60 protein-coding genes, 1 tRNA gene, 1 pseudogene and 1 riboswitch (2 of these 63 cut by a window edge) are annotated in these 53761 nt (G+C 63.4%); of the genes and pseudogenes, 28 read left to right on the forward strand and 34 right to left on the reverse strand.

Translation table 11 applies throughout. The features are described from left to right. The 3 genes from ACFSM5_RS13710 to rocF all read right to left on the reverse strand — a co-directional run. On the reverse strand, positions 1–15 hold the 5' end (the start) of the coding sequence (locus ACFSM5_RS13710) for a hypothetical protein (protein ID WP_379876996.1). 225 nt of this gene lie to the left of the window's left edge; only the first 15 of its 240 coding nucleotides appear in the window; it begins with the start codon at positions 13–15; its stop codon lies beyond the left edge, outside the window. Between the two features lie 138 nt (positions 16–153). Continuing rightward, on the reverse strand, positions 154–1215 hold the full coding sequence (locus ACFSM5_RS13715; RefSeq protein ID WP_379876997.1) for an ornithine cyclodeaminase: 1062 nt from the start codon (positions 1213–1215) through the stop codon (positions 154–156). Then, positions 1212–2138: an arginase gene (gene rocF, locus ACFSM5_RS13720; RefSeq protein ID WP_379876998.1), complete on the reverse strand. Its 927-nt coding sequence runs from the start codon at positions 2136–2138 to the stop codon at positions 1212–1214. The genes ACFSM5_RS13715 and rocF overlap by 4 nt, the downstream gene beginning before the upstream one ends. Positions 2139–2259: 121 nt before the next feature. Here rocF and ACFSM5_RS13725 point away from each other — a divergent pair, with 121 nt between their 5' ends. Then, positions 2260–2697 carry an Lrp/AsnC family transcriptional regulator gene (locus tag ACFSM5_RS13725; protein ID WP_379876999.1) on the forward strand — a complete coding sequence of 146 codons (438 nt, stop codon included), beginning with the start codon at positions 2260–2262 and terminating at the stop codon, positions 2695–2697. A gap of 237 nt (positions 2698–2934) precedes the next feature. Here the strand turns inward: ACFSM5_RS13725 and ACFSM5_RS13730 are convergent, their stop codons facing one another. Then, positions 2935–3618, reverse strand: a complete 684-nt coding sequence (locus ACFSM5_RS13730; RefSeq protein ID WP_379877000.1) for a hypothetical protein — start codon at positions 3616–3618, stop codon at positions 2935–2937. 117 nt (positions 3619–3735) lie between these two features. Here ACFSM5_RS13730 and ACFSM5_RS13735 point away from each other — a divergent pair, with 117 nt between their 5' ends. Together ACFSM5_RS13735 and ACFSM5_RS13740 are read left to right on the forward strand one after the other, a co-directional pair. Next, positions 3736–4734 (forward strand): helix-turn-helix domain-containing protein, encoded by a 999-nt coding sequence (locus ACFSM5_RS13735; protein WP_379877001.1) that lies wholly within the window; start codon positions 3736–3738, stop codon positions 4732–4734. Positions 4735–4821: 87 nt separating this feature from the next. Then, entirely contained in the window at positions 4822–4980 is a 159-nt protein-coding gene (locus ACFSM5_RS13740) for a DUF3309 family protein (RefSeq protein ID WP_379877002.1), read from the forward strand. A gap of 36 nt (positions 4981–5016) precedes the next feature. On the opposite strand, the gene ACFSM5_RS13745 is transcribed toward ACFSM5_RS13740, so the two are convergent. Both ACFSM5_RS13745 and ACFSM5_RS13750 read right to left on the reverse strand, forming a co-directional pair. Beyond that, entirely contained in the window at positions 5017–5721 is a 705-nt protein-coding gene (locus ACFSM5_RS13745; RefSeq protein WP_379877003.1) for a glutathione S-transferase N-terminal domain-containing protein, read from the reverse strand. Beyond that, positions 5718–6230, reverse strand: a complete 513-nt coding sequence (locus ACFSM5_RS13750) for a MarR family winged helix-turn-helix transcriptional regulator (protein WP_379877004.1) — start codon at positions 6228–6230, stop codon at positions 5718–5720. The genes ACFSM5_RS13745 and ACFSM5_RS13750 overlap by 4 nt, the downstream gene beginning before the upstream one ends. An 85-nt stretch (positions 6231–6315) precedes the next feature. On the opposite strand from ACFSM5_RS13750, the gene ACFSM5_RS13755 reads away from it, so the two are divergent. The 3 genes from ACFSM5_RS13755 to ACFSM5_RS13765 all read left to right on the forward strand — a co-directional run bounded on the left by ACFSM5_RS13755 (position 6316) and on the right by ACFSM5_RS13765 (position 8799). Further along, positions 6316–7218 carry a DMT family transporter gene (locus ACFSM5_RS13755; RefSeq protein ID WP_379877005.1) on the forward strand — a complete coding sequence of 301 codons (903 nt, stop codon included), beginning with the start codon at positions 6316–6318 and terminating at the stop codon, positions 7216–7218. 5 nt (positions 7219–7223) lie between these two features. After that, positions 7224–8024, forward strand: coding sequence for an AraC family ligand binding domain-containing protein (locus ACFSM5_RS13760; RefSeq protein ID WP_379877006.1), 801 nt, complete (start codon positions 7224–7226; stop codon positions 8022–8024). Between the two features lie 76 nt (positions 8025–8100). Beyond that, the gene (locus ACFSM5_RS13765; protein ID WP_379877007.1) at positions 8101–8799 is read left to right on the forward strand and encodes a B3/B4 domain-containing protein; all 699 of its coding nucleotides are present in this window, start codon (positions 8101–8103) and stop codon (positions 8797–8799) included. Here ACFSM5_RS13765 and ACFSM5_RS13770 read toward each other — a convergent pair. Next, positions 8796–9212, reverse strand: coding sequence for an Lrp/AsnC family transcriptional regulator (locus ACFSM5_RS13770; protein WP_379877008.1), 417 nt, complete (start codon positions 9210–9212; stop codon positions 8796–8798). The two genes, ACFSM5_RS13765 and ACFSM5_RS13770, sit on opposite strands and share 4 nt — an antisense overlap. 135 nt (positions 9213–9347) lie before the next feature. Here ACFSM5_RS13770 and ACFSM5_RS13775 point away from each other — a divergent pair, with 135 nt between their 5' ends. From ACFSM5_RS13775 to modC, 5 genes are all read left to right on the forward strand, one after another. Continuing rightward, on the forward strand, positions 9348–10979 hold the full coding sequence (locus ACFSM5_RS13775; protein WP_379877009.1) for a M20/M25/M40 family metallo-hydrolase: 1632 nt from the start codon (positions 9348–9350) through the stop codon (positions 10977–10979). 229 nt (positions 10980–11208) lie between these two features. After that, positions 11209–12204: a 2-hydroxyacid dehydrogenase gene (locus ACFSM5_RS13780; RefSeq protein WP_379877010.1), complete on the forward strand. Its 996-nt coding sequence runs from the start codon at positions 11209–11211 to the stop codon at positions 12202–12204. A 338-nt stretch (positions 12205–12542) separates the two neighbouring features. Continuing rightward, positions 12543–13304, forward strand: a complete 762-nt coding sequence (gene modA, locus ACFSM5_RS13785; RefSeq protein WP_379877011.1) for a molybdate ABC transporter substrate-binding protein — start codon at positions 12543–12545, stop codon at positions 13302–13304. A gap of 15 nt (positions 13305–13319) precedes the next feature. Further along, entirely contained in the window at positions 13320–14009 is a 690-nt protein-coding gene (gene modB / locus ACFSM5_RS13790; protein WP_379877012.1) for a molybdate ABC transporter permease subunit, read from the forward strand. After that, a complete protein-coding gene (gene modC, locus ACFSM5_RS13795) occupies positions 14006–15067 on the forward strand; it encodes a molybdenum ABC transporter ATP-binding protein (RefSeq protein WP_379877013.1) in 1062 nt (353 codons plus the stop codon). Before modB ends, modC begins: the two co-directional genes overlap by 4 nt. Here modC and ACFSM5_RS13800 read toward each other — a convergent pair. The 4 genes from ACFSM5_RS13800 to ACFSM5_RS13815 all read right to left on the reverse strand — a co-directional run bounded on the left by ACFSM5_RS13800 (position 15064) and on the right by ACFSM5_RS13815 (position 18539). Then, complete coding sequence (locus ACFSM5_RS13800; protein WP_379877014.1) at positions 15064–15408, reverse strand: winged helix-turn-helix domain-containing protein; 345 nt, start codon at positions 15406–15408, stop codon at positions 15064–15066. The genes modC and ACFSM5_RS13800 overlap by 4 nt on opposite strands. A gap of 10 nt (positions 15409–15418) precedes the next feature. After that, positions 15419–15907: a hypothetical protein gene (locus ACFSM5_RS13805; RefSeq protein WP_379877015.1), complete on the reverse strand. Its 489-nt coding sequence runs from the start codon at positions 15905–15907 to the stop codon at positions 15419–15421. Between the two features lie 68 nt (positions 15908–15975). Next, complete coding sequence (locus tag ACFSM5_RS13810; protein ID WP_379877016.1) at positions 15976–17538, reverse strand: cisplatin damage response ATP-dependent DNA ligase; 1563 nt, start codon at positions 17536–17538, stop codon at positions 15976–15978. Next, positions 17535–18539 (reverse strand): ligase-associated DNA damage response exonuclease, encoded by a 1005-nt coding sequence (locus tag ACFSM5_RS13815; RefSeq protein WP_379877017.1) that lies wholly within the window; start codon positions 18537–18539, stop codon positions 17535–17537. Before ACFSM5_RS13815 ends, ACFSM5_RS13810 begins: the two co-directional genes overlap by 4 nt. 257 nt (positions 18540–18796) lie before the next feature. On the opposite strand from ACFSM5_RS13815, the gene ACFSM5_RS13820 reads away from it, so the two are divergent. The 3 genes from ACFSM5_RS13820 to ACFSM5_RS13830 all read left to right on the forward strand — a co-directional run bounded on the left by ACFSM5_RS13820 (position 18797) and on the right by ACFSM5_RS13830 (position 22498). Next, on the forward strand, positions 18797–21241 hold the full coding sequence (locus ACFSM5_RS13820; RefSeq protein ID WP_379877018.1) for a ligase-associated DNA damage response DEXH box helicase: 2445 nt from the start codon (positions 18797–18799) through the stop codon (positions 21239–21241). Further along, on the forward strand, positions 21238–21912 hold the full coding sequence (pdeM, locus tag ACFSM5_RS13825) for a ligase-associated DNA damage response endonuclease PdeM (protein ID WP_379877019.1): 675 nt from the start codon (positions 21238–21240) through the stop codon (positions 21910–21912). The genes ACFSM5_RS13820 and pdeM overlap by 4 nt, the downstream gene beginning before the upstream one ends. A 97-nt stretch (positions 21913–22009) precedes the next feature. After that, the gene (locus ACFSM5_RS13830; RefSeq protein WP_379877020.1) at positions 22010–22498 is read left to right on the forward strand and encodes a YciE/YciF ferroxidase family protein; all 489 of its coding nucleotides are present in this window, start codon (positions 22010–22012) and stop codon (positions 22496–22498) included. Between the two features lie 216 nt (positions 22499–22714). Here ACFSM5_RS13830 and ACFSM5_RS22230 read toward each other — a convergent pair. From ACFSM5_RS22230 to ACFSM5_RS13845, 4 genes and pseudogenes are all read right to left on the reverse strand, one after another. Then, positions 22715–22849, reverse strand: a pseudogene (locus ACFSM5_RS22230) (four-helix bundle copper-binding protein); the annotation flags it as partial. A 184-nt stretch (positions 22850–23033) separates the two neighbouring features. Further along, the gene (locus tag ACFSM5_RS13835; RefSeq protein WP_379877021.1) at positions 23034–23396 is read right to left on the reverse strand and encodes a response regulator; all 363 of its coding nucleotides are present in this window, start codon (positions 23394–23396) and stop codon (positions 23034–23036) included. Positions 23397–23503: 107 nt separating this feature from the next. Next, positions 23504–23992, reverse strand: a complete 489-nt coding sequence (locus ACFSM5_RS13840; protein WP_379877022.1) for a hypothetical protein — start codon at positions 23990–23992, stop codon at positions 23504–23506. Positions 23993–24051: 59 nt separating this feature from the next. Continuing rightward, positions 24052–24429: a DUF427 domain-containing protein gene (locus ACFSM5_RS13845; protein ID WP_379877023.1), complete on the reverse strand. Its 378-nt coding sequence runs from the start codon at positions 24427–24429 to the stop codon at positions 24052–24054. A 119-nt stretch (positions 24430–24548) separates the two neighbouring features. Between ACFSM5_RS13845 and ACFSM5_RS13850 the strand changes: the two genes are divergently transcribed. Next, positions 24549–25901 carry an anti-phage deoxyguanosine triphosphatase gene (locus ACFSM5_RS13850; RefSeq protein WP_379877024.1) on the forward strand — a complete coding sequence of 451 codons (1353 nt, stop codon included), beginning with the start codon at positions 24549–24551 and terminating at the stop codon, positions 25899–25901. A gap of 116 nt (positions 25902–26017) precedes the next feature. On the opposite strand, the gene ACFSM5_RS13855 is transcribed toward ACFSM5_RS13850, so the two are convergent. Beyond that, the gene (locus ACFSM5_RS13855) at positions 26018–26950 is read right to left on the reverse strand and encodes a DMT family transporter (RefSeq protein ID WP_379877025.1); all 933 of its coding nucleotides are present in this window, start codon (positions 26948–26950) and stop codon (positions 26018–26020) included. 29 nt (positions 26951–26979) lie between these two features. Then, positions 26980–27879: a LysR family transcriptional regulator gene (locus ACFSM5_RS13860; protein WP_379877026.1), complete on the reverse strand. Its 900-nt coding sequence runs from the start codon at positions 27877–27879 to the stop codon at positions 26980–26982. Between the two features lie 100 nt (positions 27880–27979). Between ACFSM5_RS13860 and ACFSM5_RS13865 the strand changes: the two genes are divergently transcribed. From ACFSM5_RS13865 to ACFSM5_RS13875, 3 genes are all read left to right on the forward strand, one after another. Next, positions 27980–28534 (forward strand): NAD(P)H-dependent oxidoreductase, encoded by a 555-nt coding sequence (locus ACFSM5_RS13865; RefSeq protein WP_379877027.1) that lies wholly within the window; start codon positions 27980–27982, stop codon positions 28532–28534. Further along, positions 28531–28932 carry a DUF6220 domain-containing protein gene (locus ACFSM5_RS13870; protein ID WP_379877028.1) on the forward strand — a complete coding sequence of 134 codons (402 nt, stop codon included), beginning with the start codon at positions 28531–28533 and terminating at the stop codon, positions 28930–28932. The genes ACFSM5_RS13865 and ACFSM5_RS13870 overlap by 4 nt, the downstream gene beginning before the upstream one ends. A gap of 171 nt (positions 28933–29103) precedes the next feature. Further along, on the forward strand, positions 29104–31188 hold the full coding sequence (locus ACFSM5_RS13875; RefSeq protein ID WP_379877029.1) for a methyl-accepting chemotaxis protein: 2085 nt from the start codon (positions 29104–29106) through the stop codon (positions 31186–31188). 9 nt (positions 31189–31197) lie between these two features. Here ACFSM5_RS13875 and ACFSM5_RS13880 read toward each other — a convergent pair whose 3' ends face one another. After that, a complete protein-coding gene (locus ACFSM5_RS13880; protein ID WP_379877030.1) occupies positions 31198–31422 on the reverse strand; it encodes a tautomerase family protein in 225 nt (74 codons plus the stop codon). Positions 31423–31633: 211 nt separating this feature from the next. On the opposite strand from ACFSM5_RS13880, the gene ACFSM5_RS13885 reads away from it, so the two are divergent. After that, positions 31634–31858 (forward strand): tautomerase family protein, encoded by a 225-nt coding sequence (locus ACFSM5_RS13885; protein WP_379877031.1) that lies wholly within the window; start codon positions 31634–31636, stop codon positions 31856–31858. A 5-nt stretch (positions 31859–31863) separates the two neighbouring features. Beyond that, on the forward strand, positions 31864–32211 hold the full coding sequence (locus tag ACFSM5_RS13890) for a GFA family protein (RefSeq protein ID WP_379877032.1): 348 nt from the start codon (positions 31864–31866) through the stop codon (positions 32209–32211). On the opposite strand, the gene ACFSM5_RS13895 is transcribed toward ACFSM5_RS13890, so the two are convergent. Together ACFSM5_RS13895 and soxR are read right to left on the reverse strand one after the other, a co-directional pair. Continuing rightward, on the reverse strand, positions 32208–32651 hold the full coding sequence (locus ACFSM5_RS13895; protein ID WP_379877033.1) for an Imm63 family immunity protein: 444 nt from the start codon (positions 32649–32651) through the stop codon (positions 32208–32210). The two genes, ACFSM5_RS13890 and ACFSM5_RS13895, sit on opposite strands and share 4 nt — an antisense overlap. A 75-nt stretch (positions 32652–32726) precedes the next feature. Next, a complete protein-coding gene (soxR, locus tag ACFSM5_RS13900; RefSeq protein WP_379877034.1) occupies positions 32727–33167 on the reverse strand; it encodes a redox-sensitive transcriptional activator SoxR in 441 nt (146 codons plus the stop codon). An 82-nt stretch (positions 33168–33249) separates the two neighbouring features. Between soxR and ACFSM5_RS13905 the strand changes: the two genes are divergently transcribed. Beyond that, positions 33250–33576: a hypothetical protein gene (locus tag ACFSM5_RS13905; protein WP_379877035.1), complete on the forward strand. Its 327-nt coding sequence runs from the start codon at positions 33250–33252 to the stop codon at positions 33574–33576. A 19-nt stretch (positions 33577–33595) separates the two neighbouring features. Here ACFSM5_RS13905 and ACFSM5_RS13910 read toward each other — a convergent pair. Beyond that, a tRNA-Ser gene (locus ACFSM5_RS13910) sits at positions 33596–33685 on the reverse strand. A gap of 170 nt (positions 33686–33855) precedes the next feature. Here ACFSM5_RS13910 and ACFSM5_RS13915 point away from each other — a divergent pair. Beyond that, positions 33856–35154: a glycosyltransferase family protein gene (locus ACFSM5_RS13915; RefSeq protein WP_379877036.1), complete on the forward strand. Its 1299-nt coding sequence runs from the start codon at positions 33856–33858 to the stop codon at positions 35152–35154. A 9-nt stretch (positions 35155–35163) separates the two neighbouring features. Here ACFSM5_RS13915 and ACFSM5_RS13920 read toward each other — a convergent pair whose 3' ends face one another. The 3 genes from ACFSM5_RS13920 to ACFSM5_RS13930 are packed head-to-tail and all read right to left on the reverse strand — an operon-like array spanning position 35164 to position 37869. Beyond that, positions 35164–35763: an acyltransferase gene (locus ACFSM5_RS13920; RefSeq protein WP_379877037.1), complete on the reverse strand. Its 600-nt coding sequence runs from the start codon at positions 35761–35763 to the stop codon at positions 35164–35166. Positions 35764–35778: 15 nt separating this feature from the next. Further along, positions 35779–36732 (reverse strand): NAD-dependent epimerase/dehydratase family protein, encoded by a 954-nt coding sequence (locus tag ACFSM5_RS13925; protein WP_379877038.1) that lies wholly within the window; start codon positions 36730–36732, stop codon positions 35779–35781. Positions 36733–36735: 3 nt separating this feature from the next. Beyond that, entirely contained in the window at positions 36736–37869 is a 1134-nt protein-coding gene (locus ACFSM5_RS13930) for a DegT/DnrJ/EryC1/StrS family aminotransferase (protein ID WP_379877039.1), read from the reverse strand. A gap of 161 nt (positions 37870–38030) precedes the next feature. Here ACFSM5_RS13930 and ACFSM5_RS13935 point away from each other — a divergent pair, with 161 nt between their 5' ends. Beyond that, positions 38031–38333, forward strand: a complete 303-nt coding sequence (locus ACFSM5_RS13935) for a hypothetical protein (RefSeq protein ID WP_379877040.1) — start codon at positions 38031–38033, stop codon at positions 38331–38333. A 131-nt stretch (positions 38334–38464) separates the two neighbouring features. Here ACFSM5_RS13935 and lepA read toward each other — a convergent pair whose 3' ends face one another. From lepA to ACFSM5_RS13980, 9 genes are all read right to left on the reverse strand, one after another. Continuing rightward, positions 38465–40270, reverse strand: a complete 1806-nt coding sequence (lepA, locus tag ACFSM5_RS13940) for a translation elongation factor 4 (RefSeq protein ID WP_379877041.1) — start codon at positions 40268–40270, stop codon at positions 38465–38467. A 211-nt stretch (positions 40271–40481) separates the two neighbouring features. Further along, complete coding sequence (locus ACFSM5_RS13945; protein WP_379877042.1) at positions 40482–41183, reverse strand: tellurite resistance TerB family protein; 702 nt, start codon at positions 41181–41183, stop codon at positions 40482–40484. Positions 41184–41312: 129 nt separating this feature from the next. Further along, positions 41313–42395, reverse strand: coding sequence for a BMP family ABC transporter substrate-binding protein (locus tag ACFSM5_RS13950; protein WP_379877043.1), 1083 nt, complete (start codon positions 42393–42395; stop codon positions 41313–41315). 34 nt (positions 42396–42429) lie between these two features. Continuing rightward, positions 42430–43305 carry an ABC transporter permease gene (locus ACFSM5_RS13955; RefSeq protein WP_379877044.1) on the reverse strand — a complete coding sequence of 292 codons (876 nt, stop codon included), beginning with the start codon at positions 43303–43305 and terminating at the stop codon, positions 42430–42432. Continuing rightward, positions 43305–44381: an ABC transporter permease gene (locus ACFSM5_RS13960; protein ID WP_379877045.1), complete on the reverse strand. Its 1077-nt coding sequence runs from the start codon at positions 44379–44381 to the stop codon at positions 43305–43307. The genes ACFSM5_RS13955 and ACFSM5_RS13960 overlap by 1 nt, the downstream gene beginning before the upstream one ends. Next, complete coding sequence (locus ACFSM5_RS13965; RefSeq protein ID WP_379877046.1) at positions 44371–45906, reverse strand: ABC transporter ATP-binding protein; 1536 nt, start codon at positions 45904–45906, stop codon at positions 44371–44373. The genes ACFSM5_RS13960 and ACFSM5_RS13965 overlap by 11 nt, the downstream gene beginning before the upstream one ends. 90 nt (positions 45907–45996) lie before the next feature. After that, complete coding sequence (locus tag ACFSM5_RS13970; protein WP_379877047.1) at positions 45997–46863, reverse strand: TIGR01459 family HAD-type hydrolase; 867 nt, start codon at positions 46861–46863, stop codon at positions 45997–45999. Positions 46864–46870: 7 nt separating this feature from the next. Further along, complete coding sequence (locus ACFSM5_RS13975; protein WP_379877048.1) at positions 46871–48166, reverse strand: EAL domain-containing protein; 1296 nt, start codon at positions 48164–48166, stop codon at positions 46871–46873. 3 nt (positions 48167–48169) lie between these two features. Beyond that, positions 48170–48526: a DUF952 domain-containing protein gene (locus tag ACFSM5_RS13980; protein ID WP_379877049.1), complete on the reverse strand. Its 357-nt coding sequence runs from the start codon at positions 48524–48526 to the stop codon at positions 48170–48172. Between the two features lie 107 nt (positions 48527–48633). Further along, positions 48634–48830, forward strand: a riboswitch (yybP-ykoY riboswitch). Positions 48831–48853: 23 nt separating this feature from the next. Between ACFSM5_RS13980 and ACFSM5_RS13985 the strand changes: the two genes are divergently transcribed. Continuing rightward, positions 48854–49429, forward strand: a complete 576-nt coding sequence (locus ACFSM5_RS13985; RefSeq protein WP_379877050.1) for a TMEM165/GDT1 family protein — start codon at positions 48854–48856, stop codon at positions 49427–49429. A 461-nt stretch (positions 49430–49890) separates the two neighbouring features. On the opposite strand, the gene ACFSM5_RS13990 is transcribed toward ACFSM5_RS13985, so the two are convergent. Continuing rightward, positions 49891–50070, reverse strand: a complete 180-nt coding sequence (locus ACFSM5_RS13990) for a DUF1674 domain-containing protein (RefSeq protein WP_379877051.1) — start codon at positions 50068–50070, stop codon at positions 49891–49893. Positions 50071–50156: 86 nt separating this feature from the next. Between ACFSM5_RS13990 and htpX the strand changes: the two genes are divergently transcribed. The 4 genes in view from htpX to ACFSM5_RS14010 are tightly spaced (at most 20 nt apart) and all read left to right on the forward strand, a layout consistent with a single transcriptional unit that may run on beyond the window. Continuing rightward, positions 50157–51080 carry a zinc metalloprotease HtpX gene (htpX, locus tag ACFSM5_RS13995; protein ID WP_379877052.1) on the forward strand — a complete coding sequence of 308 codons (924 nt, stop codon included), beginning with the start codon at positions 50157–50159 and terminating at the stop codon, positions 51078–51080. Then, the gene (locus ACFSM5_RS14000; protein ID WP_379877053.1) at positions 51077–52423 is read left to right on the forward strand and encodes an RsmB/NOP family class I SAM-dependent RNA methyltransferase; all 1347 of its coding nucleotides are present in this window, start codon (positions 51077–51079) and stop codon (positions 52421–52423) included. The genes htpX and ACFSM5_RS14000 overlap by 4 nt, the downstream gene beginning before the upstream one ends. A gap of 20 nt (positions 52424–52443) precedes the next feature. Then, positions 52444–53115: a ribulose-phosphate 3-epimerase gene (gene rpe, locus ACFSM5_RS14005; protein ID WP_379877054.1), complete on the forward strand. Its 672-nt coding sequence runs from the start codon at positions 52444–52446 to the stop codon at positions 53113–53115. Next, positions 53112–53761, forward strand: partial view of a heparinase II/III family protein gene (locus ACFSM5_RS14010; RefSeq protein WP_379877055.1) — the start only. It continues 1021 nt past the right edge of the window; the window shows 650 of its 1671 coding nt (coding positions 1–650); it begins with the start codon at positions 53112–53114; the stop codon falls past the right edge of the window. Before rpe ends, ACFSM5_RS14010 begins: the two co-directional genes overlap by 4 nt.

Here is a 53761-nt window from a genome sequence, read left to right on the forward strand (position 1 = left end):
GATGCTGCTAGCCATTTGTCCGGTCCTCTTCGTCAGGTGCTGATCGCTGTGATCCGATGACCCGATAATCGACCGGACAGGCCTTTCCCTCAATTCGGCGCGATGGATACGACTCTAAGACACCCCCTGGGTTAGGCTCGCGGTTTAGACCCACTAGGCTGCGGCTATAGCCTTTTCGCACCGAAGCAGCATGCCGAACAGATCCCGCGGTTCGTCAGGATCGGCCAGCAAGTCCAGTTCCTCGTACAGGCCGGTGCCGGGCAACTGATCGCGGACATAGCGAAGGGCGGAGAAATCTTCGATGGCAAAGCCCACCGAATCGAACAGCGTGATCTGACGGCCATCACGACGACCGCTGCGCTGTCCGGCGATCACCTCCCACAGCTCGTTCACCGGATAGTCTGGAGCCAGCTGCTGGATCTCCCCCTCGATCCGCGTCTGGGGCGGATATTCGACGAAGATGTCGGATCGCGTGAGGATGTCCTGGTGCAATTCGGTCTTGCCGGGGCAATCGCCGCCCACCGCGTTAATATGCACGCCGCTGCCGACCATATTGTCGGTCAGGATGGTGGCATATTGCTTGTCGGCCGTGACGGTGGTGATGATATGTGCGCCCTCCACCGCCTCCTGACCTGAAGCGCAGGCCGTCATCTGGAATCCCAGGCCGGTGAGGTTGCGGATGCATTTCTGCGTCGCGCTGGCGTCGATATCATAGAGCCGCAGCTTGTTCACCCCCAGGATCGCCTTGAAGGCCATGGCCTGGAATTCGGCCTGGGCGCCATTCCCGATGATCGCCATCGTATCGGCCTCTTTCGGAGCCAGATATTTGGCGGCGACGGCGGAGGTCGCGGCGGTGCGCAGGGCGGTCAGGATCGTCATTTCGGTCAACAGCATCGGATAGCCATTCCCGACATCCGACAACACACCGAAGGCCGTCACCGTCTGGCGGCCGTCCTTGGTGTTCTTGGGATGGCCATTGACATATTTGAAGCCATAGAGCGTGCCGTCCGAGGTCGGCATCAGTTCGATCACGCCCTCATCCGAATGGCTGGCGACGCGCGGCGTCTTATCGAAGCTTTCCCAACGGCGGAAATCCTCCTCGATATAGGTGCTGAGGTCGGTCAGGAACTTCTCGACCCCGATCTTCAGCACCAGCTTCATCATATGGTCGACGCTGACGAAGGGAACGATGGCCAACTTCGAAATTGCGTTCATTTTCCATAACTCCGGGTCGGGCGATCCATGATGCTGCGGCCCATCAGGCTCGCGACAAGGTCCACCAACAGGGTCGCGGTGCGTCCGCGCACGTCGAGGAAGGGGTTCAGTTCGGCCAGATCGAGGGAGGTCACGAGGCCGCTGTCATGCAGCATCTCCATGATCAGATGCGCCTCGCGGAAGCTTGCGCCGCCCGGAACCGTAGTGCCGACGGCGGGCGCGATCTCGGGGTCGAGGAAGTCGACGTCCAGGCTGACATGCAGCAGGCCATTTTCCGCCTGCACCCGCGCCAGGAACTTCGAGAGCAGTGCGCCGACCCCATGTTCGTCGATGGTGCGCATGTCATGCACCGTCACCCCATCGGCGCGCAGGGCGATCCGCTCGGCGCTGTCGATGCTGCGGATACCGAGCATGCAGACGTTGCTGGGGGCCACCGGCGCATCGAGCACCGGGAAATGCCCTTCGAACCCCGACCGGCCAATGAAATAGGCCACGGGCGTGCCGTGCAGATTGCCGCTCTGGGTCGTCTCCAGGGTGTGGAAATCGGAATGGGCGTCGAGCCAGAGCACAAAGAACGGTCGCCCGCGCTGGGCCGCCCGCTTGGCAAGACCGGGGATGGTCCCCGCCGCCATGGCATGATCGCCGCCCATGAAGATCGGCATGCCATCCAGGCTTTCGCGGTAAGCCACCTCCTGCAGCGCCTCGATCCAGGCAACGATCTCCGGCAGTTGCTTCACGGCCTCGTTCGGATGGGTCATCTCGCGCGGCTTGGCGGGCTGAATATTGCCCAGGTCGATGACCACATGGTCCAGCTCCTGCAGCGCCGGTCCCAGCCCGGCGGTGCGCAGCGCGCTCGGCCCCATGTCGCAGCCCATACGCCCGGCGCCTTCCTGCACCGGCGCGCCAATCAATTTGCACAGCATCGCATATACTCCCTTAAGGAGAATTGGACCATGCGCGGCTGGCGGTTTGAACCATTCAGATTGGCAAATTTATCGAAAAGCCTTATCAGATCGGCATCATGACTTTTCAAAATGGCCAATCATGGATGCGCTCGACGAACAGCTGATCACCCTGCTGCGCCATAACGGGCGCATGAGCATCTCCGATATCGCCACCGCCACCGACAGCTCCCGCGCGACCGTCCGGGTGCGGCTGGAGAAGCTGGAGCAGGCAGGCGAGATCCTGGGCTATACCGTCATTCTGAAAGCCGACGTGGTGGATCAGCCGGTGCGCGGGATCATGCTGATCGAGATCCAGGGCCATGTGACGGATCGGGTCATCAAGAACCTGCGCGGCTTTGCCGAGGTATCGGCGGTCCATACCACCAACGGCCGCTGGGATCTGGTGGTGGAACTGGGCGCCGCCACCTTGTCCGATTTCGACAGTGTGCTGCGCCGTATCCGCCTGATCCCCGGCATTACAGGCAGCGAGACAAGCCTCCTGCTGGCAACGCCGGTCAGCACCAGGGCAAGGCTCTAGGTTGAACCGTCAGGGCTTTTACCCCATCTTTGAAGTGGTGGGTGCTGGAGGCCTCGGCGCCCTATCACGACCGGACGATCCATAACGCGGCAACGCGGGCGGTTCCCGGCTAGCGATACCAGGAGGTGCCACATGCAACATAAGGGTCTTCGCGCTTAACATTCCAAGCGCACCCAATCCGGCAACGGAACGAGATCCCCGCCCGTCAAACGGCGGGGATCTTTGTTTTCAGCGGCTTCACCGGATCGTCGCCCGTGCCGCATCCGCCCGCACCAGAACGGAAGGCTTCGCGCCAGGAGTGTTCGGCAGCGCGCTATCCACAAAAGAGGCCGCCGCATCCACCCGGTAGCTAATGTCGCTGCCCGGCGCAAAACCTAAGAAGACGTCGAGCATCGCGACATCCACCGTCACGGCCTCCACTATACCGAAGGAGAGATTTGCACGCACCGCGTCCCCCCGGACGGCAACCGTGCGGACATCGCCCTTCAGCGTCACATCGCCCGCCCGCAGATCAAGATCGACATCACCATAGGCCCCGGTCAGCGCCACCCGGGCGGCTTTCTGGGTAATGGAAACATGGGCGCTTGCGGGCATATTGACTTTCAATTCCACCGTGCAGTCGGAAGAGCCAAAGCCGGTACTCTCCACCACGGCGACCCGTAACTCTGGCCCCTCCTTCCAGATCCGGCTGTTATCGCGGCAGCTGTTATAGAACCAGTTGGACGACCAGTTGCCGAACCAACCGCTCCGGCGGACGGCAAGGCTGACCCGATAGGGGCGGCCTGGGTCGCTGGTCACATCGATGGCGCTGGCATCGCCCGTCACGATGACGGCGGTGATGTCTTGGATCGGGAGTGACTGAGGTGCTGCCGCCAGGGCGGGGAAGCTCAGCAGGATAAACAGCGGCAAAGGGTATTTCATCGGAAGGCTCCGTTAGCGTGATGTCGCCTGCCAGCAGGGGGAAAAGCCGCTTATGCCGCGACCTGGATCGCGATCAAGGTCGACCGGCATCGCAATCCGGGTCCATATGAGGGGGTCATGCTGTTCATTCCCCTGCCCTTCTGCGTCGCCTTCGCCCTTGCCGTGGTTCTTGTCCGCATGGTTCGGCAGGACCCGCAAAGCCTGCGCGATCATCCACGCTTCGCCCTGCTGATTGCCGCCTATACCGTGCAATCACTGCTGATCGGCCTACGCTGGGGGTATGACATAAGGGCGGTGCTGCCCGCCCAGGCGATCCTGGCCAGCGCCATAGCCGGTCTGGCCTGGGCCAGCTTCGCCAGTCTGACGGCGGAGAAAAGCCGACTCTGGCCGCATCTGCTGCCCGCCCTGCTGGTGGGGGGATCAATGATGGTTTGGCCGGACCTTGTGGGGCCGGCGATCATCGCAATCTTTCTGGGCTATGGCCTGCGGCTGCTGTGGCAGGCGCGCCTGGGACCTGACGGGCTGGCGGCGTCGCGCCTGGATGGGGCGCTGCGGTCCTACCGGGCCATGGTGCTAACGGCTTTCGCCCTGATCGGATCGGCGGTCACGGATATCCTCATCAGCATCGATCTGGAACAGAGCGGCGGCGCCTTTTCCGCCGCCGTCATCGCGGGCGCCAACCTGGTGGCCTTGCTGCTGCTGGCGACGGCGGCGGCCAGCGTCGAACCCGCCCCCTCTCTTCCGGAAACAGAGGATACGACCCCGATTCCCGTCAGCGGCGAAGACGCGGAAGTGGCCGATCGCATCGACCGCCTGATGGCCAGTGAGCGGCTATTCCTCGACCCCGAGCTTAACCTCGCCCGGATCGCGCGCCGTCTGCATCTGCCGGTGCGCGCCGTCTCGCAGGCGATCAACCGGCAGCATGGGGTCAGCGTCTCGCACTATGTGAACAACCTGCGGATCGCCGAAGCCTGTCGCCTGTTGCGCGATACCGAAGACCCGGTGACGCGCATCATGTTCGAGGCTGGTTTCCTGACAAAATCCAACTTCAATCGCGAGTTTCAGCGGGTGATGCAGACCAACCCGACGACGTGGCGCAAAGGCAACGGTCGTTAGGCGATCTCGGTGCCGACGGAACTCTTCCAAGGCTGGACAGTTGTGAAGGCAGAGCGCGCTCAAGCGCCACCTTTCAGGAGTCAGCACATGAGTCTCGGCACAATCCTGCTCATCATTCTGATCTTGCTGCTGGTCGGCGCCCTGCCGTCCTGGCCCTATTCCAGCGGCTGGGGCTACTACCCCTCCGGTGGTTTAGGCCTGGTGCTGGTCATTGTGATCATCCTGCTGCTGCTCGGCAGGATATAAAAAAAAGCCCCGGCCATCGCGCCGGGGCTTTTGATTTCAGGGGGCTTTAGGAAGCTCCACCCCGCGCTGCACCGCAGGCCGGGCAAGGCCACGCTCCAGCCAAGCCGGGACGTGTTTCAGATCGTCGAACTTCACGATCTCCCGCGCGCCATAGAAGCCGACGAGGTTGCGCACCCAGCCGAGCATCGAGATATCGGCGATAGTATACTCGTCACCCATGATCCACTGGCGCCCCGCAAGACGGGTTTCCAGCACGCCCAGTAGGCGTTGGCTTTCAGCGCGATAGCGCTCGAACGGGCGCTTATCCTCGAAATCCTTACCAGCGAACTTATGGAAGAAGCCGAGCTGGCCGAACATCGGGCCGATGGCCGCCATCTGGAAGAAAACCCACTGGATCGTCTCGTAACGCGCGGCAGCGTCCGTGGGCAGGAACTTGCCAGTTTTCTCCGCCAGATACAGCAGGATCGCGCCGCTTTCGAACAGCGCAAACGGCTTTCCGCCGGGGCCGTTGGGGTCGATGATCGCCGGGATTTTGCCGTTGGGGTTCAGCGACAGATATTCCGGCTCCCAGGTCTCGTTCTTGCCGATATTAATCCAGTGCCCTTCGTAGGGCAGGCCGGTTTCCTCCAGCATGATCGAGACCTTCACCCCATTGGGCGTGGCCAGGGAATAGAGCTGGATGCGGTCCGGATGCTGGGCAGGCCAGCGCTTGGTGATCGGAAAGGCGGAGAGGTCGGTCATTCGGGTTGTCCCTTTTTGAGATTGGCCTCGACCGCCAGGGTCAAAGCTTTCAGGCGGGCGGCAAGATCGGCAAGCTCCGCCGGATCGATGCCGGACAGCGCCGCGTTTTCCTTGCCCATATCTTCGCGGAAGGCAGCTTCGACACAGGCGATGCCCGCCTCCGTCAATTCAGCAGATAGGCTGCGGCCATCACTTTCGGAAGGGGCGCGGCGGATCAATCCGGCTTTTTCCAGCCGCGCTAGCCGGTGGGTGAGACTGCCGGAGGCGATCATCAGCGAGCGATACATCTCGGTCGGCGTCAGGCGATAGGGCGGGCCGGAGCGCCGCAAGGTCGCCAGCACGTCGAACTCCCCCCGGTCCAGCCCGTAGCTGGCGAAAGTTGCCTCGATCCCCGGTCCCATCAGATTGACCAGACGCAGCATGCGCCCGAAGACGGCCATCGGCGTGGTGTCTAGGTCGGGCAGCTCCCGCGCCCATTGTGCCCGCAGGCGGTCGACATGATCACTCATGGCGGCAGGATAGCAGAATCTATCTTGACGTGAAGATAGTTTAGGCAGATTTATCTTCACATGAAGATAAGTCGGAGGACGTCCCATGTTGCAGACCGACACCGTGCCTAACCGGCCCCCAGTCTCCCCCCTGATCTCGTTGCCGACCCTGCTGCTGTTGCTGGGCGGATTTCTGCTGGCCACCAACGTCAATCTGACCAAGGCCGGGCTGCTGGCGGGCCTGACGCCGGTTCAGATCGCCGCCGGGACCGCCCTGGGTGCCGGATCGATCCTGGCGCTATTCAACCGGGCACAGGGGCGCAGGATCCCGACAGACCCCCGCCACCTGCGGGCCTTCCTCACCCTGGCCCTGATCAGCTTCACCCTGCCGATGACCATGGGGGTGTTTGTGACGGGCAAGATCGGCGCCTCCTTCACCAGCGTCATGATGTCCCTGACACCGCTGGTGACCCTGGCGCTCGCCACGCTCTTCCGCATCGAAGCCCTGCGTCTGACCACCGCCGCCGGGATCGGCCTCGGCCTTGTCGGGACGCTGATCCTGGTGACGCCGGGCCTGCAGGCACCGGAGGGGCTGCTGTGGATGCTCTGCGGCCTCGTCATTCCCCTGGGCAATGCCACGGGCAATATCCTGCGCAGCATCCTGGTTCCCCGCGACACGCCCAGCCCCGCCATCGCCTGCGGGGTTCTGCTCAGCGCCGCAGTTTTCCTAACCCCGTTGGCAATCGCACAAGGTTTCGAGACAGCCGATCTGCCCGCCGCTGCCCTGACGGTGCTGGCCGGTGCCGTTCTGTCGGCCATCTCGAACGTCACGCTGCTGCGCCTGCAGAATGTGGCAGGCCCCGTGCGCCTCAGCCAGGTCGGCTATGTTGCCGCCTGCTTCGGGGGCGGCCTTGCCACCCTCCTCTATGGCGAGCGCCCTTCCTTGTCGCTGTTCATCGCCGCCGGGTTCATTATCATGGGTGTCCGTCTCGTTTCCCGCCGCGCTTAGACCAGATGCCGATTGCCAACTACCGCCTCTACCGCTGTGCCGTTGCTGGGATCGAGGGGATCGATCTGACCAGCACCCGCGCCTTCGACCGCCATACCCACGACCAGTTCGGCATCGGCGTGGTAGTGTCGGGCGCGCAGAAATCGGCCAGCGGGCGCGGCATGGTCGAAGCGGGTCAGGGCGACGTCATCACCTTCAATCCTGGTGAAGTGCATGACGGCGTCCCCATTGATGACAAGGGCCGGTCCTGGCGGATGCTCTATTTCGCGCCGGACCTGATCGCCGATGCTTTGCGGGATATGACCGAAGGCCGCACGACATCGGGCGAGTTCGAATTGCCGGTGGTGCAGGATCCCGCCCTCGCCGAACGTTTCCTGCAGTTGTTCCTGGCCATGACCGAGGCCAGTGCCGACCTGCGGCGCCAGGAATTGCTGACCCTGGTCCAGGCCAGCGTTCTCGGTCGCTGGCGCGACAGTGATCGACCCCAGATGACGCCGGGCATCGCCCAGGCAAAGGCCCTGATCGACGACGATCCTTTGACCGCCCATTCGCTGGCAGATCTGGCAAAGGTGGGCGGCCTGTCGCGCTTCCAGGTGCTGCGGGCCTTCGCCAAGGCCACCGGCCTGACGCCCCACGCCTATCTTGTCCAGCGCCGCACCGACCTTGCCCGCAGGCTTATCGCGAGCGGCACTCCGCTGGCCGAAGCCGCAGCAGGGGCGGGCTTTGCGGACCAGAGCCATATGAACCGGGTCTTTGCCCGCCGCTACGGCTATCCGCCCGGGGCCTATGCGGCGGCCGTGAATTAGGTCCCTGCAATTCCGTCCAAGACCGACCCACGCCCACCGGGGTTACCTTGCGCCTCCCGCAAGCCAAGGACACCCTATGCCGATCTTCAGCCATGCCCCTGACATCTGGGCCGACTTCCCCGACCTGACCGCCTGCGCCCTGACCATCGACGGCGTCAGAGCCACCGCCGATGTGACCCGGCACCTCGACCATTTCAGCGCCGAAGCGGCCCGCCGCCTGGAAGGCACCAGCGAGGGCGATCTGCCGGAGATTCAGGCCTGGCGCCGCAGCTTCTCCAAAATGGGGCTGAAGCCGACGCAATATCGCTGTGCCTCCGAGGCGCTGCTGCGTCGCTTCAAGAAGGAAGGATCGCTGCCACAGATCCATCCGCTGATCGACCTCTGTAACGCCATCTCCATCGCCTTCGCCATTCCCATCGCCGTGTTCGACCGGGACCAGATCGACGGCGACCTGCTGGTCCGCCGGGCTACAGGGGCGGAGCGCTATCTGACCTTTGGCGGCGAGATCGAACAGCCCGAACCGCAGGAGGTGATCTTCGCCGACGCCAGCAGGAATGCCCACGCCCGCCGCTGGACCAACCGGCAGAGCGCCACCTCCGCCATTCGGCCCGAAACGACCCGCGCCCTCATCGTCGCCGAAGCCCAGCATGAGAATGGCGCCGGAGATGTCGCCCGCCTGCACGCAACCCTGGTCGATACGCTGGGCGCCGTCTGGCCGCTGGCGGGACGGTCAGCACTGCTAACGGCCGATGCCCCGCGCTTCCCCTTCGATTAGGCGGGCCCCAGGAAAAGATGCGTCTCAGTCTTCTCGATCCCGTCGAGGACGCGCACACGGGTCACGATCTCGTGGAATTCGGCAAGGCTCGGCACCTCGATCTCTGCGATCAGGTCCCAGAAGCCGTTGGTGGTGTGGATCGCGGAAAAGCCCAGGGTCTTGCGCAGGATCGCGATCACCGCTTTCACGTTGCGGCCCGACAGCTCGATCATCATCACGCCCCGGATGGTGCCGACGCTGGCATCGTCGCGCAGCTTCACCGTAAAGCCCGCGATGGTACCGCTGGCCGTCAGCTTGTCCAGCCGCGCTTTCACCGTGCCGGGCGCCACATCCAGCAGAGCCGCAAGCTTGGGCACCGAGGCGCGGGCATTCACCCGCAGTTCCGCGATCAGACGTCTGTTGAGATCATCCATGGGAAAGCCCCTTTGCTGAATCACGCAGCAATACTATCGAAATCGGTAGTTTCTGACGATAAATCTTCCAAAACTGGCGTTTTCGTTGATCTCCGAGCGGCCTACCATCCTTCCACCCCTTTCAAGGAGACGATGATGGCGACCTGGGATCCAACGGCACGAACCCGCGACATTTCCTATACCCTGGTCGAAGCGCCCAGCATCACCGGCACGCCGGGAGAAGCTGAATTCACCGAGGTCGTCTTGGGGATTCTCCGCCAGAACCCCTATTTCCAGGCCCATCCGGAAGATATCGCGGTGCTGGACAGTCATGGCGATCCCCTGACCAAGAATATCGTCGCCCTGGTGCGCGGCAGCGGCAAGCAGACGGTAGCGATGGCCGGGCATTTCGACGTTGTCGCCATCGACAACTACCGCGATCTGACCCACCTTGCCTTCAAGCCGGACGAATTGAAGGCGGCCCTGATCGCCGACCTCTCCTCCCGCCCGCTGAAACCCGCCGAAGCCAAGGCGCTGGCCGATCTGCAAAGCGGTGACTTCGTGCCGGGCCGCGGCATGCTGGACATGAAAAGCGGCGTCGCGGCGGGGATCGCGGTGCTGGAGCATTTCGCCGCCCAGCCGGATCGCAAGGGCAATCTGATGCTCTGCATGAGCCCGGACGAGGAGCGCAATTCCCAAGGCATGCGCCGGTTGCGCAACGATCTGCCGGCCCTCGCCCGACGATGGGGCATCGAGATCGAAGGCTGCCTCAACCTCGATGCCACCAGCGACCAGGGCGACGGCGCGGATGGGCGCATCGTGCACCATGGCTCCATCGGCAAGCTGCTGCCCTTCGCGCTGGTCGTCGGCCAGCCGACCCATGCCGGATATCCCTTCGAAGGCATCAGCGCCCATATCCTGGGGTCCGCGATCTTGCAGGCGGTCGAGGCGAATGTGGATCTGGCGGACCGCAGCGATGATTTCTGCGCGCCGCCGCCGATCTGCCTGGAAGCCAAGGATCTGCGGCAGGTCTATGACGTCACCACGCCCGAACATGTCTGGATCGCCTTCAACTGGCTGATCCATAGCTGGACACCCGAACAGGCCCTGGGCGCGATGAAGGACAAGGTGGTTGCAGCCACCACCCAGGCGCTGACGGAATTTGCCGCTGGGGCCAAGCGCTATGCCGCCATCATCGGGGAGTCGCCTCGCGCGATTCCCTCCACCCCTGAGATCCTGACCATCGCGGATCTGCGCAAACGCCTGTCGCCCGAAGCGCTGAAGCGGCTGGATCAGGTGGCCGCCCAGAATGCAGGCAGCGACAATCCCCTGCTACGCACCCGCACCCAGGTGCAGGCGATGGTGGCCGAAGCCGGGCTGACCGCCCCCGCCGTCGTCATCGGCTTTGGCAGCCTGCATTATCCACCCGTGCGTCTGGACCCCGCAAAAGCCAAGGATGACGCGTTCCTGGCCGCCATCGACCGGGCGCGCACCACCATCGAGACGCGCCATAAGACCAGCATCAAGGACAAGGCCTATTTCACCGGCATCTCGGACATGAGCTTCATCGGCAACCGGCCGCGCGGGGCGGAGTTCGTGGGCGCCAACACGCCGCTGGCCGATATGGTCGATATCCCGCCCGCCGAGCTGCTGGAATATCCCGCCGTCAATATCGGCCCCTGGGGGCGCGAGTATCATCAGCGCCACGAGCGGCTCTATGCCCCCTACGGCTTCACCGTGCTGCCGGACTTCCTCTATGAGATCGCGGTGGAGCGGCTGGGGCGGTGAGCTTCCGTCGTCACCCCGGACTTGATCCGGGATCTTGTGTGGCCAGACTCCGTTCGGCTTCTCGACGCGACATGTCTACACGAGACCCCGCATCAAATGCGGGGTGACGAGACCATTTGGGACAGGCTCCCGGGGGAGATCCCGTGGTCGAGCCACGGGATGACGAGATCTTGCTGGTTGTTGATCTGCCTCATGGACGATGTGTCTCCACGGCAGGCATGCTTCCCCCATGATCAAGATCACGCTCTTCAGCACCCAGCCCTATGACCGCCGCTTCTTTGACGCAGCGGCAGATCCCAGCATCGAATTCACCTATCAGGAGGCGGCACTCACCCCGCATTCCATTGCCTTGGCCGAAGGGGCGGATGGGGTCTGCGTCTTCGTCAATGATGTGCTGGACGCCAGTGTGCTGGAGGGTCTGGCGTCCCTGAACGTTCGGGCGGTCTTCCTGCGTTGCGCCGGATACAACAATGTCGATCTGGCGACGGCCCGACGCCTGGGCATCCAGGTCGCCCGGGTTCCGGCTTATTCGCCCGAGGCTGTGGCGGAACATGCCGTGGCGCTGATCATGACCCTGAACCGCCGTACCCACCGGGCCTTCAACCGGGTGCGGGAGGGGAACTTCAATCTCGACGGGCTGCTGGGCGTCACCCTCCATGGGCGCACCGCCGGGATCATCGGCACCGGCAAGATCGGGATAGCAACTGCCCGCATCCTCAAAGGTTTCGGCTGCCGCCTGCTCGCCCACGACCCCATGCCGTCGCCGGAGTTCGAGACGCTGGGCGAACTGGTCTCGCTGGAACAGGTGATCGCGCAGAGCGACATCCTGTCGCTGCATTGCCCGCTGCTCCCGGCCACCCACCATATGATCAACGCCCGGACCCTAGCGGCGATGAAGCCGGGGGCGATGCTGGTCAATACGTCGCGTGGCGGGCTGATTGACACGCGGGCGGTGATCGAGGCTCTGAAATCCCGCCAGCTTGGCGCCCTGGCCATCGATGTCTACGAGCAGGAGGCGGGGCTGTTCTTCAAGGACCGGTCATCGGACATCATTGATGACGATATCTTCGGGCGCCTCATGACCTTTCCCAACGTCCTGGTGACCGGCCATCAAGGGTTCTTCACGGTCGAGGCCCTGACGGAAATCACCGCCGTGACCCTGGACAATATCCGTGCCTTCCGCGACGGCCGGGTCAGCGGGAATGAAGTGGCGGTTCAGGTCTGAGCTATCTGTTCTAAAGCTCGTCATCCCGTGGCTTGACCACGGGATCTCCAATCATTTGTGTTTTGTCGTCATCCCGTGGCTTGACCACGGGATCTCCAATCATTTGTGTTTTGTCGTCATCCCGTGGCTTGACCACGGGATCTCCTCCGGGAGCCCGTCCAGTTCTGTTTTAGTCAGCGTTGCCCCCCGGAGGAGACCCCGGGATCAAGTCCCGGGGTGACCAGCTTTGTAGGGTGTCGCGATTTGCGCCCCCCTTATATCCCACAAAATATAAGGCTCGACCTTTCGGTAGCCACCGATGTATTCAAGAAAATATCACGCTGAAGGGAGAGCCACCGATGCGCCGCCGTTCCGTCCTGACCCTCATCACTGCCGCTCTGCTGTTCGCCTCGCCGGTATGGGCAGCCGAGAAGGTGACGGTCTTTGCCGCCGCTTCGATGAAAAACGCCCTCGACGCGATCAATGTGGAATGGGCCAAGGGGGGGAAGGAAGCCGTCGCCTCCTATGCCGCCAGTTCAGCGCTGGCCAAGCAGATCGAAAGCGGCGCGCCCGCCGATATCTTCATCTCCGCCGACCTCGACTGGATGGATTATGTCGCGGGCAAAAAGCTGATCAAGGATGCCACCCGTACCCATCTGCTGGGTAACCGGATCGTGCTGGTCGCCGCCAAGCACAAAGCCAAACCCGTGGAGATCAAGCCGGGCTTCGACCTGGCGGCCCTAGTGGGCGATGGTCGTCTGGCCATGGGGGCGGTCGATAGCGTTCCGGCGGGCAAATACGGCAAGGCCGCACTGGAGAAGCTGGGGGCCTGGAGCGGCGTTTCGGCCAAGGTCGCCGGGGCGGAAAGCGTGCGCGCGGCCTTGCTGCTGGTCTCCCGCGGTGAAGCGCCTTACGGCATCGTCTATAAGACCGATGCGGCTGCCGATCCTGCCGTTGCCATCGTCGGCACCTTCCCCGAAGATAGCCATCCGCCGATCATCTATCCGGTTGCCGTCCTGGCCGACAGCAAAAGCGCGGATGCGATGGCCTATCTGGACTTCCTGAAGTCCGCCGCCGCCAAGCCGATCTTCGAAAAAGAAGGTTTCGCGGTCCTGAAGTAGACGGGGTCTGTCGGTTTGGAGGTTCTGGCGTTAAGCGCGGCGGAGTGGACGGCGATCCAGGTCAGCCTCAAGGTGGCAGCCGTGGCGACCTTGGCCAGCCTGCCCTTCGGGATCCTGGTCGCCTATCTGCTGGCGCGCGGCCAATTTTTCGGCCGCTCGCTTCTGAACGGCATTGTCCATCTGCCGCTGATTCTGCCACCGGTGGTGACCGGCTTCCTGCTGCTGATCCTGTTCGGGCGCAAGGGCGTGCTGGGCGCGTTTCTGGACCAGTATCTCGGCATCGTCCTGTCCTTCCGCTGGACCGGGGCTGCGCTCGCCTGTGCCGTCATGGGGTTCCCCCTGATGGTGCGGGCCATCCGCCTGTCCATCGAGTCCGTCGACCAGCGGCTGGAGGAAGCGGCGGGAACCCTGGGCGCCAGTCCCGTCTGGGCCTTCCTCACCGTCACCCTGCCGCTGGCCCTACCGGGCATCGTGACCGGCATGATCCTGGCCTTTGCCAAATCGATGGGGGAGTTCGGCGCGACCATCACCTTCGTCTCCAACATCCCCGGCGAGACCCAGACCCTGTCGGCGGCCATCTATAGTTTCACCCAGGTCCCCGGCGGCGATATGGGCGCCCTGCGGCTGACGATCATCGCGGTCGTGCTGTCGATGGCGGCGTTGCTGGCCTCCGAATTCCTGGCCCGCAAGGCGAGCCACAGATGAGCCTCGTCGTCGATGTGCGCCAGAAACTGGGGGATTTCTCCCTGGCGGCCAGCTTCACCGCTGCCAGCGGCGTGACGGTACTGTTCGGTCGGTCGGGATCGGGCAAGACCAGTCTGATGCGCCTGCTGGCCGGGCTGGCGCGCCCGGATGATGGCCGTATCCTCCTGGGTCAGGAGGCGCTGGTCGATACCACCCGCGCGACCTTCGTGCCGCCCCACCGCCGCCGCTTCGGTTATGTCTTCCAAGAGGCGCGGCTGTTCCCGCACCTCAGCGTGCGGCGCAATCTGCTTTATGGCCGCTGGTTCAATAGGGCGAATGGCGAGGATTTCGACCGGATCGTCGATCTGCTGGGCATCGAGCCCTTGCTGGAGCGTGGCCCCGGAAAACTGTCGGGCGGTGAGCAGCAGCGGGTCGCCATCGGCCGCGCCCTGCTGGCCGCCCCCCGCCTGCTGCTGATGGACGAGCCGCTGGCGGCCCTGGACGAGGCGCGCCGCCTGGAGATCCTGCCCTATCTGGAACGGCTGCGGGATACGCTCGATATCCCCATCGTCTATGTCAGCCATTCGGTGGCGGAGGTGGCGCGGCTGGCCAATCGGGTGGTGCTGCTGAAGGACGGGCGGGTCGAGGCCACGGGCAGCGCGCAGGAGATCCTGAGCCAGCCCAAGCTCGCCGACCGCCGCGATACCGGCGCCCTGATCGATGCCCATGTGGAGCGGATCGACGATGCCCATCACTTGTCGCTGATCCGGCTGCGCGGCGGGTTGCTCTATGTGCCCGGCACCGGCGTTACGGTCGGCAGGCCCGTGCGGGTGCATCTGCCCGCCCGCGACGTCATGCTGGCAACCCAGCCGCCCCAGGGTCTGAGTGCCCTCAATATCCTGCCCGGCACTGTCATCTCGCTCGCCCCGTCGGACGATGGGTCGGTCCTGGTGCAGGTGGAGTGTGGAGGGGACATGATTCTGTCGCGCATCACAACGCTCTCGGCCACACGCCTCGACCTCACCCCTGGCAAGCCGGTCTTTGCCATCGTCAAGACCGTGGCGCTGGAGCCTGCCTAGGAACGGTTCCCGTCCAGCCAGGACAGATCGTCGGCCAGTGTGGCGGCGAGTTTTGTTTCCATGGCGCGGAAGCGGGCAAGCAGCTCCTCGCCAAAAGGAGTCACGACCGCCCCCCCGCCCTGCGGCCCGCCGCGCTGCGAGGCGACGACCGGTTGGCTGAACATCCGGTTGAGGGCATCGACCAGCAGCCACGCCCGGCGATAGGACATATCCATCGCCCGCCCCGCCGCCGAGATCGATCCGGTTTCGCGGATCAGGTCCAGCAACTGCATCTTGCCGCGCCCCAGGCGATCCTCGGGCGGAAAGTCGATGCGCAGGATGGGTTTTAACGGCTGGCTCATGCCACCTGTTTTAACCTGCCGAACGCGCCCGTTCCAACTCCTTGCGGTGCAGGGCCTGAATGATGCGGGGATCCAGCGCCTCCGGGTCGCCCTGCGGGTCCGACCAGACCCAGCGGCGGCGACTGTCGGAAAAGCGCATCCAGCCGCTCAAAGCCAGTTCGACGAATTCCGCCACCGGCAGGGCGGGGCCTTCGGGCGGCACCACGGCGTCTTCGCCTGCCATGGGCACCATAGGCTTGTTGGCCATCGGCACGAGGTTCGGCATCTCGTCGACCATCCACAGGATGCGCAGTCCATAGACGTTGGCGTGGCTGGAAAGCGCCAGCATGCCATTGATGTCGCGGGTATCGGGGCGGGCGAAAACCAGGCCGTGGCGGCCCCCCGGTCTACGGAACGTAAGCGAGCGCAATGGCAACCATTGCCCCTCGCCCTGCCGTAGATCCTTGAAGATCCAACCGGCGGCCATCGCCCCTTGATAGACAGATCGCAGAAACGCCATCACTCCTCCCCCTATGCCAGCCCAGAATAGGGGGTGGGAATCATGGGAATCTGTTGCAAATCTGGGACTTAAGCCACAGCGCCTTCAATCAGGGCTTCCAGGTTTTCGACCCGGTCGGCCTCGGCAGCGGGCTTATCCCAGCGGATGCGGCTGATGCGGGGAAACCGCATGGCGACCCCCGACTTATGGCGCTTGGAGCGGGCGATACTGTCGAAGGCCACCTCCAGCACCAGTTTGGGCGTCACCTCCCGCACCGGGCCGAAGCGGTTGACGGTATTGGCCCGCACGAACTTGTCCAGTTCCACCAGCTCGGCATCGGTGAAGCCGAAATAGGCTTTGCCGACAGGCACCAGCGTTTCTCCATTCCAGGCTCCGAAGGTGAAATCGGAATAGAAGGAGGATCTCTTGCCATGGCCGCGCTGGGCATACATCAGCACGCAGTCGGCCACGAAGGGATCGCGCTTCCATTTGAACCAGGGTCCTTTGGGGCGCCCGGCCAGATAGGGACTGTCGGCCCGCTTCAGCATCACCCCTTCGATGGCCGACGATGGCGGCGCAGCGCGCTGTTCCGCCAGTTCCTCCCAGCTCGCAAAAGGAATAAGCGGCGAGACATCGAAAGGCACCGTCGCCTTCAATAGGGCGCGCCGCTCATCGAAGCTCAAGGGGCGGCAATCCTCCCCGCCCAGCATCAGCACATCATAGAGCCGTACAAAGGCCGGATATGTCCGCACCAGGGCGGCCGAGACGCTCTTGCGGTTCAGGCGCTGCTGCAGATCGTTGAAAGGCGCCACAATGCCGCCCTGCCCCACCAGCAGTTCGCCATCCAGCACCCCCTCGAAATCCATCGCTTCCAGCACATCGGGAAAAGCTCCGCCTATATCGTCGCCGGTCCGGCTATAGAGGCGCTTCTGCCCCCCGACCGACACCAGCTGAACCCGGATGCCGTCCCATTTCCATTCGGCGCGAAACTGCTGGGGGTCGAGCTTTTCCAACTCCCCCGCCTCCAGCGGATGGGCCAGCATCACCGGGCGGAACACCGGCTGCGCGCCGGTATCGGGCCGGGGAGCATCCGGGTCAGCCAGCCAGGAGAACAACTCAGCATAGGGTGGGGTGAGGCTGTGCCAGACCTCCTCCACATCATCGAGCGGCTTACCAAACGCATCGGCCAGCGCGGTCTTGGCAAGCCGCGCGGAGACACCCACGCGCAGGCTGCCGGTGATCAGCTTCAGCAGCGCCCAGCGCCCCGTGGCATCCAGCCGGTCCAGCCATTCGACGATCTTCCCGGCGATCCGCGCCCGTCCCTCGCTGCGCAGGCCGGTGACGATCTCATCCAGGTCCGGCGAGGCATTGGCGAGCCCCTGGGTCGGCCAGATCAGGGCTGCCGTCTCCGCCAGATCACCGACGAAGTCATAGGACAGCTTGAACAGCTCGGCATCCACGCGGCTGCTTACCAACTCCCGGATCAGGGCCGGTTTTGCCTCGCGGAAGCTCAAGGCCCCAGTCAAGGCCGCCAGCGCCCAGCCGCGATCCGGGTCGGGCGTGGTGCGGAAATACTCCGCCAGCAGCCGCAGCTTGGCATTCCGGGCGGCACTGAAGGCCAAGGCGTCGAGAAGATCGGCAAAACGCCTCATGTCTCCTCCTCGTCATAGCCGATCAGCGCCAAGGCTCGCGCCTTCTGCCCTTTGAGGTCGGCGGCCCGCACCAGCGCCTCCTCGCGCCCATGGGTGACCCAGATTTCGGCGGCCTGCACCTCGTCCATCGTGCGGATCAACTCGTCCCAATCGGCATGATCGGAAATGATCAGCGGCAGCTCGACACCCCGCTGGCGCGCCCGCGCCCGTACCCCCATCCAGCCCGAGGCCACCGCCAGCACCGGATCGCTCAAGCGGCGCGACCAGCGATCCTGGAGGGCCGAGGGTGGCGCCAGGATCACGGCGCCCGCCAGTTCCTCCTTGGAGGCAGTCGTCGCGGGCCGCAACTCCCCCAGATCGACGCCCAACCGGACATAGAGATCGCACAGAGCCTGCTGCGCCCCATGCAGATAGATCGGACGGTCGAAACCCAGTTCGCGCAGGCGCCGGATCACCCGCTGGCATTTGCCCAGCGCATAGGCGCCGATCAGGTGGCTGCGGTCGGGATTGCGGGCGATGCTGGTCAGGAGTTTGCCCAGTTCATGCTCGTCGGGCGGATGGCGGAAGACCGGCAGGCCAAACGTCGCCTCGGTCACGAAGACGTCGCAGGTCACCACCTCGAACGGAGGACAGGTCGGGTCATAGCGGCGCTTATAGTCGCCCGACACGACGATCCTTTGTCCTTTGTGTTCCAGCACCACCTGGGCGCTGCCCAGCACATGACCGGCGGGTACGAGGCGGATGGATACATCCCCGACCTGGACTATTTCACCATAGGCCGAAGGCTGGGTCGCGCCTGCCATCTCCGCCCCATAGCGCGCCTCCATGATCGCCAGCGTCTGCGGGGTTGCCAGAACATGGGTATGGCCGGAGCGCGCATGATCCGCATGGCCATGGGTCACCACCGCCCGCTCGACCGGACTATGCGGATCGATGAAAAAATCGCCGGGAACGCAGTAGAGCCCCTGGGGCCGGACGGTGAGCCAATCTTGCGGACGCATAGAGATAGAATGGCGTGGGCGGCGGAAGGTTCAATGGCGGTGTTTTTTGAGGGGATGCGATTGATCTTTCAAAAATTGTCATCCTGGCCCCCGAGCCGGGATCCGGCCGCCAGCGTAGACGACGTAAACGTCAGAGAACTGCCACTCCCTTCGGTCGGATCCCGGATCAAGTCCGGGATGACAGAACATCCTGATCTGGGACAAACTAAGAACACCTCTTGCCCTCCTGCCCTTGCCGACGCATTTGTTTACGGCCCATGACCAACCTCCTGCCCACCCGCTTCACTGACTGGTTCGCCCGCCGGGGCTGGTCCCCGCGCGACCATCAGCTTGCCCTGCTGGCGGAGGCCAAGGTGGGACGGGATGCGCTGCTGATCGCGCCCACGGGTGGCGGCAAGACGCTGGCAGGCTTCCTGCCGTCCCTGGTCGACCTGTCCGACACCCCATCGGACGGCCTGCATACTTTATACATATCACCCCTGAAGGCCCTGGCGGTCGATATTGCCCGCAACCTCGATACCCCGATTGCGGAGATGAATTTGGGCATCCGGGCCGAAACCCGCACAGGCGATACGCCCGCCAATCGCCGCGCGCGCCAGAAGACCAAGCCGCCCCATCTGCTGATGACCACGCCGGAAAGCCTGGCGCTGCTGCTGTCGCACGAGGACGCCCCGCAGTTCTTCGCCAGCCTCAAATGCATCATTCTGGACGAGCTGCACGCTCTGGCCGGGACCAAACGGGGCGAGCTGCTGGCCCTGGGCCTCGCCCGCCTGACGAAACTGGCCCCCGCCGCCCGCCGGATCGGGCTATCAGCGACGGTGGCCCATGAGGATGCCCTGCTGGCCTATCTGTCCCGCACGGGTCGCAGCGCTGGGTCTGTTTCCCTGGTGCGTGGCGGCGCTGGCGCACGGGCGGAGATCGGCATTCTCGACACCAAGGAGCGCCTGCCCTGGGCGGGCCATATGGCGGCCCATGCCATCCCGGAGATCTTCGCCGCCATCAAGGCCCACCGGGTGACGCTGGTCTTCGTCAATACCCGCGCCCAGGCCGAGATCATCTTCCAGGAGCTTTGGCGCCTGAACGAGGAAACCCTGCCCATCGGCCTGCACCATGGCTCGCTGGCAGCCGAGCAGCGCCGCAAAGTCGAAGCCGCGATGGCGGCCGGGCGCCTGCGGGCCGTGGTCGCGACTTCCTCCCTCGATCTTGGGATCGACTGGGGCGATATCGATCTTGTCATCCAGGTCGGCGCCCCCAAGGGGTCGAGCCGGTTGCTGCAACGGATCGGCCGCGCCAATCACCGGCTGGATGCCGCCTCCAAAGCCCTGCTGGTGCCGGGCAATCGCTTCGAAGTGCTGGAGTGCCGGGCAGCCTTCGATGCCGTCGACGAAGGCACGCTGGACGGCGATCCCCCGCGCAAGGGCGGGTTGGATGTCTTGGCGCAGCATGTGCTGGGCATGGGCTGTTCCCAGCCGTTCCAGACCGATGATCTTTATGCCGAGGTCACGTCGGCCGCCCCCTATGCCGACCTGCCGCGCGCGACCTTCGATCAGGTGGTCGGATTTGTCGCAACCGGCGGCTATAGCCTTCGCAGCTACGAGCGTTTTCACCGCCTGGAAAAGCTGGAGGATGGCCGCCTCGCGGCGCCTGCAGGAGAGGTCAAGCGCCGCTATCGCATGAATATCGGCACCATCGTCGAAGCCGCCACCATGAAGGTGCGGCTACAGCGCGGGCCGGTGCTGGGCGAGATCGAGGAATATTTTGTCGAGGGCCTGCGCCCCGGCGATACCTTCCTGTTCGCAGGACAACTGCTGCGCTTCAACCGCATCAATCTGAATTCCGTCGAATGCAGCAAAGCGGCAGGGACCGAGCCGAAGATCCCGGCTTATATGGGCGGACGCCTGCCGCTCAGCACCCATCTGGCGGATAGGGTACGCGCGATCCTCGCCACTCCCGAAGCCTGGGATTTCCTGCCCGGCAATGTCCAGGAATGGCTGAACATGCAGCGCTGGCGGTCCGAACTGCCCCGGTCCGACGGGCTGCTGGTGGAGACCTTCCCGCGTGGGGACAAGCAGCATCTGATCGCCTATAGCTTTGCCGGGCGCAATGCCCATCAGACCATGGGCATGCTGCTGACCCGCCGCATGGAACGCATGGGCCTGGGTCCGCTGGGGTTCGTCGGCTCGGACTATGCCCTGTCCATCTGGTCGCTGCGCACCCCGACACGGGAGCAGATCGTCGATCTGTTCGACGAGGACATGCTGGGCGACGATCTGGAGGAATGGATGGCCGAAAGCGCCCTCCTGCGCCGGACCTTCCGCACCGTCGCCGTCATCGCGGGCCTCATCGACCGCAAGATGCCGGGGCAGGAGAAGACGGGCCGCCAGATCACCTTCAATTCCGACCTGATCTATGACGTGCTGCGCCGTCACGAGCCGGACCATATCCTGCTGCAGGCAACCCGCCAGGATGCCGCCAGCGGCCTGACCGATATCGCCCGCATCGCCGATCTGCTGGCCCGGGTGAAGGGCCGCATCCGCCATCGCGCTTTGAAACGCGTGTCCCCCTTGGCGGTCCCGGCGATCCTGGAGATCGGGCGGGAGGCCGTCTATGGTGCCGCCATGGATGATCTGCTGGACGAGGCCGCCGCCGAGCTGATCGAGGAAGCCATGGGCGGCGGAGAGACGGCGGAACTCCCCCTGTGAGCTGCGATTTCACCCTGAATGGCGCCCGCCTGACGGCCTTGAGCGAGGGTGGCCTCTGGTGGGCCGAACGCCGCCTGCTGGTCGTCTCGGACCTGCATCTGGAAAAGGCGACTAGCCTTGCCGCACGCGGGGCGGGCCTATTGCCGCCCTATGACAGTGCCGAGACGCTGAACCGCCTGACCAGGCTGGCGGCGAGCCTGCAGCCCGAGGCGATCATCGCGCTGGGCGATAGTTTCCACGACAACGACGGCCCCAATCGTCTGCCGGAAAGCGAACGCGCGGCGCTGACGCGCCTTACCGCCGCCCACCGCTGGACCTGGATCATAGGCAACCACGATCCTGCCCCAGATCCCACTTTGGGCGGCGAGGTGCTGGAAGAAGTGATCCTCGGCCCCCTTTGTTTCCGGCACGAAGCGGTCAGCGGCGCACGCGGCGAGGTGAGTGGACACTTCCACCCCAAGGCGGCGGTGCTGGTGCGGGGACGGCGGATTTCCGGTCGCTGTTTTATCGAAAACGGCAGCCGTGCGATCCTACCCGCCTTCGGCGCCTATACCGGCGGCCTGTCGGTCCTCGATCCCGCCATCGGGGCGCATTTCGGCGGGCGCTTCAACGTGCATCTGATCGGCAAAACGCGGGTCGTCACCATCGACAAGGCCACGCTGATCTCTTAGCTTATCCTAAGCTATATAATTGATTTTATTATTTATTTTTGGAACATCCGGCACCCCGGCCCATTCCTTCTGCATCCTATCAGCAAGGAGTCACGCCATGTCGATCACGACATTCAACGATCTGTTTGTCCATGCCCTGGAAGATATCTATTACGCCGAACAGCAGATCGCCAAAAGCCTGCCGAAGCTGGTGAAAGCCGCCGGTTCGCCTGAGCTATCGAAGGCTTTCGCCAAACATCTCGAAGAAACCAAGGGCCAGATCGAACGGCTCAAAAAGGTCTTTACCGAGGTTGGCGTTCCGGCCAAGGGCGCCAAGTGCCCGGCTATCGAAGGCATCCTGACCGAGGCGGACGAGCTGATGTCGGAGATCAAGGACGCCGAGGTGCGGGATGCCGCCCTGGTTTCCGGTGCCCAGGCGGTCGAGCATTACGAGATCACCCGCTATGGCACCCTGATCGCCTGGGCCGAACAGTTGGGCCTGAAAGACAGCGTCAAGCTGCTGAAAGAAACGCTGAAGGAGGAAGAAGCCACCGACAGCGCGCTTAACAAACTGGCCATCAGCCGGATCAATAAAAAGGCGGCCTAAGCCATGAACCGGGACCTCGACCGCCGTCTTGCCCGGTCGGAGCAGGAGCGCCGGGAACGGCTGACGCCTTCCCAGGGCGCCAGCGACGTCACCACCCCGGCAGACCGTCTGTCGGGGGGATGACCGCCCGCCCGGTTGAGAAAGACACGGGCGGTAATTTCCGTCACCACAAGTCGTCATCCCCGGACTTGATCCGAGGATGACGATTTCAATGAATTAAGCCGCCATCTGCCGACAGCTTTCCGAACAGCTGCGGCAAGCAGTCACGCAAGCCTCCATATCGCCGATCCGTTCGCAATCATCGGCACAGAGCGCACAGATCTCCGCGCATTCCCGGCAGATATGGCGATGATGGTCGGACCCGTATCATCCAGGGTGTCGGCCAGGGACCTTCCGGACCGAATAACCGCTGCATATCGATGCAGAGCAGCCGAGCTGTCTCCCCAGGGGGACCGAATGGCAAACCAGTCGCCATGACGAGGCTCCTTGTTATCCACAAGGAGAACGTGCTGGCTGACCGGCCGTTCCGCCGAAATCAGATCTGACTCTGCGCCTCGGCCAGTGCCAGGGCCAGATCTTCACGGGTGAAGGGTTTCGTGATGTACCCGAGCGGACGGGCGGGCGCTGCCCGCTTGCGGCTCGCGTCATCCAGCTTACCGGAGATGAAGATTGACGGAATGTTCTGGCGCCGCCGAATTTCCATCGCCGCCTCCACCCCATCGGTGCCATGGGCAAGCCGTAGATCGATCAACACCAGATCCGGGCGGAAACTATCGGCAGCAGAAACGGCAGCCGACGCCGTCTGCGCGGTGCCAACCACGGTATGCCCCAATTCGATGGCCAGATCTTCGAGATGCATGGCCGTGATCATCTCGTCTTCTACGATCAGAATACGCAAAGGAGACAGAGCCTCTACCTGAAGCGTAAACCTTCAGGTCAATCTATTCAGGACAATCGACCGCGATCAACGACAGTCGAACGGCATTTTAAATATGTCCCAGCGCCTCAGTCGTCGCCGAAGGGCGATTGTAAACCGAACAGGCCGCTGTCCGACGCGCCGCCGTTCTTCTTGCCCGACGGATTATTCTGTGCTTCCTGGCCGCCGATCAGTACCTGAAGCGCTTCGGGCTGGGCTGGCGCGCTGTTGAGGGCGAACTGGGCCTTGCCTTCCTTCTTCAACTGCTCGTCCACCGCCTGTTTCAGCCGTTCGGCGACCTCTTTCTTGATGAGGTCCATCATCGCCATCTTCTGCTCGGGCGGCAGGGCGTTGAGGCTTTCCGGGGTCAGGCCGTGGCTGGCGAGGACTTCCTGGGTGATCTTCTCCTCCAGTTCCTCCAGCTGCCATTTCATCAGGCCGCGCAGACCATCCTTGGTGATCTCATGCAGGATCTCGGCAGGAGTTTCCCCCTTCAGCTCTTCCCCTGCCTCGAGCGCATCTCCCTTGATGCCAGGCAAAAGGCCGCTGGCAGCGGAAGTGGTCGGCAAAATCTGCATTTCAAAGCCCCGAGAAATCACAAAATCAGCGGGTATATAGCAATATGCGTGCCTACGATTTATCCGCCCTCGACGATGCTGTCGATCCGGTCGGGATAGAAGGCCAGATGCCCGGCGATGGCGCTGGCGGCCGGATGGGGCGTCTCATAGCTCCAGATCGCATTGCGCGACCGCTCCCCACCCGCCGGAATGCTGTAGTAGGACGCCTCGCCTTTATAGGGGCAGTAGCTGGTGTGATCCGTGCGCTCCAGCAGGCCCATATCCACATCTTCCCGCGGAATATAGAGCACCTTGGGATAGCTGGCTTCCTGGAGGATCTTGGCGTTCACAGTATCGGCGATGACCTGCCCGCCCGCCTTGACCACCACACGTCTGCCGCTGGGGCCGATGGTGATGGGATGATCGGGTCCGGGGATCTTCACGGGGCGTTCCGACATGGCGTTCCTCCTAAGTATCGCATCCTCCATGTCGGAATCCCCGCTGCCGAGCGCAAGAGCGTGGAGGCGGGAGCGGCATTTGCGCTAGTCTGCCGGGCGCCAAGCATGAAGGAGCGGCAATGGTCTGGGCAGAACGTCGAAGCGGCTGGAACCCCCGCGAGGGAGATGCGCGCACGCCCTGGGATGTCGACTATGGCCGCGTCATCCATTCGGCCTCCTTCCGGCGCCTGCAGGGCAAGACCCAGATTCTCAATCTTGGCGACAGCGATTTCTATCGCACCCGCCTGACCCATTCCCTGGAAGTGGCGCAGATCGCCAGCGGCATCCTGCGGCAATTCCGCGCCCTGCCGAAAGCGCACCCAATCCATCCCCATCTGCCCGATCACGCCCTGGTGCAGACCATCGGATCCAGCCACGACATGGGCCATCCGCCGTTTGGCCATGGCGGCGAGGTGGCGCTGAACTACTGCATGCGCAACGCAGGCGGGTTCGAAGGGAACGGCCAGACTCTGCGCATCCTCTCGCGCCTGGAAAAATTCTCCGACGACAGCAAGGGGACGGACGTCACCCGCCGCGCCCTGCTGGGGGTGCTGAAATATCCCGCGAGCTATAAGGCAGCTTTCAACCCGAAACTTGCGCCTGTCCTGGACAGCCGCCCCAGCGCCATCCAGATCATCGACCGCAAGCGCTCCAAGCCGCCTAAATGCTACTTTGACAGCGAACAGGAGGCCGTCGACTGGATTCTGGCGCCGCTGTCACCCAAGGATCGCGCACTGTTCCAAAGCGTCCAACCGGTCGAGGGCAAACACGCCAAGCCGCTCTATAAAAGCTTCGATTGCTCGATCATGGATGTGGCCGACGATATCGCCTATGGCATCCATGACATGGAAGATGCCATCGCCCTGGGTCTCATCACCCGTCAGGACTTCCTGCACCCGAAGGACGGCGTCAGCGAAGCGGCCTGCGCGCCCTATCTCGACTACCTCAAGAAGACCTATGCCAAGGAATCCGCCAACGACGTCTATGGCGGCTTCGTGAAGCAGTTGTTCGGCAGCGGGGCGGAACGCAAACACTGCATCAACCGCCTCGTCGGCTATTTCATCATGGCGGCGGAGGTCAAAACCCAACGGCTGTTTGAGGAACCTCTGCTCGATTTCCAGGCGACCCTGCCCGCGCCGATCAAGGCTTTCCTGGAGGCTCTGAAGCGTTTCGTGGCCGACAAGGTGATCCTGTCGCCCAACGTTCAGCAGTTGGAATTCAAGGGCCAGAAGATGGTGGTTTCCGTCTTCGAGGCGCTGCAGTCCGAACCGAAATCCTTCCTGCCCGCCGATGCCTTTGCCCTCTATGAGGCAGACGGCAACGATCCGCGTCGCATCTGCGATTATATCGCCGGGATGACGGATAATTTCCTGCTCAAGACCTACGAGCGGCTATTCAGCCCGCGCATGGGGTCGGTGTTCGACAGGCTTTAAATATTGGCTGTCATCCCGGACTTGATCCGGGATCTGGCCGAAGGCTGTTGCAATCAGCAACGCTAGAGTTTGGTGAAATGACGGCCGGATCCCGGCTCGGGGGCCGGGATGACAAGTTAGCTAAACCGCGGCAGCGGCTTGGTCACCACCTGGGCCAGCGCCACGCCCAGCAGGGCCAGCCCGCCGCCGATGAAGTGATAGAGCGCGGGCGCTTCACCTAAGAACAGGATCGCGAAGGCTGCGGTGAGCACCGGCACGAGGTTCATGAAAATGCTGGCCCGATTGGCGCCCAGCAGGCGGATCGACAGCATCCAGAGATACGTCGACACAATCGAGGCTGGGATCGCGGCATAGAGGATCAGCCAGATATTCTGCGCGGTGATCGGCGAGGCTTCGCCCAGGAAGAAACTCGGCACCAGGAACAGCGTCGCGAAGCTGGCCTGGACATAGAGCGCGGTCCAGCGCGGGATTTCGAAGGTCCAGCGGCGCAGCAGCACGCTATATCCGGCATAGGTGACGCAGGCGACCAGCATCAGCCCGTCGCCCAGACCAACACCCAAGTCCAGCACCTTCAGAGGATCGCCATGACCCATCAGGACCGCGAGGCCCACCAGCGCGACAATCCCACCCAAAAGCGCGCCGACGCTGGGCCGCTCGCGCAGGATGAGCGCCGACAACAACAGGGTAATCAGCGGCACGATGGGGACAAAGATCCCCATGTTGGTGGCCGAGGTGAAGGCCGCCGCGAAATAGGCTAGCCCCTGCCACATCGCCAGCCCCAGCAGCCCCAGGATCGCCAGCTTCCACCAGACCGCCGAAATCTCCCGGCGATAGCGCCAGACCGACGGCGCGATGAAGGGCGTCATCACCAGCAGCGCCAGCACCCAGCGATAGAGCGCGATGGCACCGGGCGCGATCGCCCCCGCTGACAGCTTATTGACGATCAGATTGCCCGACCAGATCAGCACGGTCGCAAGCGGAACGAGGAAATAATGCAGCGGCATGGTTAAGCCTTCGGGCGGCAGACCCCAATAGGATAGGACAGGCACCCTGCCCCGCCTTCAGCGGGAGATCAATCTCAAAGCTGCCGCAGCATGGCCGCTATCTCCTGCACCACATGGCGGACGGCGATATCCCCGTCGTTCCGCGCATGGGTCGCCAGATAGAGCGGGAACCCCGGCACCGGGATCGGCGGATCCAGCACCGCAAGCTCTGCCTGCGCCACGCCGGTCAGGCAGCGCCGGGGGATCAGCGCCATCATGTCCGAAGCCGCCAGGAGCGACGGCACCATCAGGAAGGAAGGCACCACCATCCCCACCCGCCGCTGCCGTCCCGTTTGAGCCAGCAGACGATCCATCTCGGTCGGCCCCGCCCCCCGGCCCGACACCACGATGTGGGGATAGGCCAGCCAGCGGTCGAGGTCGAAGTGTTGCGCGGCGGTATGATCGGCGCGCATGGCGACGACATAGGTCTCGAAAGACACTTCGATCTGCCGGAAATCCGTGCCGAGCGTCGGCGAGATCGTGGCGATGATCTCCACGTCCCCCCGCCCCAGCTTGTCGAGTGCGTCATCCGATCCGTGCCAGGGCATCAGCACCATGTCGAGGCCAGGAGCCGTCTCCTTGAGGCAGCCGTGGAGATTGGCCGCGATCAGGGCAGCGGGGTGATCGGTAAAGATCATCCGGATCGTCCGCCGCAGCGTCGCCAGATCCTCTTCGGGCAGATCCAAGACCTGGGCAGCCGCCGCCAGCGCGCGCTTCAACGGCACTTTCAGGGCTTCCGCACGGGCCGTGAGTGCCATGCCGCCCGCGCGCCGCTCCAGCAACGGATCGGAAAAGAGATGGCGGCAGCGGTCAAGCGCGCTGCTGGTAGCAGGCTGCGACAGCCCCAGGCGCATGGCGGCGCGCGTCACATGCCCCTCGTCCAGCAGCGCGTCAAGGATCACCAGCAGATTGAGGTCGATGCCACGTAAATTCATGAAACGGATGATATGATATATTTTCTATCGTTTGGATAAATAATGCCACGACCGGCATCCTCAACTCATCCCAACCGACACGCCAATGACGGAGGTTGCCATGAGTGAAGTCCTGATCCTGTCCGCCCATCCCGACATCGAAACCTCGCGCACAAATCGCGCCATGCTGCGGGCCGCGACCAACCTGCTGGGCGTCGAGATTGCCGATCTCTACAGCCTGTATCCTGACGGCGAGATCGATGTGGATCGCGAATGCACCCGCCTGCTGGATGCCCGCACCATCGTGCTGCAGTTCCCCCTGCAATGGTATTCGACGCCATCGCGCCTCAAGGAATGGCAGGACACGATCCTGACCCACATGATCTACCTCGATTACGATCATCAGGGCCGTCATCTCTCCGGGCGTCGCTTCATGCTGGCGGTGACCGCCGGGGCCTCCGAAGCCACCTATGCCGAAGACGGGCGCAACCGCTATAGCATCGACGAGATCCTGCGCCCCTTGCAGGCAACGGCATACCGCTGCGGCTTCACCTGGGAACAGCCGTTTGTGGTGTTCGAGACTCGCGGTGCTCCCGACGATGTGGTGCGCGCCGCCGCCTCCCGCTACGCCGCCCGGATCGCCGGACTCCTGTCCAAACTGGAGATGGCAGCATGAGGGCGCTCTCCCTGCTTGCCTGGAGCGTGCCGTTGCTGTTGTTGGGCCAGTTCCTGACCGTCGGTCTCGCGACCTTTCATGATGCCGCCCTCTGGGGAGCCCACATCGCCCTGGGCAGCACCATCGGACTGCCGGTTCTGATCCTGGCGATCCTCCCCTGGCTGATGCCCCAGGCGCGGCCGGTGCGCTGGTGGACCTTGGCGTTGCTCACCATTTTCCTGATTCAGATCGGACTGGCAGGCGCGGCCGAAAGCGGCCTGACCCTGCTCGCCGCCCTACATCCGGTGAATGCCATCGTCCTGATGGGGACGGCGGTTATCGTCGCCATGAAGCTGTATCGACGGGAGAGGAAGGCCAGAAACATTGACCTTAATACCGTATTGAAGATTTCATCATAAAATATGTCCACAAACTAAACCAAGACCAAAGATTAATAAGTATTTACCAAAATCGAAGTAACTGAAAAAATCCCATCCATTTAAGTAAAATTATTTCCTCATCCTTAATGATTAAGCGCAATCTTCCCGGAGTCTTTGTCACCGTGCAAAAACCCTGGGGAGGGCGCCGCCGTGAAACAGTTTCGCATCAGCACCTATGTGCAGATTGGCGCCATCGTCATCGGCCTGCTGCTGGCCCTGCTGGCCGGGGAGATCCTGATCACCGGCGGCAGGACGCTGGCCCAGAAGGGTGAGGCCATCGATAATTCCCGGAGCTTTGCCGCCACCTTGCGGGCGGTCGAGATCATGGCGCTGGAACGCGGCCCCTCCTCAACCTTCCTCTCCGACACCAAGGTCGCGGACGCAACCGCTCGCGCCAAGCTGACCGAAGTGCGGGGCAAGACCGACGAAGCCTTGGCCGCCGTCAGTCAGGCTGTCTCCGCCTCCGGCCTCAACGATGCCGCTATGACCCAGGCACTGACGAAAGTGACGAGCCAACTGGCCAGCATCCGCCGCGATGTGGATGCGGAAATCGGCAAGCCGCGGGAGGCGCGCGGATCGCTGATCGTCGATTATTTCCCACGCATGTTCGCGCTGCTGGACGACCTCAACATCGTGCTCAATGCGCTGGAAGCCGCGACCGTGCTGGCTGACCCCTCGGTCGCCGCCGTCAATACCATCGCCCGCATGGCCGCCGATATGCGCGAGAGCGCGGGCCAGCAGGCCGCCACTCTTGGCGGGGCCATGGGGGCCGGACGCCCGCTCAATCAAGGCGAGAACGACCGTATCGAACAACTGCGGGGCCGCGTCGATGTGTTGCGTGAGCGCATCCACCACGGCGTCGCCCAGGTGGGATCGCCCGCCGCCCTGCTGAATGCCGAGAAGACCACCGCCGACGCCTATTTCGGGCGGGGCAGCGCGCTCGTCGACCGCCATATCCAGGCGTCGCGCGCAGGCAAACCCTACGACCAGCCCGCCGGCGAGATGATCGCCGCCATCGTGCCGGAACTGCAGAGCATCCTGGGTCTGCGCAATGCCGCCCTGACGGAAAGCCAGAAGCGCGCTTACGACGCCCGCTCCTCTGCCACCCTGATCGTCGGCCTGACCGTGCTGCTGGTCGCCATCACCGCCATCGCGCTGATTGTGATTGTGGTGATGCTGCGCCGTCAGGTCGTGCATCCGCTGGCCACCCTGACCGATACCGTCAGCCATCTGGCCGATGGCGACCGCGAGCAGACGGTGCCCTTCATCGAACGCGGGAACGAAATCGGCCGCATGGCCAAGGCTATCGAAAACCTGCGCCTGACCGCCATCGAAGCCGATGCCCTGACCTCCGCCCGCACGGCAGAACAGGCGCAGAAGCTGGCGCGCCAGCAGAAGGTCGACGACTTCATCCATCGGTTCGAGGAACAGTCCGCAGGCGTGCTGCAGGATATGACCGGCGCCGCCGGGCAGATGCAGGCCACCGCCCGCCAGATGAGCCGCACGGCCGAGCGCACCAACAGTCAGGCAACCAGCGTCGCCGCCTCTTCCGAACAGGCATCCGCCAATGTACAGACGGTGGCGGCGGCGTCCGAAGAACTCAGTTCCTCGATCAGCGAAATCAGCCGTCAGGTGCAGGAAAGTGCGGTCATCGCCCAGCGCGCGACCACCGAAGCCGACCGCACCGTGCAGCAGGTTCGTCTGCTGGATCAGGCCGCCCAGCGCATCGGCGAAGCGGTAACCCTCATCAACGGCATCGCCGCCCAGACCAATCTGCTGGCCCTGAATGCCACCATCGAGGCTGCCCGTGCCGGTGAAGCGGGCAAAGGCTTTGCGGTGGTTGCCTCCGAGGTCAAGAACCTCGCGACCCAGACCGCCAAGGCAACCGAGGAGATCGCCGCCCAGGTCTCCGGCGTGCAGGGCGAGACCAGCCAAGTTGCCGCCTCCATTGAAGAGATCGGCCGCACCATCACCCGCATGAACGATATCGCCACCACGGTCGCCGCCGCCGTCGAAGAACAGGGCGCGGCCACCCAGGAGATCGCGCGTAACGTTCAGCAAGCCGCCATCGGCACCCAGCAGGTGTCGGAGAATATCATCGATGTCACCAAGGGCGCCTCGGAGACCGGCGAGGCTGCCCAGCAAGTCCTCGGCGCCTCCGAAAGCTTGGCGCGCCAGGGGGATCAGCTCAAGAACGCCATCGAAGGCTTCCTCGGCGATATCCGCGCGGCATAAGGGGTTGCGCTATTTCTGCTGCGCGGCGGCCAGGGCGCGATAGTCTTCGCACGGCAGGCCGCCGATGCCCCAATTGTCCATATCGACCTCGTCGATCACGACAATGGTCGTCTTGGGATTCTTATTGAGGGTTTTGACCAGCAGATCGGTGACGCCCTTGATCAGCTCGGCCTTCTGCTCGGGGGTGACGGGGCCGCTGCGTTCGCGCGTGACCTTGATATTGACGTAAGGCATCGACCGGTTCCTTCGAGGCAAGAGGCGTTTCAGACGCCCTCTTGTCCCGCGCCATCCCGAAACGGCAAAACGAGTTTTTGGTCGCACTAAGTGCAATTTACTCACTTAAGATGCTCTGCGGTAAAGCCGCCTAAACGGCTCATCAAATCGACAAATCCGACGACCTGCCGTAGGCTCGGGGCCGCACTCATAAAAATCGAGGAGACCATCGATGCCCTACGTCAATATCAAGGTCACGCGCGAACGCAGCGGCCCCGTCACCCCCGAGCAGAAGGCCGAACTGATCAAGGGCGTCACCGATCTGCTGAAGAACGTCCTGAACAAGAACCCCGCCACCACGGTCGTGGTGATCGATGAGGTCGAGATGGACAATTGGGGCATCGGCGGCCTGCCTGCCGAGGAATACCGCGCCTTCGTGGCCTCCCAGAAGAAGTGAGCGCCATGCATCACACCGGAAGCTGTCATTGCGGCGCCGTGAAATTCGAGGTCGACACCACGATCGACCGGCTGCTGGAATGCAATTGCTCGATCTGTCGCCGCAAGGGGCATCTGCTGGCCTTCGCTCCGGCCTCTGCCTTCACTCTGCTACAGGGAGAGGAAGCGCTCAGCGACTATCAATTCAACAAGAAGGTCATCCACCACCGCTTCTGCAAGACCTGCGGCGTCGGCACGTTCGGTCAGGCCAAGGCGCCGAACGGGCAGGAGATGGTGGCCATCAACGTGCGTTGCCTCGATAATTTCGACGTCAAGGCCCTGCCGGTCGATCAATATGACGGCGCCAGCCTCTAAAAGAACCGCCGCAGACCGGCCCGCAGCCGCTCCAGCGGGCTATCGGTGAAGGGCGCCGTTCGCAGAATACGGCGGTGCTCCACTGCCTGACTCTCCGCCCAGCGGGCATTCAGCAGCGCCAGCAGTGCCACCTGCTTGGCAAACATCTGCCGACGGCTATCCTGGCCAGCGATCCTGTTCGTCAGTTCGAACCGAACTGCGAGCATGAAGGTGATGCTGCAGAACAGCAGGTAGAGCACTTGGTCGGCGTCGCCGCTCTTACGCCTGCGTTCCTGCCCGCGCTCGCTGATGATGAAATGAAACAGCCCGTCGCCACCCTCAATAAAGGGAGTGGCATCCCCCTCCGGCCGATCGAAGGTCACCGGCGGACAGCGGGTGAAATCCAGCGTCTCGCCCGCCGCGTTGCGACCATGCCAGCTTGGATCGATGTGCTGGTCCAAGATCTCCAGCAGGCGCGCAACCTCCTGCTGAAACTCGGTCAGTGACTGAATATCCGGCTGGCCTATGGTTCTTCCTTAGATCAGCTGCGGCCCACCGCCCCTGACCCCCAGACTATCATCGGGGTTCCGTAGGGGGCAGGCCTCCATCGACAAGCAACCGCAACCGATGCAATCGCCCAATTGATCACGCAGGGCCGTCAGCTTGGCAATCCGCTCGTCCAGATCGGCACGCCAGCCGTCGGACAGCAGGCGCCAATCCTCCGCCGTCAGGGGCCGGTCGGCGGGCAGCAGATCCAGCGCCCGCTTGATATCCGCCAGGGGAATGCCGGTGCGCTGGCCAACCTTGATCACCGCCACCCGCCGCAGCACCCCACGCCGGTAGCGTCGCTGGTTGCCCGCGCTGCGGAACGAGCGGATCAGGCCCTTGGCCTCATAGAAATGCAACGTCGAGACCGCAACGCCACTGCGCGCCGCAACCTCACCCACCATCAGCAGATCCTGAGCGGCTTTTGCCATGGCTTTAATTTCGCTGTTGACCTCAAGTTAACTTGAGGTCGTAGCGTCGGATCCGTCAACCCCATGAACCGGAGTCCCAGCCATGAATCCCGCCCCCGTTTTCCGTATCAATAAATTCGCCGTCCCAACGCAAAGCCGGGGAGAATTCCTGGATTTCATCGTAGAGACCCAAGCCGTGATCAGCGCCCAACCGGGTTTCGTGCGGGCGTCGATGATGGAGCAATATCCCGGACCGGGCATTTTTAACTTCGTCGCCCTGCTGGAATTTTCCGGCCCCGAGGCGGTCGACCCGATCATCGCCGCCATCGCGGACTACGACCGCGCTCAAGGCATCGACCGCCCAGCCGTCATGGCAGGGTTGGGGGTCAAGGTCGATATGGGAAACTACCGGGCGCTGGAATTGACCTGAGGTCGGACAATGCTGAGAATGGAGGAGGGGATGGGATTCGAACCCACGATACGATTTCTCGTATACACACTTTCCAGGCGTGCGCCTTCAACCACTCGGCCACCCCTCCTTCGTCGGAAGGCCGACACCATACCGAAATCGGGGCCGGTTGCAAGAGGAGCGTGCAGCTTCTGATACGGAAAAATCTCGGCGCGTCCCTACTTTCCCGCGTCAGCCAGTGCTGATAGAAATCGGCCCCATACCGCTTCGCTTTCTGGCAGATCAAAGGTTCGGGTTTCCATGCGGGTTTTTGTCGGACCGATCGAGGTTGCCGGATACTATCGGTCGATCACCGAAGCCCTGAGACTTTCAGGGCTCGATGCCCGTCTCACCCTGTTTCGCAAGAGCCCCTTCGCCTATGCCGGGCAGGAGGAACCAGGCGACCTGATCCCCCGCCTGCTGAGCTGGGGCCGCACCCCGACCCGTAATGCCCTCGCCTTCCTGGCAAAGACCGCCGTCAAGCTGCTGGATCGGCCCTTGCGCTGGCTTTATCTGCCCATCGCCGCCGCCCGTTATGACGCCTTCCTGTTCGGCTTTTCGCAGTCGATCACCAATGACGCGCTTGGGCTCGATCTATGGCTGTTAAAAAAGCTGGGCAAGCGGCTGGTCTTTGTCTTCAACGGCTCGGATACGCGGCCGCCCTGGATGATCGGGATGCCCAGCGCGCCCGAAACCGCGAAGGAGATTGCCCGCTACCCCCGCCGGACACTGCGCAAGCGGCGGCGTCTGAGGGTCATCGAGCGTTATGCCGATGCCATCCTTTGCAATCCTTTGACCGCGCAGCTCCATAAGGCCCCGATCGTCAATCACTACGCCATCGGCGCCCCCTTCGCCCCGCCCCGCGACCGGATCATTCCGGACAGCGCTGCACGGGCACAGGCATCGGGCGAGGTGATCGCCCTGCACAGCCCCTCCCGCCCCCTGATCAAGGGCACGCCGCTGATCGAGCGCGCGGTGGCGGAACTGCGCGACGAAGGCATCGACCTGCGCCTCGTCAAGATCACCGGCAAGCCGCATAGCGAGGTGCTGGACGCCCTCTGCGCGTGCGACTTCGTGATCGATCAAGCCTATTCCGACACGCCGCTGGCCGGATTTGCCACGGAGGCCGCGGCCTTCGGTAAGATCGCGGTCGTCAGCGGCTATGAGCTTGAGGAGTGCGTTGCGGCCATTCCGCCGGAGATGCGCCCGCCATCCGCCATCTGCACGCCGGAGACTTTGAAGGACGCCATCCGGCTCCTTGCAACCGATGCGCAGGAGCGCAACCGCCTCAATAGCGCGGCCCAGCAGTTCATCGCCCAGAAATGGAGCCTGCGGGAGATCGGCGGCCGGATGCGACGCCTTCTGGAAGGCGACATTCCGCCTGCCTGGATCCTCGACCCGATGCAGCTGCCCTATCGTTGGGGGGCCGGTATCGACCGGGCGGCGCTGACCGAGAGAACCCGGCGGATCGTCGCGGCCCATGGCCTTGCCGCGCTGGGTCTGGATGATAAGCCTGCCCTGCAGCAGCGTTTCGCCACGCTGGTGGCCGAGGAAAACTGAGTAGGCGCGTTATCGCGCCTCGTATCGCCGCACGAAATCATCCATCAAGGCCTTGCGACGGGCGTCGTCGATATCGGCCTGGGCCAGTTCCTTGGCGATATAATCGGGCGTGACTTCGCGAATGGTACGCGCGGGCGAACCGCCGACGATCTCGAAACCCTTGGTGTCGGAGGTGACGGTCGACATCGGCAGCACCACGGTGCAGTCGCCCATCGTCACGCCGGAATAGACGACGCTGGGCCCGCCGATGAAACAGCCGGACCCGATCTGCGTCTTCTTGCGCCGGATCAGCGGCGATCCCGAGGCATTCTCCATCAGCACATTGGTCAGCATGCTGGTGTGCGACCAGATACAGACGTTCAGGCCAATGCTGGTGTGCGAGCCGATGCTGAGCCCACCGGAGGCATCCAGTTTTGCATTCTCGCCAATCCAGACATATTCCCCACATTCCAGATTCTCGGGGCTATAGATCTTGGCGTTCTCGCGCATGCGGCAGCCTTCGGGAAGGCCATGCATCTCCGCCCGCTCGTCGTCGCTCATCAGAAAGCTCATGAAATATTTTATGAGGTCGGTTCTGAGCGACAGGCTTCTGGCGGAATTCTTGAACATGGCCGTCCCTTGCCCTTAGAGCGAGGCTTTGATGAAGTCGGCCGTGCGCCGGATGCCTTCTTCAAGGCTTACCTGAGCTTCAAAGCCCAGCATGTCCTTGGCTTTGCCGATGGAGGGAACCCGTAGTTCGACGTCGGCGTAGTCCTTGCGGATAAAGGTAATCTCGGATTTCGACCCCAAGACGCGGATCACGGTATTGGCGAGGCCATAGATCGTCTCGACACTGCGGGCGTTCCCGATATTGAAGGATTCGCCAATCGCCTGGGGCAGCGTGAGGGCGGCCAACGCCCCATCGACCATATCGTCGACATAACACCAAGCGCGGATCTGCGTGCCGTTGCCGTGAATCTCGATCGTCTCATTCCGCAGAGCCCGCTGAATGAAGGTGCGCAAAGCCCCTTCGCCCACCTGACCGGGGCCATAGACATTGAACGGCCGGACCACGGATGTGCCCAACCCCATCTGCTTGTGGTAGGCAATCGCCAGATGTTCTTCCGCCAGCTTGCTGACGGCATAGGTCCAGCGGGCTTCGCCGACCGCACCAATCACAGTGCGATCAGTTTCCGTCGCGCCCATCGCATGTTGACCGAAGACTTCACTGGTCGAGAAACATAGGACACGCTTTGCGCGCCCCGTCTGGGCCGCCGCCTCCAGGACGTTTGCCGAGCCGACCATATTGACGCGCATCGTATTCACCGGCTTGCGCCCCACCGTGTCGATCCCGGCAACACCGGCGGCATGCACGATATAATCCGCCGAGCCGACCACTTTCGTGACCGCCGCCTCATCCAGCACGTCGCCCTGGACGACCGTCAGTCTGGGGTGACCGGCGACCGGCGAATCCTTCAGGGCATTGCGGCTCATATTGTCAAAGACGATGACATCATTCTCATCCACCAGCCGCTGCGCAATGGTGCTGCCTATGAAACCGGCACCGCCGGTGATGAGGATGGTCTGATTCTTGAGCATGTCTTATCCAATATCCTTCAGCGCCGCGATCACACGGCTATAGTCGTCATCACTCATGCGGGTATGCAGCGGCAGCGCCATGCTGTTGGCAGCAGCGGCCTGGGCACCCGGGAGATCCTCGGGACGATACCCGAAGCGGTCCGCATAGTAACCCAGCATATGCACGGCCTGGGTTCCCGGCCGGGTCTGGATGCCCTGCGCCGCCAGCAGATCCATGATGCCGTCACGCCCGACCGGCGTCAGCGAGGGGTCCACCGACACCACATAGGCCTGCCAGGCATGGCGCCCGCCCTGGGGTTCGGACGGCAGCGTCAGCCAGTTGATCCCGGCCAGCCCTTCGGCATAGCGCCGGGCGCCCGCCGCGCGGGTGTCGATGAAGCGGTTCAGCTTTCCCAGCTGCACCAGCCCGACCGCCGCCTGGATATCCGTCATGCGGTAGTTATAACCGAGGTCGTCGACCGGCGGCATATAGTGCGGCGGCTGCTTCCCGGCTGCGGGATTGAGACCATGGTTGCGCAGAATGGCGACCTTGCTTGCCAGTGCATCGTCATTGGTCGTGACCATGCCGCCTTCGCCGGTCGTGATCGACTTGCGGGGATGGAAGGAAAAAGCCGCGACATCGCCAAGGCCACCGGGCGATTGCCCCTGCACCTGCCCGCCAGCAGCGCAGGCGGCATCTTCGACGATCCGGACGTCCGGCGGCAGGACCGCGCGCAGCGCCATGACGTCTACACACAGACCGAACAGATGCACCGGCACCACCGCCTTGGTGCGCGGAGTCAGGCGCTTCAGGAATTCCTCGGGCGTCGTCAGGAAGCTGACCGGATCCACATCGGCCAGGATCGGCGTTGCCCCGCAATAGAGCACGGCATTCGCCGTCGCGACCCAGGTGAAGGACGGCACAATGACCTCATCCCCCGGTCCGATCCCAAGGGCCAGTAAGGCCAGATGCAGGGCGGTCGTGCAGGAAGTCGTCGCCAACGCATGGGACACCCCGTGCTCCTGGGCAAAGGCCTTCTCGAACGCCAGGGTCTTGGGTCCCTGGACGACCCATCCGGAAAACAGCGGCTCGCGAACGGCCTGCCATTCCTCTTCCCCCAGTTCCGGGACGGCGAGCGGGATAAGTGTCTGGCTCATGACAGTCCGATACTCCGTGGCGGCGCGGCGGGCGAAGGGGTATCAGGTACGATGGGCTTCGGCAAGACGGACCGCGACCAGCGCCCGGCATTTGACGTAGCGGGATCTGCCGCTAATATGCGGCCTCAGCGCTACAGCATTTCCCAAAACATCGAGTCCGAATGCTTCGTCATCTTCTTACCTGGATTGGCATGATTCTGCTGATCACCGCACTGTTCTTCCTGTTGCGCGATGCCTTCCAGTCGATCCATCAGCAGCATGTGCATTTTTCGAGCCTGCGCGACGTCTGGCTGCAGATGCATTCTGCGTCGCTGGAACAGACGCTCGGCGCCATGACCCGCTCGGGCAAGCCGGTGTTAACTGGCATTCTGAACTTCCTGCTGGCTGTTCCCGCCTGTGCCGTGGCCACGCTGTTCGGCGGCTTGTGCTGGATCCTGTCGGCCTCTCTGCCCCGCCGGGTCTGATAGGCCCACCAGTTCAAATAAAAAAGGGCGCCTAGGGCGCCCTTTTTTCTGTCTTTCACGCGCCCCTGACGGGGCCGCTCAAACGCCGCGCGGGCTTAAATAAAAAGGGACGCCAGAGGCGCCCCTTTTTCTTACTTATCGCCGCTGGTCTTGAGCGCTGCGAGGAACGCCGACTGCGGGATTTCGACCTTGCCGAACTGCCGCATCCGCTTCTTGCCTTCCTTCTGCTTGTCCAGCAGCTTGCGCTTGCGGCTGATATCGCCGCCATAGCACTTGGCCAGCACGTCCTTGCGCATCGCGCGCACGCTTTCGCGGGCGATGATGCGGCCACCCAGGGCAGCCTGCACCGCGATCTGGAACAGCTGGGGCGGGATCAGTTCCTTCAGCTTCACGCACAGCGCGCGGCCGCGGGTTTCGGCCTGGCTGCGGTGAACGATGGTGGAAAGCGCGTCGACCGGCTCGCTGTTCACCAGGATCGCCATCTTCACGAGGTCGCCTTCCTCGTAGGTGTCCGGCTGATAATCGAAGCTGGCATAACCACGGCTGACCGACTTCAGGCGGTCATAGAAGTCGAAGACCACTTCGTTCAGCGGCAGGCGATAGGAGATCATCGCGCGGTTGCCGACATAGGTCAGATCGGTCTGGATGCCGCGGCGTTCCTGGCAGAGGGCCAGCACCGCGCCCAGATACTCGTCCGGCACCAGCACCGTCGCCTTGATCCAGGGCTCTTCGATATGGTCGATCTTCACCGGATCCGGCATATCGGCCGGATTATGCATCTCCATCACTTCACCATTGGTGAGGTGGATCTTGTAGATGACCGACGGCGCGGTCGTCACGAGATCGAGGTCGAATTCGCGCTCCAGGCGTTCCTGGATGATTTCGAGATGCAGCAGGCCCAGGAAGCCGCAGCGGAAACCAAAGCCCAGCGCGGCCGAGGTTTCGGTTTCAAACTGGAAGGACGCATCGTTTAGGCGCAGCTTCTGCAGGCTTTCGCGCAGGTTCTCGAATTCCGCGGCATCGGCCGGGAAGAGACCGCAGAACACCACCGGCACCGACGGCTTGAAGCCGGTCAGCGCTTCGGTCGCGGGGCGCTTTTCTTCAGTGATCGTGTCACCGACGGCGCAATCCGCCACCGCCTTGATACCGGCGGTGATGAAGCCGATTTCACCCGGCCCCATCTCCGGAATATTCACGGCCTTGGGCGTGAAGACACCGACGCGGTCGACCTGATAGAGCGCGTGGTTGGACATGAATTTGACCTTGGCGCCCTGCTTCAGCACGCCTTCCTTGACGCGGACCAGCAGCACGACGCCCAGGTAGGGATCGTACCAGCTGTCGACCAGCAGGGCTTTGAGCGGGGCCGTGGCATCGCCGGTCGGCGCGGGCAGCTTTTGCGCGATCGCTTCCAGCACGCCTTCGATATTCAGGCCGGTCTTGGCCGAAATCTCGACCGCTTCGGAGGCATCGAGGCCGATGACATCTTCGATCTGGGTCTTCACGCGCTCGCAATCGGCGGCGGGCAGATCGACCTTGTTCAGGATCGGCACGATTTCGTGGTTGGCATCCAGCGCCTGATAGACGTTGGCCAGCGTCTGTGCCTCGACGCCCTGGGAGGCATCGACGACCAGCAGCGAGCCTTCGCAGGCAGCCAGCGAGCGCGAGACTTCATAGGCGAAGTCGACGTGGCCCGGCGTGTCCATCAGGTTGAAGGTATAGGTCTTGCCGTCCTTGGCCTTATACAGCAGACGGACCGTCTGCGCCTTGATCGTGATGCCGCGTTCGCGCTCGATATCCATGTTATCGAGCACCTGCTCCTTCATCTCGCGCGCGGTAAGACCGCCGCAGAATTGAATCAGCCGGTCGGCAAGCGTGGACTTGCCGTGGTCGATATGGGCGACGATGGAGAAGTTACGGATCAGCGAAAGGTCAGTCATGGGGCATTCTAGCTGGTAAGACGCGCCGCACCATAGGGCGAGGCGTCCTTTGAAGCAAGGTGCGGTTCTCCCTTCACCGTCATCCCCCGCTTCATGCGGGGGATCTCCTCCGGGGCCTGTCCAATTGGAAACAGCACCGTGCGGAAACGCACCCGGAGAAGATCCCGGTGTCAAGCACCGGGATGACGACCTTTTCTTGCGGTCTTGAGACTCAAGCCACCTGGATCTGCCGCTCCAGATGGGCCGTCAGATCGGCGGGCAGTTTCAGCTTATGGGCCAGGGCGTCGAGATAGGCGCGCTCCACCGCCTCATCCGGGTCGATGGCAAGGCGCGAGGCCAGCCAAAGCTCCGCCGCCTGTTCCGGCCCCTGCGCCATGCGGGCAATGTCATCCAGGCTCGGCGGCTTGCCCAGGGCATCGAAGACAAAGGCCTTGTCTTCGGCATCCAGGCCCATCTTGCTCGCCTGATCGAAGATCGCGCGCTGCTCGTCGCTGCCGATATGGCCGTCGGCATTCGCAGCCCCGATCATCGCCAGCACCAGCGACAGTTCGAACGGTCGCCCGCCCGCATCCTGATTGCCGTTGGGCAGGAACTTCGATCCGACGGGCGGTGCATCGGAAGGGATCGCGGCCGGGGCTTCATTGGCCTTCTTGCCTGCCTGCCAATTCTCGTAAGCGCGATAGGCCAACGCACCCAAAGCGGCCGCACCGCCGTAGCCGACGACGCCACCCGCCATCTTGCGCACCTTCTTGGAGCCGAGCAGCAGACCCAGCATGCCACCGGCGGCAAGGCCGCCGCCCATACCGCCCATACCGGATTTCCCGAGGGCGTCCTTGGCCTTGGCCATCATGTCACCGGCCTTGCCGCCTGCGCCCTGGCCGAGAAATTGGTCGAGAAGCCGCTTCGGATCCATCAGTCCCTCCTGGTTATGGAGGCCTGAACATGGGGATGGATAACGGCGTTTTTCAGGGGGAACGCCTCCCAAACGAAAAAGGGCCGGAGGTTTCCCTCCGGCCCTTCGTATCCCAAGCCACGGGGTGGCTTATTTCTTCGGCAGGTCGCCCGACACGCCTTCGACGTACCAGTCCATCGACAGCATTTCTGCGTCGGTGGCGGTCTTGCCGGCAGCGATACGTTCCTTGCCGTCCTTATCCTTCAGCGGGCCGGTGAAGGAATGGATCTTGCCTTCGATCAGACCCTTCTTCACGGCTTCGGCCGCATCGACGACTTCCTTCGGCATCACCGGGTTATACGGCCCGATTTCGACCATGCCGGTATCGAGGCCACCCCAGATGTCGCCCGACTTCCAGGTACCATCGAGCACCGCCTTGGTGCGTTCGACATAATACTTGTCCCAATTGTCGATGATCGAGGTCAGGTGAGCCTTGCCACCGAACTTCGCCATGTCCGATGCCTGACCGAAGGCATAGACGCCGCGCTTTTCGGCTTCCTGAATCGCGGCCGGGCTGTCGGTGTGCTGGGTGATGATGTCGGCACCCTGGTCGATCAGCGCCTTGGCAGCAGCGGCTTCCTTGCCCGGATCATACCAGGAATTGACGTAGATGACCTTCACCTGGGCGTCGGGACGTTCCTTGCGGAGCGCGATGGTGAAGGCATTGATGCCCGAGACGACTTCGGGGATGGGAACCGAGGCCACATAGCCGACGATGCCCGACTTGGTCATCTTGCCCGCAATGGTGCCGATGACGGTGCGGCCCTCGTGGAAGCGGGCGGCGTAGGTCGCGACGTTGGCGGCGCGCTTGAAGCCGGTCGCATGCTCGAAGAAGACCTTCGGATTGCGCTGCGCCACCTTCAGGGTCGGCTCCATGAAGCCGAAGGAGGTGGTGAAGATCAGGTTGTTGCCCTTGGACACCAGCTGCTGAATGACGCGCTCGGCGTCGGCGCCTTCCGGCACGCTTTCGACATAGGTGGTCTCGACCTTGCCCGGGAAGGCCTTCTCGATGGCCAGACGACCCACGTCATGGCGATAGGACCAGCCATGATCGCCGATCGGACCAACGTAAATGAAGCCGATCTTGGTCTTATCCTGCGCCACTGCTGGCGCTGCCGAAGCCAGCGCCAGGGCTGCTGCGCCCAGCACCACGGATTTGAATAGAGTTTTCACCGCTCCCCACTCCTTTTAAGTTCGTCAGACGTGATTATCGATCAGGATAGAATATCTTGCCGATGCTGGCAGGCGCATTGAGCTTGATCCGCGATTCATCGCGCGAAATCAGCACCAGCACCAGCACGGTGGCAAGATAAGGCAGCATCGCCAGCACCTGGGAGGGGATCGCCACCCCCAGGCCCTGAAGATGAAGCTGTGCAATCGTGATGCCGCCGAAGAGATAGGCCCCCAGCAGCACCCGCGCCGGGCGCCAGGTGGCGAAAACCACCAGCGCAAGCGCGATCCAGCCGCGCCCGGCCGACATATTCTCCGCCCACATCGGGGTATAGGACAGCGAGAGAAACGCTCCCGCCAGACCCGAGCAGGCGCCGCCATAAAGCACCGCCGCCAGCCGCACCTTACGCACGCCATAGCCGACCGCATGGGCCGCTTCCGGGTTCTCGCCAATCGCCCGCAGCACAAGGCCCGCGCGGCTCTTGTAGAGCAGCCAATGGGTGAAGACGACCAGAGCCAGCGACAGGATCACCAGACCATCGACGCCCAGGATACGCGGCATTCCCTCGATGGGATGGCCGACAAATTCCTTGCCCGCCAGCGCCGACAGGCCGACCCCGGCGAGGGTGAGCGCCAGCCCTGTCGCCACCTGATTGGCCAGCAGCCCCAGCGTCAGCAGCGCGAATAGCGTCGCCATCGCCATGCCACCCAGGGCGCCAGCGAGGGTCCCGACAAAATAGCTGCCGGTGGTCGAGGCTACGGCAAAGGCAGTCACGGCGCCGACCAGCATCATGCCTTCGACGCCCAGGTTCAGGACGCCCGATTTCTCGGTCACCAGTTCGCCCGTCGCGGCCAGCAGCAGGGGCGTTGCGGCCATGGCGACAGAGATCAGGATGGAAAGGGTCAGGTCCATCAGGCAGCCTTCCCCTTGGCAAAGACGAGGCGCGGGCGATAGCGCAGCAGCACGTCCGTCCCCAGCAGGAAGAACAGCAGCATGCCCTGGAAGACGCTGGCCGCCGCCAGGGGCAGGCGCATGGTCACCTGCACATTCTCACCCCCCAGATAGGAAAGCGCGAGCAGCAGGGCCGCCAGCAGGATGCCGATGGGATTGAGGCGCCCCAGGAAGGCGACGATGATCGCGGTGAAACCGTAACCCGGCGAGACCGACGGCATCAGCTGCCCGATGGGCCCCGACACCTCGATCATGCCCGCCAGACCCGCCAGCGCGCCGGACACCAGCAGACAGAACCAGATGATCTTCTTGGCGGAGAAACCGGCAAAGCTGGCCGCCGCCGGGGCAAGGCCGATCACCTTGACCTGATAGCCGATGAAGGCACGGGACAGCAGGACCGTGGCCGCTGCCACCACCAGCAGGGCGGCGAGTGCACCCAGATGCAGGCGCGATCCTTCGACCAGCACCGGCAGCAGGGAGTCGGCACCGAACATGCGGCTCTGCGGGAAGTTATAGCCTTGCGGGTCGCGCCAGGGACCCTGCACCAGCAGGGCGAGCCACAGCTGCGCGACATAGGTCATCATCAGGCTGACCAGGATCTCGTTGGCATGGAAGCGGGTACGCAGGAAGGCCGGGATCGCGGCATAGGCCGCGCCCCCTGCAAGACCAGCCATCAGCATCAACGGCAGGGTCCACCAGCCCTCATCGCCCCAGAAAGCCAGGGCGACGCCGCCCGCGCAGATCGCGCCGACCGTGAGCTGCCCCTCGGCCCCGATGTTCCAGACCCCGGCGCGGAAGCCGATGGACAGACCGACCGCGATCAGGGCCAGCGGGGTTGCTTTGACGCCCAGTTCGGTCAGGCCATATTCGGTCGAGATCGGATCGATGAAGAAGCCATGCAGCGCCTGCCAGGGATTGAAGCCTAAGATCGCGAACAGGATCGCGCCTGCTACAACGGTCAGGAAAATCGCCAGGATCGGCGTGCCATAGATCGCCCAGGCGGGTGTCGACTGGCGGGGAATAAGATCAAGCCGCATCACTATCCCCGGCAAAATTACCGCCCATCATCAGGCCCACACGTTCCACACTCAACTCGCTCAAGGGCAGGGCTTCGGACAGGCGGCCATGATAAAGCACAGCCATCTTGTCACTGAGCGCAAACAGCTCATCCAGATCGGTCGAAATCACGACGAGGGAGGTTCCCTTGCGCGCCAGATCCAGCAGCGCCTGATGGATCTGCGCCGCCGCGCCCGCATCCACGCCCCAGGTCGGATTGGCGCAGATCAGCACCTTGGGCGTCCGCCCGATCTCGCGCCCCATGATGAATTTCTGCAGATTGCCACCCGACAGGCGGCGGGCCAGGGCGGCTGGGCCGGTGGCTGCGACCCGGAAAGCCCGGATAACCTTTTCAGCGGCGCTGGTCGCCTCGGCGGGCTTGATCATGCCCTTCTGCACCAGCGCACCATCCTGCCAGCCCGACAGCAGCATATTGTCCGCAAGGCTCATATCCGGCACGGCACTGCGGCCCAGACGCTCCTCGGGTACATAGGCAAGGCCCAGCCTGCGCCGCTCGGCCACATCCAACTGCCCCATGAACTGCCCATCGAAGCGGATGGTATCGGGCTCGACCAGACGCTCGCCCCCCAAGGCCGACAGCAGCTCGCCTTGCCCCGATCCGGCCAAGCCTGCGATGCCCAGAATCTCGCCCGGTCGCACCTGGAAATCGATGCGCTGCAGATCGACGCCGAAGGGCTGATCGGCGGGCAGGGTCATGGTGCTGACTTTGAGACGGAAATCCCGCCCCTGGATCTTGTGGCTGCGGTCTGGTGGGGTCAGCAAGCCGCCGATCATCATTTCCGCCAATTGCTTGGCCGAAACCTCGCGCGGGTTCGCGGTGCCGACCACCTTGCCGCCGCGCAGGATGGTCGCGCGTTCGCACAAAGCCCGGATCTCGTCGAGCTTATGGCTGATATAGAGGATGGTGCAGCCCTCGGACGCCAGCTTGCGCAGGGTCTCGAACAGGGTGTCGGCTTCCTGTGGGGTCAGAACCGAGGTAGGCTCGTCCATGATCAGCAGGCGCGGTTCCTGCAGCAGGCAGCGCACGATCTCCACCCGCTGCCGCTCCCCGGTCGAGAGCGCATGCACCGGGCGGTGGGGATCGAGTGCAAGGCCATAGCGGGCCGCGACCTCGGAAATGCGGGCAGGCAGTTCCTTGCCGCCCTGATCGGCGGGCAGGGCCAGGGCGATATTCTCGGCGACGGTCAGCGTCTCGAACAGCGAGAAATGCTGGAACACCATGCCGATCCCGGCGGCGCGGGCAGCGGCAGGACCATCGAAGGCAACGGCCTCGCCTTCCCATTCGACCGTTCCGGCATCGGCCGCCAGCAGGCCATAGACGATCTTGACCAGCGTCGACTTACCGGCGCCGTTTTCGCCCAGCAGCGCATGGATCTCGCCCGGCAGCAGCGACAGGGAGACGTCGTCGTTCGCCCGTGTGCCGGGGAATTGTTTGGTAATGCCGGACAGGCGCAGGCGCGGTGCGTCCGTTCCCTGGTCACTCATCTCCCCGCCGCCTCCCCTGCCTTATTTTTGTCCAGTCGGTCAAAGTTTACGCTGGCATGAGGCGGGCGGGTCTGCAATGCGAAACCCGCCTTACCAGCGGAAGACGGACGCGACATACGTCGGCGTCGCCTGTTCCTCTTTGGCCAATTGCGAAAGCCGTGCCAGATCGGGCAGATGCCCCGGCTTGGCCCCCAGTTCGTTGGCATGCACACCGCCCGCGATCAGCAAACTGTCGCAACCCGCGCGGTTGGCGCCCTTGATATCGGTCTTGAGGCCATCGCCGATGGCGAGCACGCGCTTGGGGTCGGAGAGGCCCAGATCCTTGAAGCAGGTCTGATAGACGCCCGGGTGCGGCTTGCCGTGATAGCGGACCTTGCCGCCGCCCTTTTCGTACCAGTCGGCCAGCAGCCCGGCGCAAACCTCGACCTTGCCGCGCGTCACGATGGTGATGTCGGGATTGGCGCAGACCATCGGCAGGCCCTTGGCCAGCGCAGGCTCCAGCACCGGTAGCGCGGTTTCCAGGGTCTCGCCCAGCTCGACGCCGGTATTGATGACATAATCCGCCTCGCGGACATCCATGACGCGGGTGCCGGGCACCCCGTGCAGGATGTTCACATCGCGCGGCAGGCCCAGCAGGAAATACTTCTGCCCCAGGCTCTTATAGAAATCGTCGGGACGAGTGCGCAGATGGGTGCGCGTATCCTCGCCCGAGGTCAGCAGATGATTATAATCATCATCGGCAAAGCCCATTTCGCGCATGCGGATCTGCACATCGGCCGAGGGGCGCGGGGCGTTGGAAAGCAGCACCACGTGCTTGCCCGCCGCCTTCAACGCCAGCAGCGCCGCCCGGCTGTCGGGATAGGGCGAGGCGCCGTCATGCAGCACACCCCAAAGGTCGATGATGAAACCGTCATAGGCGTCGGCGATTTCCGCGACACCCGCAATCGTGCGAATCATGGGTCAGTTACCGGTAAAGGATCTCGGACTTGCTCTCGGCGGGACGGGATGCCCCAAACAGCGCGCCTTGTCCATAGTCGACTGCAAAATCGAGCAGATCGACAAGTTCATTATCCGCCACAACGCCCGAGACCATGATGTCGATGGCTCCGGTATCGAGCTTGCGCTTCAAGGCACGCGGATCTGAGATCTTGCCGTGTTTGGCCAGCAGCATATGCGCCGGGATCTTCACGGTGCGGAAACCCTTGTTCGACAGATCGCTGACAAAGAGGTCGAGGTTGGACACCTTATCCAGCACAAAGCGGAAGCCGAGACCGCCCAGAGCCGTCACATCGGCATCGGTGCGAGCGTCGAAATGGAAAACGTCCTGCTGTCCGATGGAGAAAGAGAGCAGGCCGGCCAGATCGCGATTTTCCTGCATAAACCCTAAGAAGTCGGCGAAGAAGGCGCGGTCACGCAGGGTTTCGCCCGCGATCGGGCAGATATAGCCGATGGTCGCCTTCTGGCGGCGCATGCGGCGCACGAACTGGACCGAGCGCACCAGCAGCATATTGTTGATGGTTGCGGCCAAGCCCGCGCGCTCCGCCACCGCGGCATAGGTTTCCGGCGGCACGGACAGGCCTTCGGCGGTACGCACCGTCGCCTGACATTCCCAGACGGCAAGACGGCGCGAGGGCAGCGACACGATAGGCTGTAGCGACAGCTCCATCCGCTCCTCGGCCAGGGCCTCGCGCACCACGTCGAGGATCACCTCCTCGTCGCTGCGGGTGTCGGCGTAATCCATCGGCTCACCTTCGGGCTCGGGCGCGAAGGCATTGGAGAGCGGCGGCAGCCCGGCAGGCATCTGGGTACCCGAAGCAGGACCGATGGGCGCGATGCCCGATCCGCCAGCTGCGGCCGGACGGGCGGCTGCCGGTGCAGCAGCAGAGCGCGCGGGGCCGGTGCCGATCTGATTGACCAGCGTCTTCAGCATCCGCATCTCGGCGACAACGGTCTCGATCTCCGCAGCATCGCCGCCGGCAGCGCTGGCGGCGCGCTGGCCATCCCGCAGTGCACGGACTTCCTCACGCAGTAGCGACATCTGCTCCAGCAGGGCGCGGAAGCGGGTACGGGTCTGATTGGCCTGACTGCGGCGGGTGATGATCTCCTGCACCAGGAAGCCACTGATCAGGATGATCACCCCCAGCAGGATGCCCAAGGTATTGGCATCGAGCACCGGCCCATCGCCCAGGACCGACGGCGCGGCAAACATCACGACAAACGCAACTGCCGCATAAGCGATGGGGGCGATGAAACCGAGCATGCGTCAGAACCAATCCGGGAAGATATGCAGGCCTGTCGCCTCATCCAGCGGAAGCGGGGCGATGCGGGTGACGGCGCTCAAGGGCAGGTCGCCATAGAGATGGGGGAAAAGAATAGCGCCGCGTGAGGCGGACCCTTCCCATTTGATATCGGCGGCCAGCGGTTCGGCATTCACTTCCACGAGCAGCAGATCGGCTTCGCCCGCGCGGTGTTTCGCCGCACTCTGCTTGATGGCGGCAGAGGTCGAGAAATGCAGGAACCCGTCGCGGCGATCCTCGGGCGATCCCCGATAGACGCCCGCAGCCTCGGCTGCCTGCCATTCCTTAGCCCGTGCAAGATGATAGATCAGGGTTTCGCTCATGCTCGGCACCATAACGATCCACGCCCTTAAACGAAAGGGTTGCAATCGAAGTTCCACCCCAACCGCAGCCAAAGCGGCTTGCTCCGCCGCGCAGGGCCAGCTATAAGCCGCTTAGTCCTTGGGGAGTAGCCGCCGCCATTTTTGGTGGGTTCGCGTCAACACACTTGGCCTTGTTTCAAAAGGCTATGGCGCGATCGGGCCAGACATGGGTGCAAACCCTGTCCAGCAACTGGCGAGACCAACGGTACAGCAGATGACAGCCCGAGCCGGGCGGCCATTTTGCAGTTCCGTTCGTCTTGAGTTCAGTCGCCCGGCTCGCGTTTGGTTATGGACAGTTTCCTTCTTTCTACCGCCGCTTCGACCGCTGCCGTCGCTATTGCCGAAATTGGCGATAAGACCCAGCTGTTCGCCTTGATTCTGGCGTGCCGGTACAATCGACCCTGGCCAGTGGCCTGGGGTATTTTGATTGCGACGATTGCCAATCATCTGCTTGCCGGGGCTGTCGGCGCCTTGGTCGCCACCCGTATTCCCTATGATTATCTGCAATGGGGCGTCGGCCTGTCCTTCATCGTCATTGCCGCCTGGACCCTCATCCCCGACAAGGTGGACGATGACGACCAGAAAGATCGCCGCTTCGGCCCGTTCCTCGCCAGCCTGATCGGCTTCTTCATGCTGGAGATGGGCGACAAGACCCAGATCGCCACCGTGATGCTGGCCGCCGACCTCAAACCCTTTGCCGCCGTGATGATCGGATCGATCTTCGGCATGATGCTTGTCAATCTGCCCATCGTCTTCGCAGGCCGTGCCATGAGCGCGAAAATCCCACTGCACGTCACCCGCAAGCTGGCGGCGGCTCTGTTTGTGGTGCTGGGCGTGCTGGCGCTGCCGATCTGGCGTTCATAAATGATCGGTCATCCCAGGACTTGATCCTGGGATCTTGTGTAGCCGCACCGCGTAGAGAGTCTTTAAAGCGTCTCGACGCGGTCTGGCCACGGGAGATCCCCGGATCAAGTCCGGGGATGACGTGCTTTATTCTCTGAGGCATTGCCCCAAAAGAAAACCCCGCTGCCGGGACGCTGGCAGGCGGGGTTAAGGCTCGGAAGGGTTCGAGCAGGACACCGCATGTGCCGCTCGAGTTCTTCGATAATGAGAATGGATCGCATTTGCAAGCGACAAAATGCATCGCTGCTTAAAAACTTTGCGTAAGGGGAGGTATGCCTCCACGCAGCCTCGTCATCCCCCGACTTGTTCGGGGGATCTCCTCCGGGAGTGTGTCCAAGAGAGGTCGAGCCAGTGTGGAGGCACCCCCGGAGGAGATGCCCCGGATAAACCGGGGCATGACGGTTTTGGTTTGAAAAAGAGCCTCAGAAATCCGAGCACCGTCCGCCGCGTTCCCAATCGCCATAGCGGGTGGGTTCGGGACCTTTGGGGCCACCGTATTCGACTTCCTTCTTCTCCGGGGCGGGAGCCGGGGCAGCCTCGGCCGCCTTGGGGGCGTGGCTGGTGAAGGTGCGGGGCTTGGCTTCAGGTTTTTGCGTGCTCATCGGAGGTCCTATTCTTGACCGAATTGGATGGTTTCTTACATAGGGTCTAACAGGCATACTATCCAAGAGGAGAGCATCTAGAAGCCATGCACACTCGCACATTTCTGTTGATGGCCGCCCTGGTCGCCCTGTTTGCGGCGGTCGGCTATCTGATCGGTGGGTCCGGGGGCATGATGATCGCTCTGGCTGTCGCCGGTGCGATGAACCTCATGGCCTATTGGAACTCCGACAAGCTTGTTCTGTCGATGTATCGCGCCCAGCCGGTCGAGCGTGCGCAGTCGCCGGAATTCTACGACATGGTCGCCGGGCTGGCGCAGCGCGCGCAGATCCCGATGCCCAAGCTCTATGTGATTCAGGAAGCTCAGCCGAACGCCTTTGCCACTGGCCGCAACCCGGACAATGCCGCCGTCGCGGTGACTGAAGGCATCATGCGCGTCCTGACCAAGGACGAGCTGGCGGGCGTCGTCGCCCATGAATTGGCGCATATCAAGAACCGCGACACCCTGATGATGACCATCACCGCCACCTTGGCCGGTGCCATCGGCATGCTGGGTAATCTGATGATGTTCACGGGGCTTGGCGGCAGCCGGGACGAGAATGGCAATTCCAATCCGCTGGGATTAATCGGTGGCTTGGCGATGATGATCCTTGCCCCGCTGGCCGCGACCATGGTTCAGATGGCGATCAGCCGGACGCGGGAATATGAAGCGGACCGTGTCGGCGCCGAGATCTGCGGTAATCCGCGCTCGCTGGCATCCGCTCTGGAGAAGATCGAGGCTTATGCCCAGGGGACCCTTAACGTGACGGCCGAACATAATCCGGCGACCGCCCATATGTTCATCTCCAACCCGCTGTCGGGCCGGGGAGCGGACAATCTTTTCTCGACCCATCCAGCGACCCGCAACCGCGTGGCGCGCCTGATGGAGATGATGCGCGACGGTTTTACCCGCACAGCGGTTCCTTCCGGTTATAGTCGCCCGGTTTCCAAATCCAACGGACCGTGGGGATGAGCGACAGTTCCAGTACCAGCCGACCGCTTCAAAGCAACGAAGGTGGCGCACGCGGGATCGATGCCCGCGTCGTCGCCCACGAGCTTCTGAGCCAGATTCTGCGCCGCCGCCAGGCACTGGACGATGCCCTCGCCCAGCACCCCGGCCTCAATACGCTGGAGCCGCGCGACCGCGGCTTTGCCCGCGCCATGGTCACCGCCTGCCTGCGACAGCTGGGCATCATCGATGCCGTGCTGAGTCTGTGCCTGCGTGAACCACTGAAGCCGCGCGATGCCGCCGGGCATGATCTGCTGCGCCTGGGCGCCGTTCAGCTGCTGGTGCTGGGCACGCCTGCCCATGCCGCCGTCAGCCGCACCGTTGCGCTGGCCGAACAGGTCGGTGTTCCGCACCTTAAAGCCCTCATCAATGCGGTGCTGCGCCGAATCGCCGAACAGGGCGAGCTGATGCGCCTGCGCATCGATGCCGAGCGCAAGGCCTTGCCCGACTGGCTCTGGGCTTCGTGGTCCCGGACCTATGGCGAGGATACCGTCCGCGCCATCGTCAAGGCGCTGATGAATGAACCGCCGCTCGATATCTCCCTGCGTGACCCGTCGCGGGCCGAGGAACTGTGCGGCGATCTGGGGGGGCTTATGTTGCCGACCGGCAGCGTGCGCCTGGCCCGTGCGGGTCTTGTGACCGATCTGCCCGGCTATAGCGATGGCAGCTGGTGGGTGCAGGACGCCGCAGCGTCCCTGCCCGTGCGTCTGATGGGCGACCTGAAGGACAAGCGCGTCGCCGATCTCTGTGCCGCCCCTGGCGGCAAGACGCTGCAGCTGGCCGCCGCCGGGGCCAAGGTCACCGCGCTCGACCGGTCGGCCCCGCGCCTGGGCCGCCTGTCGGAAAACCTCGCCCGCACCGGCCTTCATGCCGAGGTGGTGGCCGGGGATGCCGCCTCCTGGAACCCGCCCACGCCCTATGATGCCGTGCTGCTGGATGCGCCCTGCTCCGCCACCGGCACCGCGCGCCGTCATCCCGATGTGCTGTGGCTGAAGTCGCCGGGCGATATCGACAAGCTGACCGTCGCCCAGGACCGGCTGCTGGCTTCTGCCGCCGAGATGCTGGTACCGGGCGGGATGCTGCTCTATTGCACCTGTTCACTCGAAGCGGCCGAAGGGCCGGAGCGGATTGCCGCTTTCCTGGCCAGGGATAGCCGCTTCACGACCGAGGCGATTTCCCCGGACGAGGTCGGTGGACTGGCCGACGCCATCTCTCCCGAAGGCTGGCTGCGCACGCTTCCCCACCATTGGGGAGACCTGGGCGGACTCGACGGATTTTTTGCTGCGCGCTTGCGGCGCGCGGCCTGACTAGGGTTTAACTCTCCTCCATGCAACAGAACATCCGTATCGCCCCCTCGATCCTCTCCGCCGATTTCGCCAAGCTGGGCGAAGAGATCCGGGCGCTCGACGCTGCAGGCGCCGACTATATCCATGTCGATGTGATGGACGGTCATTTCGTCCCTAACATCACCATCGGCCCGGCCGTGGTGAAGGCGCTGCGTCCCCATACCCAGAAGCCGTTCGACGTGCATCTGATGATCGGTCCGGTTGATCCCTATATCCAGGGTTTCGCCGAAGCTGGCGCCGATATCATCAGCTTCCATCCCGAGGCAGGCGCCCATCCGCACCGCACCGTTCAGTTGATCAAAAGCTTCGGCAAGAAGGCCGGTATCGTCCTTAATCCGGCAACCCCGGTCGAAGCGGTCGATTATCTGCTCGAAGACCTCGATCTTATTCTGGTGATGAGCGTCAATCCGGGCTTCGGCGGCCAGAGTTTCATCGATAGCCAGCTGCGCAAGATCGAGATTTTGCGCAAGCGCATCGATGCCACTGGCAAGACCATCGATTTGGAAGTCGACGGCGGCATCAACCTCAAGACCGCGCCGCTGGCAATCTCCGCCGGCGCCGATCTGCTGGTCGCCGGGACGGCTACCTTCACCGGCGGTCCTGCCGTCTATGGGTCGAACATGGATGCGCTGCGGGGTAATCGGGCGGCGTGACGGGTTCCTGGCGCAATCGGGCGGGCAAAGCGCTCGCGGTCCTCAAGGCCCAGACGCCCTGGTACTGGGCGAAGCTCAAGCGCGAGCCACCCGACCGGCTGCTCTATCTGCCCTCCGAACCCTGGGTCGGCGATCCCGATCTGGGGCAGCGGATCACGCGCGGCGAATTCACCTTCGTCCGCCAGACTTTTCCGGCTGGGCCTGAGATCTGGCATCCGCTCGGCGCCTCGCAAAGCTGGCTCGACTGGCTGCATGGTTTCGGCTGGCTCGCCGATCTGAAAGCCTTTGGCGGCGATGCCGCCCGGGATCGCGCCCGCGATATGGTCGGCCTGTGGCTGGCCGATCTTGGCGATCATTGGGACGGGCAATCCTGGCGGGCCGATGTCACCGGCCGCCGCGTCGCCGCTCTGCTGGTGCATATCGAATGGCTGCTGGCCCCCGGCGGCGATGCCCTGCGCGCGCCGCTCTATCGCAGTCTTGCCATGCAGACCCGCCATCTTTCTGAGGCGGTCAGCCATGCCCCCGCTGGCCTTGGCCGTCTGGAGGCTATCCGTGGCCTTGCCTATGGCGTCGTCTGCGTGCCGCTGGACGAGAAAGAGGCCACCCGCGCCCGTAGCCTCGTCGAAAGCCAGCTCGACAGCACCCT

Origin of the sequence: Lacibacterium aquatile, from assembly GCF_042683105.1 — a bacterium.
Taxonomy (GTDB): Bacteria; Pseudomonadota; Alphaproteobacteria; order Elsterales; family Elsteraceae; genus Lacibacterium; species Lacibacterium aquatile.

What these genes read in the sequence shown, in the direction of transcription:
- ACFSM5_RS13965 (WP_379877046.1), bottom strand. Translation starts at nt 45,906, where the DNA reads ATGAGTGACCAGGGAACGGACGCACCGCGCCTGCGCCTGTCCGGCATT.
- ACFSM5_RS13945 (WP_379877042.1), bottom strand. Translation starts at nt 41,183, where the DNA reads ATGGATCCGAAGCGGCTTCTCGACCAATTTCTCGGCCAGGGCGCAGGC.
- ACFSM5_RS13725 (WP_379876999.1), top strand. Translation starts at nt 2,260, where the DNA reads ATGGATGCGCTCGACGAACAGCTGATCACCCTGCTGCGCCATAACGGG.
- ACFSM5_RS13865 (WP_379877027.1), top strand. Translation starts at nt 27,980, where the DNA reads ATGAGTGAAGTCCTGATCCTGTCCGCCCATCCCGACATCGAAACCTCG.
- ACFSM5_RS13750 (WP_379877004.1), bottom strand. Translation starts at nt 6,230, where the DNA reads ATGAGTGATCATGTCGACCGCCTGCGGGCACAATGGGCGCGGGAGCTG.
- modC (WP_379877013.1), top strand. Translation starts at nt 14,006, where the DNA reads ATGAGCCTCGTCGTCGATGTGCGCCAGAAACTGGGGGATTTCTCCCTG.
- ACFSM5_RS13920 (WP_379877037.1), bottom strand. Translation starts at nt 35,763, where the DNA reads ATGTTCAAGAATTCCGCCAGAAGCCTGTCGCTCAGAACCGACCTCATA.
- modA (WP_379877011.1), top strand. Translation starts at nt 12,543, where the DNA reads ATGCGCCGCCGTTCCGTCCTGACCCTCATCACTGCCGCTCTGCTGTTC.
- ACFSM5_RS13760 (WP_379877006.1), top strand. Translation starts at nt 7,224, where the DNA reads ATGCCGATTGCCAACTACCGCCTCTACCGCTGTGCCGTTGCTGGGATC.
- ACFSM5_RS13930 (WP_379877039.1), bottom strand. Translation starts at nt 37,869, where the DNA reads ATGAGCCAGACACTTATCCCGCTCGCCGTCCCGGAACTGGGGGAAGAG.
- ACFSM5_RS13810 (WP_379877016.1), bottom strand. Translation starts at nt 17,538, where the DNA reads ATGAGGCGTTTTGCCGATCTTCTCGACGCCTTGGCCTTCAGTGCCGCC.
- ACFSM5_RS13885 (WP_379877031.1), top strand. Translation starts at nt 31,634, where the DNA reads ATGCCCTACGTCAATATCAAGGTCACGCGCGAACGCAGCGGCCCCGTC.
- ACFSM5_RS13915 (WP_379877036.1), top strand. Translation starts at nt 33,856, where the DNA reads ATGCGGGTTTTTGTCGGACCGATCGAGGTTGCCGGATACTATCGGTCG.
- ACFSM5_RS13745 (WP_379877003.1), bottom strand. Translation starts at nt 5,721, where the DNA reads ATGACCGACCTCTCCGCCTTTCCGATCACCAAGCGCTGGCCTGCCCAG.
- ACFSM5_RS13850 (WP_379877024.1), top strand. Translation starts at nt 24,549, where the DNA reads ATGGTCTGGGCAGAACGTCGAAGCGGCTGGAACCCCCGCGAGGGAGAT.
- ACFSM5_RS13985 (WP_379877050.1), top strand. Translation starts at nt 48,854, where the DNA reads ATGGACAGTTTCCTTCTTTCTACCGCCGCTTCGACCGCTGCCGTCGCT.
- ACFSM5_RS13775 (WP_379877009.1), top strand. Translation starts at nt 9,348, where the DNA reads ATGGCGACCTGGGATCCAACGGCACGAACCCGCGACATTTCCTATACC.
- ACFSM5_RS13815 (WP_379877017.1), bottom strand. Translation starts at nt 18,539, where the DNA reads ATGCGTCCGCAAGATTGGCTCACCGTCCGGCCCCAGGGGCTCTACTGC.
- ACFSM5_RS13890 (WP_379877032.1), top strand. Translation starts at nt 31,864, where the DNA reads ATGCATCACACCGGAAGCTGTCATTGCGGCGCCGTGAAATTCGAGGTC.
- ACFSM5_RS13990 (WP_379877051.1), bottom strand. Translation starts at nt 50,070, where the DNA reads ATGAGCACGCAAAAACCTGAAGCCAAGCCCCGCACCTTCACCAGCCAC.
- ACFSM5_RS13740 (WP_379877002.1), top strand. Translation starts at nt 4,822, where the DNA reads ATGAGTCTCGGCACAATCCTGCTCATCATTCTGATCTTGCTGCTGGTC.
- ACFSM5_RS13955 (WP_379877044.1), bottom strand. Translation starts at nt 43,305, where the DNA reads ATGGACCTGACCCTTTCCATCCTGATCTCTGTCGCCATGGCCGCAACG.
- ACFSM5_RS13730 (WP_379877000.1), bottom strand. Translation starts at nt 3,618, where the DNA reads ATGAAATACCCTTTGCCGCTGTTTATCCTGCTGAGCTTCCCCGCCCTG.
- ACFSM5_RS13925 (WP_379877038.1), bottom strand. Translation starts at nt 36,732, where the DNA reads ATGCTCAAGAATCAGACCATCCTCATCACCGGCGGTGCCGGTTTCATA.
- lepA (WP_379877041.1), bottom strand. Translation starts at nt 40,270, where the DNA reads ATGACTGACCTTTCGCTGATCCGTAACTTCTCCATCGTCGCCCATATC.
- ACFSM5_RS13830 (WP_379877020.1), top strand. Translation starts at nt 22,010, where the DNA reads ATGTCGATCACGACATTCAACGATCTGTTTGTCCATGCCCTGGAAGAT.
- ACFSM5_RS13755 (WP_379877005.1), top strand. Translation starts at nt 6,316, where the DNA reads ATGTTGCAGACCGACACCGTGCCTAACCGGCCCCCAGTCTCCCCCCTG.
- soxR (WP_379877034.1), bottom strand. Translation starts at nt 33,167, where the DNA reads ATGGCAAAAGCCGCTCAGGATCTGCTGATGGTGGGTGAGGTTGCGGCG.
- ACFSM5_RS13765 (WP_379877007.1), top strand. Translation starts at nt 8,101, where the DNA reads ATGCCGATCTTCAGCCATGCCCCTGACATCTGGGCCGACTTCCCCGAC.
- ACFSM5_RS13770 (WP_379877008.1), bottom strand. Translation starts at nt 9,212, where the DNA reads ATGGATGATCTCAACAGACGTCTGATCGCGGAACTGCGGGTGAATGCC.
- ACFSM5_RS13975 (WP_379877048.1), bottom strand. Translation starts at nt 48,166, where the DNA reads ATGCTCGGTTTCATCGCCCCCATCGCTTATGCGGCAGTTGCGTTTGTC.
- ACFSM5_RS13820 (WP_379877018.1), top strand. Translation starts at nt 18,797, where the DNA reads ATGACCAACCTCCTGCCCACCCGCTTCACTGACTGGTTCGCCCGCCGG.
- htpX (WP_379877052.1), top strand. Translation starts at nt 50,157, where the DNA reads ATGCACACTCGCACATTTCTGTTGATGGCCGCCCTGGTCGCCCTGTTT.
- rocF (WP_379876998.1), bottom strand. Translation starts at nt 2,138, where the DNA reads ATGCTGTGCAAATTGATTGGCGCGCCGGTGCAGGAAGGCGCCGGGCGT.
- ACFSM5_RS13905 (WP_379877035.1), top strand. Translation starts at nt 33,250, where the DNA reads ATGAATCCCGCCCCCGTTTTCCGTATCAATAAATTCGCCGTCCCAACG.
- ACFSM5_RS13970 (WP_379877047.1), bottom strand. Translation starts at nt 46,863, where the DNA reads ATGATTCGCACGATTGCGGGTGTCGCGGAAATCGCCGACGCCTATGAC.
- ACFSM5_RS13715 (WP_379876997.1), bottom strand. Translation starts at nt 1,215, where the DNA reads ATGAACGCAATTTCGAAGTTGGCCATCGTTCCCTTCGTCAGCGTCGAC.
- ACFSM5_RS13805 (WP_379877015.1), bottom strand. Translation starts at nt 15,907, where the DNA reads ATGGCGTTTCTGCGATCTGTCTATCAAGGGGCGATGGCCGCCGGTTGG.
- ACFSM5_RS13735 (WP_379877001.1), top strand. Translation starts at nt 3,736, where the DNA reads ATGCTGTTCATTCCCCTGCCCTTCTGCGTCGCCTTCGCCCTTGCCGTG.
- ACFSM5_RS13845 (WP_379877023.1), bottom strand. Translation starts at nt 24,429, where the DNA reads ATGTCGGAACGCCCCGTGAAGATCCCCGGACCCGATCATCCCATCACC.
- ACFSM5_RS14000 (WP_379877053.1), top strand. Translation starts at nt 51,077, where the DNA reads ATGAGCGACAGTTCCAGTACCAGCCGACCGCTTCAAAGCAACGAAGGT.
- ACFSM5_RS13800 (WP_379877014.1), bottom strand. Translation starts at nt 15,408, where the DNA reads ATGAGCCAGCCGTTAAAACCCATCCTGCGCATCGACTTTCCGCCCGAG.
- ACFSM5_RS13935 (WP_379877040.1), top strand. Translation starts at nt 38,031, where the DNA reads ATGCTTCGTCATCTTCTTACCTGGATTGGCATGATTCTGCTGATCACC.
- ACFSM5_RS13870 (WP_379877028.1), top strand. Translation starts at nt 28,531, where the DNA reads ATGAGGGCGCTCTCCCTGCTTGCCTGGAGCGTGCCGTTGCTGTTGTTG.
- ACFSM5_RS13980 (WP_379877049.1), bottom strand. Translation starts at nt 48,526, where the DNA reads ATGAGCGAAACCCTGATCTATCATCTTGCACGGGCTAAGGAATGGCAG.
- ACFSM5_RS13960 (WP_379877045.1), bottom strand. Translation starts at nt 44,381, where the DNA reads ATGCGGCTTGATCTTATTCCCCGCCAGTCGACACCCGCCTGGGCGATC.
- ACFSM5_RS13860 (WP_379877026.1), bottom strand. Translation starts at nt 27,879, where the DNA reads ATGAATTTACGTGGCATCGACCTCAATCTGCTGGTGATCCTTGACGCG.
- ACFSM5_RS13780 (WP_379877010.1), top strand. Translation starts at nt 11,209, where the DNA reads ATGATCAAGATCACGCTCTTCAGCACCCAGCCCTATGACCGCCGCTTC.
- ACFSM5_RS13840 (WP_379877022.1), bottom strand. Translation starts at nt 23,992, where the DNA reads ATGCAGATTTTGCCGACCACTTCCGCTGCCAGCGGCCTTTTGCCTGGC.
- rpe (WP_379877054.1), top strand. Translation starts at nt 52,444, where the DNA reads ATGCAACAGAACATCCGTATCGCCCCCTCGATCCTCTCCGCCGATTTC.
- ACFSM5_RS13880 (WP_379877030.1), bottom strand. Translation starts at nt 31,422, where the DNA reads ATGCCTTACGTCAATATCAAGGTCACGCGCGAACGCAGCGGCCCCGTC.